General features: G+C 69.4%; 52 protein-coding genes and 4 pseudogenes (1 of these 56 running past the window's edge). 31 read left to right on the top strand and 25 right to left on the bottom strand.

The annotated features are described in order from the left end of the window. The 4 genes in view from LUX31_RS00270 to LUX31_RS00255 are tightly spaced (each overlapping or abutting the next) and all read right to left on the bottom strand, a layout consistent with a single transcriptional unit that may run on beyond the window. On the bottom strand, positions 1–125 hold the beginning of the coding sequence (locus LUX31_RS00270) for an ABC transporter ATP-binding protein (RefSeq protein WP_235472472.1). 682 nt of this gene lie to the left of the window's left edge; 125 of the gene's 807 nt are visible here — the first part of the coding sequence; the start codon lies at positions 123–125; its stop codon lies off the left edge, out of view. Further along, the gene (locus LUX31_RS00265; protein WP_443045907.1) at positions 125–1189 is read right to left on the bottom strand and encodes a FecCD family ABC transporter permease; all 1065 of its coding nucleotides are present in this window, start codon (positions 1187–1189) and stop codon (positions 125–127) included. Before LUX31_RS00265 ends, LUX31_RS00270 begins: the two co-directional genes overlap by 1 nt. Next, positions 1186–2181: a FecCD family ABC transporter permease gene (locus tag LUX31_RS00260; RefSeq protein WP_235472471.1), complete on the bottom strand. Its 996-nt coding sequence runs from the start codon at positions 2179–2181 to the stop codon at positions 1186–1188. The genes LUX31_RS00265 and LUX31_RS00260 overlap by 4 nt, the downstream gene beginning before the upstream one ends. Then, the gene (locus LUX31_RS00255; protein ID WP_235472470.1) at positions 2178–3230 is read right to left on the bottom strand and encodes an iron-siderophore ABC transporter substrate-binding protein; all 1053 of its coding nucleotides are present in this window, start codon (positions 3228–3230) and stop codon (positions 2178–2180) included. Before LUX31_RS00255 ends, LUX31_RS00260 begins: the two co-directional genes overlap by 4 nt. A 203-nt stretch (positions 3231–3433) precedes the next feature. Here LUX31_RS00255 and LUX31_RS00250 point away from each other — a divergent pair, with 203 nt between their 5' ends. The 11 genes from LUX31_RS00250 to LUX31_RS00200 all read left to right on the top strand — a co-directional run bounded on the left by LUX31_RS00250 (position 3434) and on the right by LUX31_RS00200 (position 18367). Further along, a complete protein-coding gene (locus LUX31_RS00250; RefSeq protein WP_235472469.1) occupies positions 3434–6355 on the top strand; it encodes an aminotransferase in 2922 nt (973 codons plus the stop codon). 6 nt (positions 6356–6361) lie between these two features. Beyond that, positions 6362–7384: a LacI family DNA-binding transcriptional regulator gene (locus LUX31_RS00245; RefSeq protein WP_235472468.1), complete on the top strand. Its 1023-nt coding sequence runs from the start codon at positions 6362–6364 to the stop codon at positions 7382–7384. Positions 7385–7489: 105 nt separating this feature from the next. Continuing rightward, positions 7490–9091 carry an ABC transporter substrate-binding protein gene (locus tag LUX31_RS00240; protein WP_235472467.1) on the top strand — a complete coding sequence of 534 codons (1602 nt, stop codon included), beginning with the start codon at positions 7490–7492 and terminating at the stop codon, positions 9089–9091. Positions 9092–9096: 5 nt separating this feature from the next. Continuing rightward, the gene (locus LUX31_RS00235; RefSeq protein WP_235472466.1) at positions 9097–10068 is read left to right on the top strand and encodes an ABC transporter permease; all 972 of its coding nucleotides are present in this window, start codon (positions 9097–9099) and stop codon (positions 10066–10068) included. After that, positions 10065–11513, top strand: a complete 1449-nt coding sequence (locus LUX31_RS00230) for an ABC transporter permease (protein ID WP_235472465.1) — start codon at positions 10065–10067, stop codon at positions 11511–11513. The genes LUX31_RS00235 and LUX31_RS00230 overlap by 4 nt, the downstream gene beginning before the upstream one ends. Next, positions 11510–12496: an ABC transporter ATP-binding protein gene (locus LUX31_RS00225; RefSeq protein WP_235472464.1), complete on the top strand. Its 987-nt coding sequence runs from the start codon at positions 11510–11512 to the stop codon at positions 12494–12496. The genes LUX31_RS00230 and LUX31_RS00225 overlap by 4 nt, the downstream gene beginning before the upstream one ends. Next, positions 12493–13215 carry an ABC transporter ATP-binding protein gene (locus LUX31_RS00220; RefSeq protein ID WP_235472463.1) on the top strand — a complete coding sequence of 241 codons (723 nt, stop codon included), beginning with the start codon at positions 12493–12495 and terminating at the stop codon, positions 13213–13215. Before LUX31_RS00225 ends, LUX31_RS00220 begins: the two co-directional genes overlap by 4 nt. Further along, positions 13212–14246, top strand: coding sequence for a P1 family peptidase (locus tag LUX31_RS00215; RefSeq protein ID WP_235472462.1), 1035 nt, complete (start codon positions 13212–13214; stop codon positions 14244–14246). Before LUX31_RS00220 ends, LUX31_RS00215 begins: the two co-directional genes overlap by 4 nt. Beyond that, the gene (locus LUX31_RS00210) at positions 14216–15301 is read left to right on the top strand and encodes a C45 family autoproteolytic acyltransferase/hydolase (RefSeq protein WP_235472461.1); all 1086 of its coding nucleotides are present in this window, start codon (positions 14216–14218) and stop codon (positions 15299–15301) included. The genes LUX31_RS00215 and LUX31_RS00210 overlap by 31 nt, the downstream gene beginning before the upstream one ends. After that, entirely contained in the window at positions 15286–17061 is a 1776-nt protein-coding gene (locus tag LUX31_RS00205; RefSeq protein WP_235472460.1) for an MOSC domain-containing protein, read from the top strand. Before LUX31_RS00210 ends, LUX31_RS00205 begins: the two co-directional genes overlap by 16 nt. A 64-nt stretch (positions 17062–17125) precedes the next feature. Then, positions 17126–18367: a MalY/PatB family protein gene (locus tag LUX31_RS00200; protein ID WP_235472459.1), complete on the top strand. Its 1242-nt coding sequence runs from the start codon at positions 17126–17128 to the stop codon at positions 18365–18367. A gap of 8 nt (positions 18368–18375) precedes the next feature. On the opposite strand, the gene LUX31_RS00195 is transcribed toward LUX31_RS00200, so the two are convergent. Beyond that, positions 18376–21459 carry a glycoside hydrolase family 18 protein gene (locus LUX31_RS00195; protein ID WP_235472458.1) on the bottom strand — a complete coding sequence of 1028 codons (3084 nt, stop codon included), beginning with the start codon at positions 21457–21459 and terminating at the stop codon, positions 18376–18378. A gap of 134 nt (positions 21460–21593) precedes the next feature. Beyond that, positions 21594–21725, bottom strand: a complete 132-nt coding sequence (locus tag LUX31_RS37400; RefSeq protein ID WP_268828094.1) for a hypothetical protein — start codon at positions 21723–21725, stop codon at positions 21594–21596. Here LUX31_RS37400 and LUX31_RS00190 point away from each other — a divergent pair, their 5' ends adjacent. Further along, on the top strand, positions 21726–22052 hold the full coding sequence (locus tag LUX31_RS00190; protein WP_235472457.1) for a hypothetical protein: 327 nt from the start codon (positions 21726–21728) through the stop codon (positions 22050–22052). Positions 22053–22096: 44 nt separating this feature from the next. Here the strand turns inward: LUX31_RS00190 and LUX31_RS00185 are convergent, their stop codons facing one another. From LUX31_RS00185 to LUX31_RS00170, 4 genes are all read right to left on the bottom strand, one after another. After that, on the bottom strand, positions 22097–22486 hold the full coding sequence (locus LUX31_RS00185; protein WP_235472456.1) for a fic family toxin-antitoxin system, toxin component: 390 nt from the start codon (positions 22484–22486) through the stop codon (positions 22097–22099). Further along, a complete protein-coding gene (locus LUX31_RS00180; protein ID WP_235472455.1) occupies positions 22483–22782 on the bottom strand; it encodes a type II toxin -antitoxin system TacA 1-like antitoxin in 300 nt (99 codons plus the stop codon). The genes LUX31_RS00185 and LUX31_RS00180 overlap by 4 nt, the downstream gene beginning before the upstream one ends. A gap of 86 nt (positions 22783–22868) precedes the next feature. Next, a complete protein-coding gene (locus LUX31_RS00175) occupies positions 22869–23153 on the bottom strand; it encodes a hypothetical protein (protein ID WP_235472454.1) in 285 nt (94 codons plus the stop codon). A gap of 32 nt (positions 23154–23185) precedes the next feature. Then, positions 23186–24193 carry a S66 peptidase family protein gene (locus tag LUX31_RS00170; RefSeq protein ID WP_235472453.1) on the bottom strand — a complete coding sequence of 336 codons (1008 nt, stop codon included), beginning with the start codon at positions 24191–24193 and terminating at the stop codon, positions 23186–23188. A gap of 267 nt (positions 24194–24460) precedes the next feature. Here LUX31_RS00170 and LUX31_RS00165 point away from each other — a divergent pair. Continuing rightward, positions 24461–25419 (top strand): annotated as a pseudogene (locus LUX31_RS00165) (DUF1152 domain-containing protein). A gap of 38 nt (positions 25420–25457) precedes the next feature. Here LUX31_RS00165 and LUX31_RS00160 read toward each other — a convergent pair. The 3 genes from LUX31_RS00160 to LUX31_RS00150 form a co-directional block, all read right to left on the bottom strand. After that, positions 25458–25904, bottom strand: coding sequence for a nitroreductase family deazaflavin-dependent oxidoreductase (locus LUX31_RS00160; protein WP_235472452.1), 447 nt, complete (start codon positions 25902–25904; stop codon positions 25458–25460). 771 nt (positions 25905–26675) lie between these two features. Next, positions 26676–27434: an FG-GAP repeat domain-containing protein gene (locus LUX31_RS00155; RefSeq protein WP_235472451.1), complete on the bottom strand. Its 759-nt coding sequence runs from the start codon at positions 27432–27434 to the stop codon at positions 26676–26678. A 469-nt stretch (positions 27435–27903) separates the two neighbouring features. Further along, positions 27904–28089: a hypothetical protein gene (locus LUX31_RS00150; protein WP_235472450.1), complete on the bottom strand. Its 186-nt coding sequence runs from the start codon at positions 28087–28089 to the stop codon at positions 27904–27906. Between the two features lie 656 nt (positions 28090–28745). Here LUX31_RS00150 and LUX31_RS00145 point away from each other — a divergent pair. The 3 genes from LUX31_RS00145 to LUX31_RS00135 all read left to right on the top strand — a co-directional run bounded on the left by LUX31_RS00145 (position 28746) and on the right by LUX31_RS00135 (position 30059). Then, positions 28746–29009, top strand: coding sequence for a hypothetical protein (locus tag LUX31_RS00145; RefSeq protein WP_235472449.1), 264 nt, complete (start codon positions 28746–28748; stop codon positions 29007–29009). A gap of 241 nt (positions 29010–29250) precedes the next feature. Next, positions 29251–29661 (top strand): Fic family protein, encoded by a 411-nt coding sequence (locus tag LUX31_RS00140; RefSeq protein ID WP_235472448.1) that lies wholly within the window; start codon positions 29251–29253, stop codon positions 29659–29661. Continuing rightward, complete coding sequence (locus tag LUX31_RS00135; protein WP_235472447.1) at positions 29658–30059, top strand: DUF5958 family protein; 402 nt, start codon at positions 29658–29660, stop codon at positions 30057–30059. Before LUX31_RS00140 ends, LUX31_RS00135 begins: the two co-directional genes overlap by 4 nt. A 272-nt stretch (positions 30060–30331) precedes the next feature. Here the strand turns inward: LUX31_RS00135 and LUX31_RS00130 are convergent, their stop codons facing one another. The 3 genes and pseudogenes from LUX31_RS00130 to LUX31_RS37615 all read right to left on the bottom strand — a co-directional run bounded on the left by LUX31_RS00130 (position 30332) and on the right by LUX31_RS37615 (position 31832). Next, positions 30332–31045 carry an AAA family ATPase gene (locus LUX31_RS00130; protein ID WP_235472446.1) on the bottom strand — a complete coding sequence of 238 codons (714 nt, stop codon included), beginning with the start codon at positions 31043–31045 and terminating at the stop codon, positions 30332–30334. A gap of 202 nt (positions 31046–31247) precedes the next feature. Next, positions 31248–31427 (bottom strand): annotated as a pseudogene (locus tag LUX31_RS37620) (ribonuclease E activity regulator RraA); the annotation flags it as partial. 12 nt (positions 31428–31439) lie between these two features. Continuing rightward, complete coding sequence (locus LUX31_RS37615; protein WP_328285635.1) at positions 31440–31832, bottom strand: hypothetical protein; 393 nt, start codon at positions 31830–31832, stop codon at positions 31440–31442. 301 nt (positions 31833–32133) lie between these two features. Between LUX31_RS37615 and LUX31_RS00120 the strand changes: the two genes are divergently transcribed. After that, the gene (locus tag LUX31_RS00120; RefSeq protein WP_235472445.1) at positions 32134–32541 is read left to right on the top strand and encodes a hypothetical protein; all 408 of its coding nucleotides are present in this window, start codon (positions 32134–32136) and stop codon (positions 32539–32541) included. Between the two features lie 757 nt (positions 32542–33298). Here the strand turns inward: LUX31_RS00120 and LUX31_RS00115 are convergent. Both LUX31_RS00115 and LUX31_RS00110 read right to left on the bottom strand, forming a co-directional pair. After that, the gene (locus tag LUX31_RS00115; RefSeq protein WP_235472444.1) at positions 33299–33520 is read right to left on the bottom strand and encodes a helix-turn-helix domain-containing protein; all 222 of its coding nucleotides are present in this window, start codon (positions 33518–33520) and stop codon (positions 33299–33301) included. Further along, entirely contained in the window at positions 33520–34011 is a 492-nt protein-coding gene (locus LUX31_RS00110; protein ID WP_235472443.1) for a DUF2975 domain-containing protein, read from the bottom strand. Before LUX31_RS00110 ends, LUX31_RS00115 begins: the two co-directional genes overlap by 1 nt. Before the next feature lie 292 nt (positions 34012–34303). Between LUX31_RS00110 and LUX31_RS37610 the strand changes: the two genes are divergently transcribed. The 4 genes from LUX31_RS37610 to LUX31_RS00090 all read left to right on the top strand — a co-directional run bounded on the left by LUX31_RS37610 (position 34304) and on the right by LUX31_RS00090 (position 38729). Next, positions 34304–34642, top strand: a complete 339-nt coding sequence (locus tag LUX31_RS37610; RefSeq protein ID WP_328285634.1) for a hypothetical protein — start codon at positions 34304–34306, stop codon at positions 34640–34642. Positions 34643–35020: 378 nt separating this feature from the next. After that, complete coding sequence (locus tag LUX31_RS00100) at positions 35021–35719, top strand: TetR/AcrR family transcriptional regulator (RefSeq protein WP_235472442.1); 699 nt, start codon at positions 35021–35023, stop codon at positions 35717–35719. Between the two features lie 55 nt (positions 35720–35774). After that, entirely contained in the window at positions 35775–37298 is a 1524-nt protein-coding gene (locus tag LUX31_RS00095; protein WP_235472441.1) for an FAD-dependent monooxygenase, read from the top strand. Positions 37299–37514: 216 nt separating this feature from the next. Beyond that, complete coding sequence (locus LUX31_RS00090) at positions 37515–38729, top strand: SGNH/GDSL hydrolase family protein (RefSeq protein ID WP_235472438.1); 1215 nt, start codon at positions 37515–37517, stop codon at positions 38727–38729. Positions 38730–39016: 287 nt separating this feature from the next. Here LUX31_RS00090 and LUX31_RS00085 read toward each other — a convergent pair whose 3' ends face one another. The 6 genes from LUX31_RS00085 to LUX31_RS00060 all read right to left on the bottom strand — a co-directional run bounded on the left by LUX31_RS00085 (position 39017) and on the right by LUX31_RS00060 (position 45660). Then, the gene (locus LUX31_RS00085; protein WP_235472436.1) at positions 39017–39712 is read right to left on the bottom strand and encodes an alpha/beta fold hydrolase; all 696 of its coding nucleotides are present in this window, start codon (positions 39710–39712) and stop codon (positions 39017–39019) included. A gap of 422 nt (positions 39713–40134) precedes the next feature. Then, a complete protein-coding gene (locus LUX31_RS00080; RefSeq protein ID WP_235472432.1) occupies positions 40135–41064 on the bottom strand; it encodes an ADP-ribosylglycohydrolase family protein in 930 nt (309 codons plus the stop codon). 212 nt (positions 41065–41276) lie between these two features. Beyond that, entirely contained in the window at positions 41277–42161 is an 885-nt protein-coding gene (locus LUX31_RS00075; protein ID WP_235472431.1) for a helix-turn-helix transcriptional regulator, read from the bottom strand. 36 nt (positions 42162–42197) lie between these two features. Further along, entirely contained in the window at positions 42198–43004 is an 807-nt protein-coding gene (locus LUX31_RS00070; protein WP_235472429.1) for an SDR family oxidoreductase, read from the bottom strand. A gap of 474 nt (positions 43005–43478) precedes the next feature. Next, positions 43479–44597, bottom strand: a complete 1119-nt coding sequence (locus LUX31_RS00065; protein ID WP_235472423.1) for a fatty acid desaturase family protein — start codon at positions 44595–44597, stop codon at positions 43479–43481. 7 nt (positions 44598–44604) lie between these two features. Next, positions 44605–45660, bottom strand: coding sequence for a ferredoxin reductase (locus LUX31_RS00060; RefSeq protein ID WP_235472422.1), 1056 nt, complete (start codon positions 45658–45660; stop codon positions 44605–44607). Positions 45661–45747: 87 nt separating this feature from the next. On the opposite strand from LUX31_RS00060, the gene LUX31_RS00055 reads away from it, so the two are divergent. The 7 genes and pseudogenes from LUX31_RS00055 (at position 45748) to LUX31_RS00025 (ending at position 53330) form a co-directional block, all read left to right on the top strand. Next, a complete protein-coding gene (locus tag LUX31_RS00055) occupies positions 45748–46887 on the top strand; it encodes a PucR family transcriptional regulator (RefSeq protein ID WP_235472420.1) in 1140 nt (379 codons plus the stop codon). A 472-nt stretch (positions 46888–47359) separates the two neighbouring features. Next, on the top strand, positions 47360–47698 hold the full coding sequence (locus LUX31_RS00050) for a thioredoxin family protein (protein ID WP_235472419.1): 339 nt from the start codon (positions 47360–47362) through the stop codon (positions 47696–47698). A gap of 256 nt (positions 47699–47954) precedes the next feature. After that, positions 47955–48173 (top strand): annotated as a pseudogene (locus tag LUX31_RS00045) (transposase); the annotation flags it as partial. Positions 48174–48888: 715 nt separating this feature from the next. Further along, positions 48889–49569 carry a transposase gene (locus LUX31_RS00040; protein WP_328285721.1) on the top strand — a complete coding sequence of 227 codons (681 nt, stop codon included), beginning with the start codon at positions 48889–48891 and terminating at the stop codon, positions 49567–49569. Positions 49570–49873: 304 nt separating this feature from the next. Further along, positions 49874–50488 carry a helix-turn-helix domain-containing protein gene (locus LUX31_RS00035; protein WP_235472417.1) on the top strand — a complete coding sequence of 205 codons (615 nt, stop codon included), beginning with the start codon at positions 49874–49876 and terminating at the stop codon, positions 50486–50488. Further along, positions 50488–52608: a hypothetical protein gene (locus LUX31_RS00030; protein ID WP_235472416.1), complete on the top strand. Its 2121-nt coding sequence runs from the start codon at positions 50488–50490 to the stop codon at positions 52606–52608. The genes LUX31_RS00035 and LUX31_RS00030 overlap by 1 nt, the downstream gene beginning before the upstream one ends. After that, positions 52608–53330, top strand: a complete 723-nt coding sequence (locus LUX31_RS00025; RefSeq protein ID WP_235472415.1) for a helix-turn-helix domain containing protein — start codon at positions 52608–52610, stop codon at positions 53328–53330. Before LUX31_RS00030 ends, LUX31_RS00025 begins: the two co-directional genes overlap by 1 nt. Positions 53331–53602: 272 nt before the next feature. Here the strand turns inward: LUX31_RS00025 and LUX31_RS00020 are convergent, their stop codons facing one another. Next, positions 53603–53740, bottom strand: coding sequence for a hypothetical protein (locus LUX31_RS00020; RefSeq protein ID WP_235480196.1), 138 nt, complete (start codon positions 53738–53740; stop codon positions 53603–53605). A 95-nt stretch (positions 53741–53835) separates the two neighbouring features. Here LUX31_RS00020 and LUX31_RS00015 point away from each other — a divergent pair, with 95 nt between their 5' ends. The 3 genes and pseudogenes from LUX31_RS00015 to LUX31_RS37750 all read left to right on the top strand — a co-directional run bounded on the left by LUX31_RS00015 (position 53836) and on the right by LUX31_RS37750 (position 57550). Beyond that, positions 53836–55287, top strand: coding sequence for an IS4 family transposase (locus LUX31_RS00015; protein ID WP_268828093.1), 1452 nt, complete (start codon positions 53836–53838; stop codon positions 55285–55287). Between the two features lie 165 nt (positions 55288–55452). Then, positions 55453–56690, top strand: a pseudogene (locus tag LUX31_RS00010) (IS256 family transposase). 287 nt (positions 56691–56977) lie between these two features. Then, entirely contained in the window at positions 56978–57550 is a 573-nt protein-coding gene (locus LUX31_RS37750) for a TetR/AcrR family transcriptional regulator (RefSeq protein ID WP_443046038.1), read from the top strand. Positions 57551–57671: the final 121 nt, after the last annotated feature.

Here is a 57671-nt window from a genome sequence, read left to right as displayed (position 1 = left end):
GCGTTCGCGCCGACGATCACGGTCACCGCGCCCGGCGGGACCCGCAGGTCGAGGCCGTCGACGACGATCCGTCCGGCGTAGCCGAAGCGGGCGGCCTCGACGGTGAGGGTACGGGTGGTGCTCATTAGAGGACTCCTTCGGCACGACGGGCAAGGCGGGTACGGCCGGGCCGGGCCAGCAGCCACAGCAGGCAGGGCGCGCCCAAAGCTCCGGTGACGACACCGACGGGGAACCGGGTGTCGAAGGCGAACTGGCCGATGAGGTCGGCGGCCAGGACGAGGACCGCGCCGGTGAGCGCGGCCGGCAGCAGCGGTGAGCCGTTGCCACCGGTCAGCCGTTGGGCGACGGGTCCGGAGAGGAAGGCGACGAACGCGATGGGGCCGGTCGCCGCGGTGGCGAGCGCGGTCAGCCCGACCGCGCCGAGCACGAGGGTCAGCCGTACGGTCTCCACCCGGGTGCCGAGCGCGCGGGCGCTGTCGTCACCGAGCTGAAGCGCCGTCAGGGGGCGCTCCAGCGCCAGCAGTACGGCCGTCAGCGGCACCACTCCGGCGGCCAGCGGGCCCACCCCGTCCCAGAACGCCGAGCCGAGGCTCCCGGTCAGCCAGCGCATCGCCTCCTGCACGTCCCAGGCCGGCGCCCGCAGCAGCAGATACGAGGTCACGCTGTTGAGGAGCGCGCCCATCCCGATACCCACGAGCACGAGCCGCGCGCCGAGCACCCCTTGACGGTAGGTCAGCAGGTAGATGACGAGCGCGACGGCGATGCCCGCCGGTACGGCGACGAGGAACACCGGCGTGCCGCCGAGCCCCAGCACGATGATCGCGAAGACGGCCGCGGCACTCGCCCCCGACGTGATGCCGATGACGTCGGGACTGGCCAGCATGTTCCGCAGCAGCGTCTGGAAGGTCGCCCCGGCCAGCCCGAACGCGAACCCGGCAAGCAGCCCGGTGAGCGCCCGAGGCAGCCGCAGCCGCTCCACGGTGAAGGAGGCGCCGGGCACGGTCTCACCGAGGACGACGCGCAGGGCGTCGTAGGGGGAGTAGACGGTGTGACCGACGCACAGGCTGATGACGAACAGTGCGGCAAGCACCGTGACCAGGCAGGCGACGACCACTCGTCTACGGCGGACCCGGCGCCGTCGGCCGCGGCGGATCACCTCGACGGAGGCGGCCCCGATGGTCTCGCTCACAGTTCCCGTACCTTCTGCCGTCGGGCGACGGCGATGAACACCGGCGCCCCGATGACCGCCGTCACGATGCCGACCTCCATGTCCTCGGGCCGGGCCACCAGACGGCCCGTCACATCGGCGAGGGTCACCAGCGCCGCCCCGGTGAGGGCGGACAGCGGCAGGACCCAGCGGTTGTCGGGGCCGGTCAGCAGCCGGACCAGGTGCGGGACGACCAGCCCGACGAAGCCGATGGGGCCCGCCGCCGCGGTCGCCGCCCCGCACAGCAGGACCGCCCCGAGAGCCGCCAACAGGCGGGTACGGGCGACGTGTTGACCCAGACCGGTGGCCAGGTCGTCGCCGAGCGCGAGCGCGTTCAGGCCGCGCGCCGAGGCCAGGCTGAGCACGAAACCGACGCCTAGCAACGGCAGCACCTGGAGGATGCCGTCCGCCGACGCGCCGCCCACCCCGCCGATCTGCCAGAACCGGAAGGTGTCCACCACGTCGAGACGCGGCAGCAGCACCGCGCTGACCAGCGAGGACAACGCGGCCGTGACCATCGTCCCGACCAGCGCCAGCTTCACCGGCGTCGCACCGCCCCGCCCGCGCGAGCCGATCACGTACACGAGCACGGCCGCCGCGCCCGCCCCGGCGACCGCCAGCCACATGTACTGCGTGGGTGTGCTGATGCCGAGGTACGCGATGCCGCAGACGACCGCCAGTGCGGCACCGGCGTTGACCCCGAGGATGCCCGGGTCGGCCAGCGGGTTGCGGGTCAGGCTCTGCATCACCGCGCCGGCCGTGCCCAGCGCCGCGCCGACCAGCAGCGCGAGCCCCGTACGGGGAACACGCTGCCGGACGGCGGCCCGGGCGAGGGAGCCGTCGTCGCCGTGCACGAGGGCGGCCAGCGCGTCGCCGGGGGAGACCGTCCTGGCACCGAAGATGACGGACAGCACGGCGGCCACGGCGACCAGCAGCACACAGGCCGGCAGCCACAGCGACGAGCGTGTTCTCACGTGAGGTTGGCCGCCGCGTCGGCGAGCAGACCGGCGTACTCGTCGGTGGTGGCCGGGATGGTGAGCGCGGTGGGCGGGGAGAGCGCGGCGGCCAGCTCGGAGTTGTCCTCCAGGACGACGACCGCGCCCTTGGCGATCGCCGGGATCTTGCCGAGCAGCGGGTCCTTCTGGAGCCTGGCCAGGAGCTTGTCGTCGCCGTAGGTCACGAAGATGTCGACGTCGTCGAAGACGTCGGCCTTCTCCGCGCTGATGGTGGCGTAGAACTCCTCGGTCTTCGCGGACAGTTCCGTCAGGCTGTCCGGGTACTTCATGCCGAGGTCGACGGAGAACTGGTTCCGGGCGTCGTGGGTGGTGTAGTAGCCGACGGCGCTGAAGTCCTTGGGGTCGATGTAGCCGACCAGCGCGGTACGGCCCGTGATCGTGGGGTGGCTCGCGGCCGCCTCGTCGATCGACTTCTCCAGGCTCGCGACGAGCGCGTCGCCCTCCGAGGCGAGGCCCAGCGCCTCGGCGTCGAGCCGGACGGTGTCCCGCCAGGTCGTGCCGTACGCGGTGTCGGGGTAGGAGACGGTCGGGGCGATCTCGCTGAGGGTGGTGTAGTCGGCCTTGGAGAGGCCGGAGTGGGCGGCGAGGATCACGTCCGGGCGGGTGTCGGCTATCGCCTCGAAGTCCAGGCCGTCGGACTCGTCGAACAACGCGGGCGTGTCGGCCTTCAGTTCCGTGAGCTTCTTCGTGGTCCACGACAGCACGCCGTCGCCGTCCTGGTCACCGTACGTCTGCTTCGGTATGCCGACGGGGACGACCCCGAGGGCGAGTGCGGCGTCGTGGTTGCTCCACACGATCGTGGCGACGCGCGTCGGCTTCTTATCGATCACCGTCGTACCGAAGGCGTGCTTGATGCTCACGGGGAAAGCGGCGGCGGACGCCGAGGAGGAGGCCTCCGACGAACCGGCCGAGTCGGAATCGGAGTTGGAGTCCGCACAGCCGGTCAGTACGAGCAGGGCGGAGGCCGCGCAGGCGGCCAGGGTTCTTCTGAAAGAGGGGACTCTCATGACGCCATCCAGGAGGTACGAGTGGCCGCTGAGCGGCGGGGGCGAGGTGAGGGTAGCCTTACCAACCCCAAACTTTCAATTTTTTTGAAATGTCCCCTGATGGTATTGACGCTCCGGGATGTCGGATCTACGTTTGCCGGAACGTTCCGGCATGCCGGAGTCACGCAAGGCACAAGACACATGCAGGAGAAGCGGTGCCACCCATGGGTCTTCCCTCCGCCGACTGGCTCGTCGAGCCGATCGCCCAGGTCGACGAGGCCGACGCGCTCGCGCTGCTCGCCGAGCGGTTCGGGGTGCGTGGCACGGTCCGGTCGCTGGGCAGTCAGCAGGACCAGAACTACCGGGTGCGCACCGACACGGCCGAACACGTCCTGAAGATCGCCAACCCGGCCACCGTCCCCGCCGCCCTGCGTACACAGTGCGCGGCCATCGACGAACTGGCCGCTGCACTCCCGGAGTTGAGGCTCCCGCAGGCCCGGCCCGGGGTCGACGGCGACCGGATCCAGTGGCTCACCGTCGACGGCTCGGAACTCGCCTGTCTGCTCCTGGACTTCGTCCCCGGCGAGCCGATCATGGACAGCCGCTACCTCGCCCCGTCGGTCGTCGCCCGGCTGGGCGGCATCGCCGGACAGGTCGCCGCCGCCCTGGCCGATTTCGACGCCGATGAGGCGGGGGACCGGGTCCGGCTGTGGGATCTGCGCAACGCCCTCACGGTGGTCGAGACCCTCGCCCCGCACCTGCCCGACCAACTCCGCGCCCAGCGGGTCCTACGGGCCGCCCGAGCAGCCCACGCCCTGGTCGACCCGTACGCCGACCGGCTGGCGACCCAGGTCGTCCACGGCGACATCACCGACAACAACGTGGTCTGCGAGACCGCCCCCGACGGCCGCCCCCTGCCCGTCGGTGTGATCGACTTCGGCGACCTGGGGCTCGGCTGGACGGTGGCGGAACTGGCCGTCGCCTGCACCTCCGTCCTGCACCACCACGGGGCGGGCCCGACGTCCGTACTGCCCGCCGTGCGCGCCTTCCACGCCGAACGCCCGCTCGGCGACGACGAGATCGCCGTGCTCTGGCCGCTGATCGTGCTGCGCGCGGCCGTCCTGGTGGTCAGCGGCCAGTACGACGTGCGGCTCGACCCGGACAACGGCTACGCCTCGGCCGCGCTGGACCGCGAGTGGACGATGTTCGAGGTCGCGACCTCGGTCCCGGCACGGGTGATGACGGCACAACTCCGGGACACGCTGGGCCTGTCGACGACCCGCACGCCGCTCACCGGCGACCGCCTGGTACCGGCCCTTCCCGACGCCGTACCCGCTCTCGACCTGTCGGTGCTCGCCGACGATCTCCACACCGGCCGCTGGCAGGACGCCGACATCGAACACGCCCTTGCCGCCTCGATGTTGACGGACCATCAGGCCGTACGGACCCGGCACGGCGAGTACCGGCTGACCCGCACGACCGTCGACACGGAGACCCCGCCCGAGACCTGCGCGCTCGGCGTGGAGCTGTACGTCACCGGCCCGCTGGAGGTCGTGGCGCCCTGGGAGGGCACGCTGGCCCGGGACGCCGACTGGGTGGTGACACTCCGTCAGGACAGCGGCCCGGACCTGATCCTGGACGGCCTCGACATCGGCCCCCTGCCCTCCGGCCCCGTCAAGCCCGGCCAACTGCTCGGTACCGTCGCCGACCACGACGGCCCCCACCGGCTGCACGTCCAGCTCTCCCGGCTCCCCGGCGTGCGCCCACCTCGCTTCGCCACCCCCGATCTCGCTGCCGGCTGGCTCGATGTGTGCCCGGACCCCACCGCACTCCTGCTCACCGCCGTGCCCGAACTCCCCGCCGGAGAACCGGAGTTGCTGGAGCGCCGCAACAACTCCCTCGCCACCGTCCAGGAGCACTACTACGAGGCCCCGCCCCGCATCGAGCGCGGCTGGCGCCAGCACCTGGTCGACACCCGGGCCCGCGGCTACCTCGACATGCTCAACAACGTGACCGTCCTAGGCCACGGCCACCCAGCCCTGAGCGACGCCGTCCACCGCCAGTGGCAGCGGCTCAACACCAACTCCCGCTTCCACTACGCCTCGGTGGTCGAGCTCTCCGAACGGCTCACCGCACTGCTCCCCGCCGAACTCGACACGGTGTTCCTGGTGAACAGCGGCTCCGAGGCGGTCGACCTCGCGCTCAGGCTCGCCTGGGCGACGACCGGACGGCAGGACGTCGTCGCCGTCGAAGAGGCCTACCACGGCTGGACCTACGCGAGCGACGCCGTCTCCACCTCCGTCGCCGACAACCCCAACGCTCTCTCCTCACGCCCGGATTGGGTGCACACGGTCGCGGCACCCAACACCTACCGGGGCCGCTACCGGGGCGAGGAGGCCTGGCGCTACGGCCCCGAGGCCGCCGCCCGGATCACCGAACTCGCCGCCGAGGGACGCGCACCCGCCGCCTTCCTGTGCGAGCCGTACTACGGTAACGCCGGCGGCATGGCCCTCCCCGACGGCTACCTGAAGCAGGTCTACGAAGCCACCCGCGCCGCCGGAGGCCTCTGTATCGCCGACGAGGTGCAGGTCGGCTACGGCAGGCTCGGCACCCACTTCTGGGGCTTCGAGCAGCAGGGCGCCGTACCGGACGTTGTGACCGTCGCCAAGGCCATGGGCAACGGACACCCGCTCGGCGCCGTGATCACCCGACGCGAGATCGCCGACGCCTACCGCACCCAGGGCTACTTCTTCTCCTCCTCCGGCGGCAGCCCCGTCAGCTCGGTCGTCGGCCTGACCGTCCTCGACGTCCTGCGCGACGAGAACCTCCAGGCCAACGCCCGTGACGTGGGCGGCCACTTGAAGGACCGGCTCGTCGAACTCACCGGCCGGCACCCGCTGATCGGCGCCGTGCACGGCTCGGGCCTCTACCTGGGCTTGGAGTTCGTGCGCGACCGTACGACCCTGGAGCCCGCGACCGAGGAGACGGCCGCGATCTGCGAGCGGCTGCGCGAACTCGGCGTGATCATGCAGCCGACCTCCGACCGGCAGTGCGTGCTGAAGATCAAACCGCCGCTGTGTCTGACCCGGGACAGCGCGGACGTGTTCGTCAGCGCCCTCGACGACGTCCTCACCCACGGTTGGTGACCCGCCATGTCGACCAGGATTCCTGACCTGCCACCCGGACCCGACGCGCCCACCATCGCCGACGTGGCCCGGGAGGCCGCGGTCTCCAAGACCACCGCGTCGGACGCGCTGCGCGGACACGGCCGGGTGTCGGGGCCCACCCGCAGGGCGGTCCTGGATGCGGCCGAGCGGCTCGGCTACGCGCCCAACCGCACCGCCCGCAGCCTGCGCACCTCGGTGACCGAGACCATCGCGCTGCACATCCCCGAGTTCCTGACCAGCGCCGAGTACTACATGTCGTTCGTCTTCGGCGTCGCCGAACAGGCGGCCCGCGCCGGACTCAACGTCACCCTGCTGTCCTCCGGACACCTCCCGCACCGACGCGGCGCGATCCCGCAGGTCGACGGTCTGGTGCTGTGCGACCCGATGGCCGAGGACCCGTTCGTCGAGCAGCTGATGAGCAGCGGACTGCCGGTCGTCACGGCCGAGCGGTACGTCGGCGACCGTGAGCCCACCGGGGTCGTACGGTCCGACCACGACGCGTCGATGACCGAACTCCTCGACCACCTCTACGCGTCCGGCGCCCGCCGCCCGGCGTTCGTCGCCTCGGACACCACCGGCGACTGGGCCCTCACCCTCCAGCGGACCCACGCCCGCTGGTGCGCCGAGCGCGGCCTGCCCGAACTCGTCAGCAAGGAGCCGTTCGGCTCCCCGCCCCACGTGCTGCAAGCCGCCGTACGGCAACTGCTCGCGCGGACGCCGGACATCGACGCGATCGTGTGCGCCGCGGACGGCGCCGCCGCGGCCGTACTGCCCGAACTGCGCGCCGCCGGACGCACGGTGGGCCAGGACCTGCTCCTCGCCTCCTGCGTCGACAGCTCCGCCATGCGGACGGCGGAACCCCCGATCACCGCGGTCGACCTACGGCCGCGGACCATGGGCGCCGAGTGCGCCCGGCTGCTCTGCGAGATCCTCTCCGGCGAAACTCCCCGGGGGACCGTGCGTCCCCTTCCCATCGACCTCCACTTCCGCGCCTCCACCTCGGCGTAGGCGTTCTCCGAAAGCGTCACAGGAATCCCGTGTCACCCCAACCGCCAGTTCTCTCACCGTAATTGCCGGAACGATCCGGCAAACTCTCCGAAAGGAGGAGCGAGAATGCGAAGATCAGCACTCCTCGTCGCCTGTTCCGTCGCTCTTTCGTCCGCCATGACATCCTGTTCCGCGCCCGCCACGACCGATGCCGACGCCGCCGGCAAGGCGTCGAAGTCCGGTTACCTCGCGGAATCCGACACTTCCCTGAAGGGCTCCGGACCGCTCACCGTCCAGCTCGACTACGACTCGGTGGAGGCCGGCGGTCTCGACCCGCAGACCGCCGCCACCGCCCGCTCCTGGTCGATCGAGTCCCTCGTCTACGAGCCCCTCGTGACCGTCGACCCCAAGTTCGGCATCGAGCCTTTGCTGGCCAGCTCCTGGAAGCAGCCGAACGCCACCACCTACGTCTTCACCCTCCGCAAGGGCGTGACCTTCTCCAACGGCCGCGCGCTCACCCCCGCCGACGTCGTCGGCAGCATCCAGCGCCTGCTGAAGTCCAAGGCCGCCTATGCCGCCCAGCTCGGCCCGGTGAAGTCCGTCAAGGCCACGGGCACGGACCAGGTGACCGTCGAACTCACCAAGGCCTACACGCCGTTCCTCGCCGCGCTCGCCAACACCCCCGCCGCGATCCTCCCCATGAAGGAGATCGACGAGGGCTCGCTGGACCCGCAGAAGGAAATGCTGGGCACCGGCCCGTTCGTGGTGAAGAACCACAAGCAGGACCAGTACTGGAACTTCACCCGCAATTCGTCCTACCGAGACGCGAAGAACATCCGCATCAGCGATCTGAAGATCGAGATCGTGCCGCAGGAAGCCGCCCGGCTCGCCGCCCTTCGCAATGGCAGTGCGGCATTCGTGAACTTCAACAACGTCGACTCCATGGACCAGTTGACCGGTACGAAGAACGCCAAGGTCGTCAGCCAGACCAACAGCGACTTCTATTACCTGATCCAGAACTCGAAGAACCCCGACTCGCCGCTCGCCGACGAGAAGATCAGGTTCGCGCTGAACAGCGCCCTGAACCGGACCGAGATCGCCTCCGTCGCCCTCGGCGGCCAGTCCCAGCCCACCGGCGTCACCCCGAGCGTCCTGCCCGGAGCCTGCGACCCCGCGAAGCTGCCCGCCACCACGAGCGGCGACACCACCGCCCTCAAGGACATTGGCACCCTGCGCCTCGCCGTCTACACCTCCGAGCCCGCCGTCGGCCAGATCGCCCAGGTCATCCAGCAGCAGCTCGCCGCCGCCGGCGTCACCGTCGAGATCCAGAAGTACGACGACACCACCTACGGCGCCAAGGTGTTCGGCGCCGAGCCCGACTTCGACCTCGCCATCGGCTGGTTCGCCGGCTACGTCGACGCCTCCATGGTGTCCCGCTGGTGGAACCCCGTCATCGCGGGCTTCTCCGGGACCTTCCTCAACGACGACAAGACCCTCGACGCCCTCATCGACAAGGCCGCGAGCGAACCCGACGGCAGTACCCGCACGAAGACCCTCGCCGACCTGTGCGCCCGCGTCGACACCGCCGCCCAGATGCTGCCCCTGGTGACCCGCCCCTCCGTCATCGGCTACCGCACCGACCAGGTCAGCCCCACCCTGCGCGCCTCCGAGGGCTATGGCAACCTCCTGCGCGACCTCACCTCCTACACGCTCCCGGGCGCGAAGTAACGGCCATGGACCACATCCGCTGGCTCCTCGGCCGTACCGCCACCGCCGCCCTCACCCTCTTCGGCGCCTCGGTGCTGATCTTCGCGGCGGTCCGCGCCATGCCCGGCAGCTACACCGACCTCGTCCTCGGCCCGCTCGCGAGCCGCGCCGAGAAGGCGGAGGCCGCGGCCCGCTTCGGCCTCGACCGGCCGGTCGTCGAGCAGTACGGATACTGGCTACGCAACGCCGTCCAGGGCGACTTCGGCACCTCGCTCGCCGCCCGCACCCCGGTCGCCGCCGAGTTCGGCGACCGCCTTCCGGTCACCGTCACCCTCACCGTGCTCGCCCTCCTCCTCACCGTCGCCGTAGGCGTTCCGCTCGGCGTGTACACCGGTACCCGGGATGGCGGCGGACGCGGGGGAGTGCCGGGCCGGCTGGTCAGCGCCTTCGGCATGAGCCTGCCGGAGTTCGTCCTCGGCAGCCTGGTGGTGTTCCTGTTCACCCGCTACAGCCTGGGCCTGACCGTCGGGACGTACGTCCCCTGGTCCCAGGACCCGCTCGGCTCGGCCGGCTCCCTGATCCTGCCCGCCTGCGTCCTCGCCGTGTTCTGCGTCGCCGCGACCGCCCGCACCACCCGTGACGCGGTGCTCGGCGTGCTGGTCGAACCCCACATCGCGGCGGCGGTCGCCCGTGGCGAACCGAAGGGATTCATCGTGCGCCACCACGTCCTGCGCAACGCCGCGGTCCCCGTCCTCACCCTGGTGGCCACCCTCAGCGCCTATCTCCTCGGCGGCACGGTCATCGTGGAGCGCCTCTTCAACGTCCCCGGCCTCGGCTCGTACCTCGTCGACGGCCTCGACCGCCGCGACTACGCGGTGATCCAGGCGGGCGTGCTCCTCGCGGCGACCGTGTTCATCACCACCAACCTGCTGGTCGACCTGGTCAGCGGGCTGATCGACCCACGGATCGGCACGGTCGGAAAGGAGGCGACGGGATGAGGAGGAAGGAACTCCGGCCCCGCCCGACCCGGAACCCGGAGGCCGACCCGACCGCGCGAACCGCCGGGACGGCGACTCCGGGCGCCGAGCCGGCCGCGTCGAACGTCGACGCGACGATCCCGGGTGCCGTGTCGGCCGCGCCGGACGTCGGCCCGACGGCTCCGGGTCCCGAGTCGGTCGCGTCGAACGTCGACGCGACGATCCCGGGTGCCGTGTCGGCCGCGCCGGACGCCGACCTGACGGCTCCGGGTCCCGTGTCGGCCGCATCGAACGTTGACCTGACGGCCCCGGGTCCCGTGTCGGCCGTACCGGACGTTGACCCGACGGCCCCGGGTCCCGTGTCGGCCGTACCGGACGTTGACCCGACGATCCCGGGTCCCGTGTCGGCCGCGCCGAACGTCGGCCCGACGATCCCGGGTCCCGTGTCGGCCGCATCGAACGTCGACGCGACGATCCCGGGTCCCGTGTCGGCCGTACCGAACGTCGACGCGACGATCCCGGGCGCCGTGTCGGCCACGTCGAACGTCGACCCGATGGCCCCGGGTCCCGAGTCGGCCGCGCCGAAGTCCGGCGTGGCCGACACGGGTGGATCCCTCCCTCGCCGTATCCGCCGCGCGGCAGCCATGCGCGGCTACGACGGGCTCTTCCGCGCCGCCCTGTGGGTGCTCGTCGTCCTTGTTCTCGTCACCCTCGTCGGGCAGCTCGCCGACGTCGGAGGTCGCCCCGACGCCATCGTCGGACCGCGCCTGTCACCCCCGGCCGCGAGCTGGCCCCTCGGCACCGACAACCTCGGCCGCTCCCTGCTGCCCCGGCTGTTCCAGGGCGTCGGCACCACCCTCCTGCTGTCCGCTCTCGCCGTCACCTGCACGGCGGTCATCAGCACGGCTCTCGGCGTCCTCGCCGGCTACCGGGGCGGTCGTACCGCCGAGGTGATCCTGCGGATCGGGGACGTGCTGTACGCCTTTCCCGCCATCGTCCTCGCCGTCCTGGTCGCCGCCGTCCTCGGCCCCGGCCGTACGGCGGCCCTCGCCGCGATCGTCCTGGTGACCGTCCCGCTGATGACCCGCATGGTCGGCATCGCCGCCCGCGCGGTCGTCCGCCGCGAGTTCGTCACCGCCGCCCGGATCAGCGGCGTCCGCGCCCCTACGATCATGCTCCGGCACATCCTGCCCAACGTCGCCGGCACCGTCGCCGTCCAGGGCACCTACGCCCTGTCCGTCGGCATCCTCGTCGAGGGCGGCCTCAGCTTCCTCGGCTACGGCGTCCAACTCCCGGACGCCTCCCTCGGGTTGCTCATCCAGGAGGGCGGCCTCTACATGGTCGGCGCGCCCTGGCTGATCGTCGCCCCCGGAGTCGTCCTGATCGCCGCCATCATGGCCGTCAACCTCATCGGGGACAGCCTGCGCGACCGCTTCGAACCCCGAGAGACGAGGTCGCTGGTATGACGACACCGTTGCTGGAGATCGAGGACGTCGTCGCCGAGTACCGCACCGGCAAGCGCGTCGTCCGCGCCCTCGACGGCGCCTCCCTCACCGTCGGCCGCGGCGAGACCGTGGGCATAGTCGGCGAGTCCGGCTCCGGCAAGTCCACCCTGGGCCTGCTCGTCGGACGCCTGCTGCCGAAGGCCACCGTGTTCCCGCGCGGCCGGGTCCTGCTCGACGGCGAGTCCGTGCTCGACCTGCCCGCCGCCCGCCTTGCCCAACTCCGCCGCGACCGGCTGGCGTTCGTCCCGCAGGACCCCGTCGGTGCCCTCGACCCGACCCTGCGCATCGGCCGCCAGCTGCGGCTCGCCCTGCGGGCCACCGAGGCGGACCCGGCCGCCCTCCTCGACGGCGTCCGCATCAACGACCCCGAACGCGTTCTGCGCCTGTACCCGCACGAGATCTCCGGCGGCATGGCCCAACGCGTCATCGTCGCCATGGCCATGGCCCGCAAACCGGACCTGCTGATCGCCGACGAACCCACCGCCGCCCTGGACACCCAGGTCCGCGAGGAAGTGCTGCGGCTGCTGTTCGGGCTCGCCGCCGAGATCGGCACCACCGTGCTGTGGCTCAGCCACGACCTCGGCGGAGTCGCCCGCCGGTGCGCGCGCATCGCCGTCATGTACGGCGGCCGCGTCGTCGAGGACGGAGCCACCGCGCAGGTCCTCACCGCACCCCGGCACCCCTACACCGCAGCCCTGTCCGCCGCCGACCCCGCCCGCGCGAAAGACGGCACCCGCCTGCTCACCATCGGCGGCACCCCACCGGTCCTCACCGAGGACACCCCCGGCTGCGTCTTCTGCCCGCGCTGCCCCTCGGCCGCCGACGACTGCCGTACTACCCGCCCGGCACCCCGCACGGTCGAGAGCCGGACGCTGCTGTGCCACCACCCGGCCACGGCAGCCACTGCATCGACCGCGCGACCGGCGAAGGAGGAGGTCCGATGAGCGAACCGGTCCTCGAACTGGACTCCGTGTCCGTCGTGTTCAAGAAGCTCACCGCGGTGAAGGACGTCAGCTTCCGCATCGCTGCCGGCGAGACCCTCGGCCTGGTCGGCGAGTCCGGCTCAGGCAAGACCACCACGGGCTCCGTCGCCCTCGGCCTGCGCCGCCCCACCTCCGGCACGGTCCGCTTCCCGTACGGCGGCCGCCGTACCCGCGCCGGAGAGGTCCAGGCCGTCCTCCAGAACCCCCACTGGTCCCTCAACCCCCGCCTGACGGTGGCCGATTCGGTCGCCGAACCCCTCGCCGCCGCCCAGGGCGGCCGACTGCGCACCCACCACCCAGCGGTCCTGCGCATCCTCGACCAGGTCGGCCTGCCCGCCTCCTTCGCCGAACGGCTCCCGCACGAACTCTCCGGCGGCCAGCGCCAACGCGTCGCCATCGCCCGCGCGTTGATCACCCACCCCAAGTTCATCGTCCTCGACGAGGCCGTCAGCGCCCTCGACGTGTCCGTGCAGGCGCAGATCCTCAACCTCGTCCACGACCTCCAGACCGAACACGGCTTCGGCGCCCTGTTCATCTCCCACGACCTCGCCGCCGTGCGCTACCTCGCCCACCGCGTCGCGGTGATGCGCGCCGGGGAGATCGTCGAACTCGCCGACGCCCACCGCTTCTACGCCACCCCGCAGCACCCCTACTCACGACAGCTCCTGGAGACGCTATGACGCTCACCGAGCACACGGCACCGGCCGCCCGGATCATCCCGCCACCGTCCTTCGGCCCGGCCAAGAGCAACGACGACTTCGACCTCGTCCCGCAGCCCAGCCCCGGCCGAGGCACCGTCGAGTACGACTTCCCCGGCGTCGAGGTCGGCACCGCCCAGTACACGGAGGGCCCCACCGGCACCACCGTCGTCCATGTCCCGGCCGGCGCCCGCATGTTCATCGACGAACGCGGCGGCGCCATCGGCCTCTCCTACGGCGACAAGCAGTACGCCCACGCCATCTGCCTGTCCGGCGGCTCGCTCTACGGACTCGGCGCCTGCGCCGGAGTCGCCGACGAACTGCGGGCCCGGGTGGACCACCAGGTCGGCTGGGACGCCCTCAAGTGCGTGTCGGGCGCGATCATCTACGACTTCGCCACCCGCGGGAACGCCGTGGTCCCCGACGCGGCCCTCGGCCGCGCCGCCCTGCGCCTGGCCTCGGCGGACCGGGTCCCCGTGGGCCGGGCGGGGGCCGGGATCAGCGCCTCCGTCGGTAAGATCGACTGGTCCCGCTGCGAGTTCTCGGGCCAGGGCGCCGCCTTCCGGCAGATCGGCGACATCAAGATTCTCGCCGTGACCGTGGTCAACGCGGTCGGCGTGATCGTCGACCGCGACGGCACCGTCATCCGCGGCAACTACGACCCCGCCACCGGTACCCGTCGCCTGCCCCACCTCGACTACCAGGCCGCCTTCGCCGGCGACGGCCCCACCACCGCGCACGGCAACACCACCATCTCCGCGCTGATCACCAACGTACGGCTCGACGACCGGGCCCTGGAACAGTTCGGCAGACAGGTGCACGGCTCCATGCACCGGGGCATCCAGCCCTTCCACACCAACCTCGACGGCGACACCCTCTTCACCCTCACCACCGACGAGGTCGACCTGCCGACGACCCCCTCCCGGATCGGCGCCCACGCCATCAACTCCGTGGGCCTCGGCGCCATCGCGGCCGAGGTGATGTGGGACGCGATCCTGAGCAGCTCCCGGTGATCGCCCGCCACCTCACCGACACCGCCGACCCGGCGGAACGCGGCCACACCGTCGGCACCGCCGACCGGGCCCGCATACGCAGGAGCATCACCGAGTACCGGCGGCTCTTCGAGGCCGTACAGGTCGATCCAGCCGTCCTCCCGTCGTACGGTGAACAGGCCGCCGAGGAGATACGGCGCTGGGCGCCCGCCCTGCACACCGAACTCGTCGCCCTGGCCCGGGGCGCGGGCGTGGAACTGTGGCAGCTCGGGATGCTCAACGCCCGCACCGAGATCCTCGCGACCGTCGGCGCCACCGCCGACGGCGAGTGCACCACCGCCGTGTACGTCGGCGGCCCCGGCGCCCCGCACACCATCCAGACCTGGGACTGGCACGAGGAGTTCACCGACACCAAGAGCCTGGTCCGGCACACCGGGGTGCGGACCTTCACGGAGGCCGGCATCCTGGGCAAGATCGGCCTCAACTCGGCAGGCCTCGGGCTGCACTTCAACATCCTCAGCCACGCCGCCGACGGAGCGCGCATCGGCGTCCCGGTGCACATCGTGGCCCGCCGGATCCTGGACGAGGCCGCCACCCTCGCCGAAGCCGTCGACATCGCGCGGTCGGCGGACGTCTCGGCGTCCACCGTGCTGACGGTCGTCGCCCACGACGGACGGGACGGTGACGCCGTATGCGTCGAACTCAGCCCGGCCGGAACCGCCGTACTGCCCCCGGACAGCGACGGATACCTCCTGCACACCAACCACTTCCTCGATCCCCACCTCGCTACCGGGGAGCTGGCCGCACCCACCGCCGGGACCTACGCCCGGCTCGAACACCTCGCTGCCCGGCGGAAGTTGCTCGCCTCGCCCGACCCGGCCCGCTGGACCGAGCTGCTCGACGTCCACGAGAGTGACGGCGCCCCGGTGTGCTGCCACCCGCAGCCGGGACTGCCGTTCCAGCAGCAGTGGCGCACACTCCTCACGGTCCGGCTGGACCTGGCGGAGGGGCGCTTGAGCTGCCACGACGGCGGTCCGTGCACTGCTGGGGAGGAGTCGACGTGGGAGCACTTCTGACGGCCGTGTACCGGTACCCCGTCAAGGGACTGCCTGGCCAACCGCTGTCCCATGCCGAGCTGACGGTCGGTCAAGGGCTGCCGCTGGACCGTGCTTTCGGACTCTCCGAGGGCGCGGAGGGAGCCAGGGCGAACGCGAACGGCTGGATCTCCAGCGAGGTCCTGCTGCGCCTGCGCAAGCATGCCCAACTCGGCGCCTACGGACTGACATTGGAGCCGGACGCGCTGCGGCTCACCGCCCCCGACGGCCGTGAACTGCGGATCGCCCTGGACGGCGGCGACCTGAGGGAGACCGACGCGCGGATCCGTGACCTGCTCGGGCCGGTCCGCCTGGAGCGCCCCGGCGCCGCGCTGTGGGACTGGCCCGACGCACCCCTGTCCGTCATCAACCTCGACACGGTGGAGGCGCTCGCGGAGGCGGCCGGAGTCCCGGTCGACCCCCTCCGCTTCCGGGCCAACCTCTACGTCTCCGGCCTCGGCGCCTGGAACGAACTGGAGTTGCCCGGACGCCGAGTCCAACTCGGCGCGGCGGAGCTGGAGTTCACGTTCCCCACCGAGCGCTGCCGTGCCACCACCGTCCGCCCCGGAACGGGGGTGCGCGACCTGAACGTCCCGGCGCTGCTGGCGTCCCGCTTCGGGCACCTGTACTGCGGGGTGTACGCCCGGGTCGTACGCGGGGGCCGGATCGAGGTGGGGGACCGCCTCGTGCACCGGGGGAGCGCACCCGCGATGCCCCGGTACGCCGCCCGTCCGGCCGAACCCGGCCGCCCTCGGTGGGCCGAACTGATCGGGCGGACCGAGGAGAGCCCCACCGTCACCACCTTCGCCTTCCGCGACCCCGCCGGGGCCAGGTGCCGCCCCGGCGAGCACCTCCGCCTCCATCTCACGGACGAGGAAGGCCCGTTGTGGCGCTGCTACACCCTCACGGGGGCAGCCGCCGAGACCGAACTGCGTATCAGCGTCAAACGGATCGCGGACGGCCGTATGTCACCCTGGCTGCACGCCTTGCCGCTCGGCTCCCGGGTGCTTCTGTCCGGCCCCTACGGCGACGAGCCGGCGCCCTCCGTTCCCGACCGCCCGCTCCTGCTCGCGGCGGCGGGCATCGGCATCACGCCCGTGCTCCCCGTCCTGCGTGACCTGCTGGAAACCGCCCCCGAGCGGCAGGTCACCGTACTGAACGTCGTCCGCAGCAGCGCCGAGACCCCATTGTGGGAGCCGGTGCTCGAACTCCTTGCGAAACTGCCTCACTCGACAGCACGGCTGTACGTCACCGACCCCGGGGCCGAACTGCCGTACGGCGCAAGCCCCGGCCGTCCCACCACCGCGGACCTGCGTGAACTGGCGGCGGACGGGACGGTGGAGGCGTACCTCTGCGGCCCGCCCGGCTTCGTCGACACGGTGCGCGGGGCGCTGCTGTCCGCAGGCGTCCCGGGCGACGCCGTCACCGACGAGCGTTTCCTGTCGCCGAGCCCGGTGGCCCTCGACGAACGGCCACCGCCCGAGCCCGGCCCGTTCACCGTGAAGTACACGGCGAGCGGCACGCGCACCACCTGGACCACGGACAGCGGCACGCTCCTCGACACGGCCGAGGCCGCGGGTCTCAAGCTGCCCTCGGCCTGCCGCGCGGGCGCCTGCGGAAGCTGCCGCCAGCGGATCACCGGCGAGGTCGCACACCTCAGCGAACCAGCCGTACGACTGGACACCGACCAGGCGCTGCTGTGCTGTGCCGTGCCGGTCGGAGACGTGGAGGTGCATGCGTGAGCGCGAGCGGGTCGGGATCGAAAGAGGCGGATTTCATTGAGGCCCCTTCGCGTATTTTGGCCGCATGGACACCTCTCCGCGAGAAACTCCTGTCCCCGACGGCTCGAACCCGCTGCGCAGCCTCTCCCTGGAACAGCTGAGGAAGCGGACGAGCATGAAGTGGCGCACCTACCCGGACGACGTGCTGCCGCTGTGGGTGGCCGAGATGGATGTGCCGCTGGCCGAGCCGGTCGCGCGGGCCATCACCGACGCGGTGGCGCTCGGGGACACCGGATATCCGGCCGGCACGGGATACGCCGAGGCGCTCGCGGAGTTCGCGAGCAAGCGGTGGGGCTGGGACGGCCTCGCGGTGGAGCGTACGGCGATCGTGCCCGACGTGATGCTGGGAATCGTCGAGATGCTCAAGCTGGTCTCAGGTCCGGGCGATCCGGTGATCGTCAACTCGCCTGTGTATCCGCCGTTCTACCAGTTCGTCGGGAACATGGGCAGACCGATCGTGGAAGCCCCGTTGGGCCCGGACTTCCGGATCGACTTCGCGGCGCTGGAGGAGGCGTTCGGGCGTGCCATGAAAGGTGGTGGGCGGCCCGTGTACCTGCTCTGCAGCCCGCACAACCCGACCGGCACCGTGCACACCGCCACCGAGCTGGCGAATGCCGCGCGACTGTCCCGGACGTACGGTGTGCGCGTCGTGGCGGACGAGATCCACGCCCCGCTCCTGGCCGGAGCTGCACGGTTCGTCCCGTACCTGACCGTGCCGGGTGCCGAGGACGGCCTGTCGCTGATGTCGGCGTCGAAGGCATGGAACCTCGCGGGTCTCAAGGCAGCCCTCGCCGTCGCCGGGCCTGGCGCGTCGGACGACCTGGCCCGCATTCCCGAAGAGGTCAGCCATGGCCCCAGCCACGTCGGCGTCATCGCCCACACGGCCGCCCTGCGGGACGGCGGGGACTGGCTCGACACCTTGCTCGCGGGCCTCGACGACAACCGCCGTCTGCTGGCCGACCTGCTGGCCGAGCATCTCCCGGCCGTGCGCTACGAACCGGCCCAGGGCACGTACCTGGCGTGGCTGGACTGCCGAGCGCTGGACCTGGCCGGGGACCCGGCGACCGTCTTCCTGGAGCGCGGCCGGGTCGCCCTCAATTCGGGGACGGGCTTCGGCACCGGGGGAGCGGGCTTCGTACGCATGAACCTGGCGACCTCTCCCGAGCTGATCACGGAGGCGGTCCGCCGGATGACCGTGGCCCTCCTCGACGGCGGGGGCGCTGCCCAACACATTGGCGGCGCCCCCGCGTTGCGACCTGAACAGTGAAGCCCGAATCAGGTGGGGTCTGTCTCCGGGTCCCGCGTGGCCAGCTCGCCCGCTGCCCACATGTCGCGGGCGCGCTGCAGGCAGTCCTCCTCGGATTCCACGTCGTCCGCCAGCTGAAGACCGATCCTGTTGTTGATCTCGTCCGCCCGGTTGTCCTCATCGGACCCAGGGCGGCCGATCTCGTGCGCGTCGCCCATCGCCACGGCGAACTCTTCGCCCAGCCTCTTCTTGAGCAGACACTGCCAGTACACATGGCGCACGGCGTTCTGTTCCTCAGGCTCCGTCATGTGTTCGACAACCTGGTACACCCTGCGGTGGATCCCGAGCCAGTGGAAGAGATTGGCGGGGTACTTGAGAATGACCTGGTACTCCTCGTAGGAAATATTCTTCCCCACCAGGTAGACATACTTTTCGAGGGCGGTGAATCCTTCTTCCTTCAGGTCCTTCATCACCTTCGACAGGATTCCCGCGGCTTCCGCCATGTTTCGTGAGACGGAATCCATGGTGCCTGAGTTCGAGAACCCCAGCCAGCCGACTCCGGTGACGGCCAATATCAGGGCTCGGGTGGCGATGCCCAGCGGGAAGGGGACCAGGAGCGTGATCGCCGCCACACCCAGGAATGCCGCGACCTGGCCCGCGCTGATGTCCCGGGGCTCGATGTCGCTCAATTTGCTGAGTTTCTGCCAGGTCTCCACCATGGAGTCGAAGACGTCCGCATTCGGAACGGTGTCGCATTCGCAGCGGAAATCGACGCCGCTCGGGACGTTCATGTGCATGGTCCAGTCGCCCGCTTTGGGATCCTTGACGATCAGACATCGCACCGAGGAACCGGACATCAGGACGAGTTGATTGTCGTCCTCGACGGCCTGGTCGTAGGTGTTTCCGTCGGGATCCTGGAGGGTCATGACGACCCCCTCGGGAAATTCGAGCGATTCGCTGTTCCGAGTGATCATCGAGTAGAGGTAGGGCGTCCCCTCCCCGACGGTCATCGTGGTCGTCAGGTTCACCTGGGCCACGTTGGGCTGGGTGGGGAAGTCGTCGATCAGGCAGTAGGAGCAGTCGTTGGGCCCGGCGGCCTGCGTCACGAGCGAGGGCATGGTGCTCGCCTCGTCACTGACATCGAAAAGGCCGTAGAGGCCGGTGACTCCCTGGTCGTCGATCTCCGTCGGCTGGTCGAAGTACTGACCTGCGACGAGCGCCGGAGTCTGCCTCGCGCCGGCTTTCCAGTCGTCACTGAGCGAGAGGCCCCACAGACGCGAGCGATACCGAGTGAACCCGGACGGCGCCCCGTCCTCCGTCTCCATGTGACCCCAGTACCAGGCCGGAACGTCGTCCGATTCGACGACGTCGAACTCGCCCCAGAGCCCCAGTGCCCCCTTGTCCACGATGCGGGTCGGCCGGTTGAAGTACTGCCTCCTGATCACCGCAGGAGAGCGTTGGGCAACGGACACCCAGTCGTCGCCGTCGGGGATGTTCCACAGTCGGGCCGAGAACTGCCGCACACCGGACCGGATGATTCCGTCGTCCTGGAACTGGAGGTAGTCGGTCGCGTGGCCCAGGAACCCGATGGAGTCCCACAGACAGCCACTGGCCACCGGGACCGGCGGGTTCGTGACGGGCTCGGGCTCGGGGTTGCCGGAGGCGCGGTAGAGGGCCTTGATGATGCTCTTGCCGTCTTCCCAGACGTCATTGGAGAGTTCCCAGATTATGACGCCCTGGGCTCCCACGTCCTTGAGGAAGTTCAGCTTGGTGACGGCGGTGGCCGGGGTCTCGAAATAGATGTTGTGGGCGTACGGGTAGTCGCCCGGAGGCAGGGGCTCGCCCAGGGCGGGCCGGGGTGTGGATCCGGGAGTCTTGATGTTCGCGTTCGCGGCGTTGTGCGCGTCCGGGAACGCGTCCAGGATCTCCTTGTACCGCAGCGTCTTGTATCCCGGGGGCACTTCCCCGGTCAGGTCGTCCGGATCCTTCGCGGCGGTGAAGTCATAGCCGTAGATCGGCACTCCGGCCGCGAGCTTGTCGCGGGCCACGCCGTGCCCTGTCCCCTGCCAGTTCACGAAGAGCGGGTTCGACCAGTACCAGAGGGAGTCCTCCACCGACCCGATCGGGTTGTTCTCCACGTTGTCCGCGCCCGAGGACGAACCGCCCGTCCGGGGCCCCGGCCAGGCGCCCTGCTGTTCGGGAAGGTACGACTCCTGGTAGACGTCCGCCTCGCGTACGTCCGCGGTGTCCTCGCCGCGGATCTTGAGCAGGGCGGTGTGCGGGCCCACAGGGGACCGGTCCCACGACCCGGTGAGGTCGTAGGTCATGACCCCGAGCCAGTCGACGTGGTCCGCGACCGCCGGGTCGTAGTTGTTCCCGTACCACGACGTGCCGAAAATGGCCGCCGAAACGATTTTGCCGGGCATGGCCTGCTTCAGTTTCTGAGCGAACAGCGTCAGACCCCGCCCTGCGGGATGCGGTCCGTCACTCTTCAACCGGCCGCCCTGGTCCGGCTCACCGGGTTTGCCCCACCAGCACTCCAGATCGAGGTCGACACCGTCCAGGCCGTTGGCGGTGACGAAGTCGGCCACGTTTTGCACGGCCTGGTCGAGCTGCGGGGCGGCGGGATTGTTTCCCACCGCCGTCATCAGGTCGAGGAAGGCGTAGTCGTTCGCGCCGCCCAGCGCGACCATGATCTTGGTGTCGGTCAGGTTCCCGGCGATGACGACATCCGGGAGAATCGTCTTGATCTCCGCCAGCGACGCGGAGTCGAACTCGCCGAGGCTGCTCTGGCTGAACGTCAGGAACGCGATGATCCCATGCGTGATGTACTGATACATCTCGCCATTGCCGTAGTCGAATCCCTCGGCTTTTCGCCAGGTGGGTATGTAGGCGATGACTTTCGCCTGCTGGACCGGCGTATGGGCGCTCTGGTCGTACAACTCGTCGAAGAACCGCCAGCCATTCGTATTGGCGTCGCCGATCCCCGGCTCCGAGGCCCAGAAGGCGGCGCGGAAGATGTTGCCCTTGTACTTGGTGACGGCTCCTGCCTGATATCCCTCGGGTTTCGAAACCCATTCGGGGACATCGGGGTAATCCGAGGAAACGCCCATGGAAAACTCACTTTGATCGATGACTTGGATGACTTGAGCGTACGGATCGATCGGGACCGCAGGGGAGTCGCGAGGGGTCGGTGTTGCGCCAACTTGGTCCCAGCCGGCGAGCCCTTTCAGTGAGAGTTCGGGGATCAGTCGGCGCCGAGCCGCAACAGGATCTCGGCCACCGCCGTCAGTGCGGTCACCATCAGGTCGTGGCCTGAATCGACCACCCACGTCCGCTCGTTGCCTGCCAGAGCCTCCGCGGTGCCGGGCGGTGCCATGTGCGAACAGCGGCCGACGGCCCCGCCCTGCTGGTCGGCTGCGACGGCAAGAACCTCTGCATCCCTGGCCCCGCCGACGCACCACTCGGCGAGACGATCCTGACCGAGCCCGCCAGAACCCTGCGGATCCTCACCATCGGCGAGTACGTAGAGGTCTACGCCGACGGCGTCTTCGTCCTGACCACCCTGTGCTACCCGGGCCACCCCGCCCCCTGGACGGCGGTGACGGACGGACACACCCGCACGATCCCCGTCCGCCCGGTGCGGCTGCCCGACCCGGACCGGGACGATGCCTCGGCCGTATGGCCCGGACCGATGCCGAGCTGAAGGGCGACGCCGACGCGGTGGTGCGGGAACGTGCGCCTGTGTGCTCAGTCGGTGTCCCAGGTGCGCAGCCGACGCGCGATCTGCGCGACGCCCGGTGTGCCCGCGGCTTCGTGGGCCAGAGCTACGGCGTCCTTGGGCCGGTACGTCAGCCGACGGCCGTTGAGCGCGAGGTAGGCCTCGCAGGAGTGCCAGGCGAAGGCCTCGTTTGAGTGCTCGAGACAGGGCAGCTTCACCAGGGTCTGCAGCAGTGCCGCGGCCTTCAGGTACGGGGATCCGTAGATGTCGCGGTCCATCGCGTGCGCGTTGACGCGCCCGACGGCCGCGTAGAGCGGGCCGTAGTCGTCGACCTGGGGATCACCGTCGAGGAGTTCGGCCGCGTGCAGCAGGAACTGCAGGTCGAGGGGGTGGGGGTGCTGGGGATTCGGCTGGTTCACGCGGCGTGGTCCTGCTGGCCGGGCTCCAGCTCACGGCGGGCCTGCCGCTCGGCGTCCCGCTGCTCCGCTGTCGGGTCGGCGACGCTCGGCTCGGCTGCGAACGCCGCCCCGGAGAAGGCCATCGAGCCTCGGAAAGCCTTGAGGAAGGCCTCCTCGACAGCGGTCGCACGGGCATAGGCCGCGGACAGGATGTATTCCTGCAGACTGACCCCTTCCTTCCGGGCGGCGGCCTCGATGGCGGCCCTCTGCTCGGGGTCCGGGAAGCGCAGGTTCATGGCCTTCGGGGAATTCGACATGGTACCGACGGTACCAGCGGTACCATGCCTCTGTCAGGGCGCGGACGGCAACCGTTCTGCCCGCAGAAGTCTCGGCACGGCGTACGTCATTCGTCGCCGAGTTCGACCTCACGGCCGTCGAGGACGTCTGCGCGGGCCCGGGCACCGGCATCGGCACGGCGTACGTCGTCGATCTGGTCGACGGCCTGGTGGCGAAGTCGATGCTGTCGCCGCGACCGGAGCTGCCGCAGGCCCGCTACCGCAGGCTGGAGACGATCCGGCACTACGGGCGCGGCGTTCTCGCCGGCGGCGGCCTCGAATTGTCGGCCGCGCCCCGGCCGCCGGCGACACTCGTGGGGGTCGCCCGGGGAGAGGAGTGGGCCCACTGGCATACCGTTCCCCACGTCGCGCACGGTCTCCGCGCTCAGCCGGACGGCCCGGTCACCGTGAGCGCGCGCACCGCCGGTTCGAGCAGTGAGAGGGCTCGCTGCTGTGCGTCGAGGGCGACGCGGGTGCCGACCGGCATCGGCAGATTCGGACCGGCGTGTCCCACCTCGACGTTGCCCAGGACAGGGATGTCACGGTCGCCGAGGACATCGAGGACAATTTCGCGCAGGGACGGGGACGCGTCGGGCGAGTCGAGTCCGTCGATCGCGGCCGGTATGCCCACGACCATGCCGGCGATTCGATCGAGGATGCCGGCGTGCCGCAGTACCTGTAGGTAGTTCCACACATGCGATGCCTGGCCGCCCGCCTCCTCCCAGAACAGCACCGCGCCGTCGAACCAATCGGGCGGCAGCGCGTAGCACGTCGCCTGGTTCAGCACGATGCGGTTGATCACCCCGCCGATCAGCCGGCCTTCGGCGTGACCGGCACGCCAGCACTCCCACGACGGGTTGGCCGGCAGCGCACCGATCGGCTCCGTACTGGTCAGAAGTGTCGAGTAGAGCTTTTCGAGTTCCGCTCTGCGGGCGGCGGGCGCGGCCTGCCAGCGCCCGCCGAGTCCAGGGGTGGCCAGGTCGGTATGGAACCCGACCAGACCCGTTCGCGCGTACAGCACCAGATGCAACAGCGAGATGTCGCTGTAGCCGAGGATCGGCTTGGGGTCGGCAGTGATTGCCTCGACGTCGATCAGGTCGAGGTAGCCGAACGCCGTCTGGCCGCCGTCATGCGCGATGATCGCGCGGACCTCAGGATCACGCAGAAGACCATTGAACTCCCTCGCGATCTCCGCCGGCGTCGCCGCGCTCCACCAGCGGTGCCGCCCCGCTTCGAGCAGCGGCGCCCGGCGCACGCGGAATCCCATCCGTTCGAGCACGACGACCGCCTGCTCGAGATCGGGCTCGTTCACGGCATGGAGCGGCCCGGACAGCGATGCGACAACGACGAGATCTCCGGGCCTCAGGGCGCGGGGCCGAAGCAGTCGAGGCAACTGAGTAGGGATCACCGAGGCAGTTTTACGACCCCCTCGACAACATGCCACCTATTTGTCGATCACCTGCCCAGCAGGGCGGGTGACGGCTGCCGGGGCAGAACGCGCGAGGCCCCAGGGGTGTCGAGGTGGATGTCCGGCGGCTGAACTCATCTCCCGAGGGGCCTCGTTGGCTACGTGCATCCGTGCCCCGTTCTCCCCGTGTGCGTCGAGGAGGGCCGCCCCGGTGCCGGGTCCCGGGTCCCGGGTCCCGGGAGAATGATCGTCATGACGTCTCTCGACTCCAACCCACTTTTCGCTCGGCTTGCCGATGCCGAACGGATCCTCGTCGCGGGCGCGGGTGGCGGCTTCGACATCTACTCCGGTCTGCCGTTGGCTCTTGCCCTCTTGCACCAGGGCAAGCAGGTGCATCTCGCGAACCTCTCCTTCAGCGCCCTCGATGGTCTTCCGATCGATGACTGGGTCGCCCCCGACCTGGCCGCGATCACTCCCGAATCCGCTCTGCACCAGAGCTACTTCCCGGAGCGGACCCTTGCTCAGTGGCTGCGCGGGCAGGGCTACCCGTCCACCGTGTACGCCTTCCCCCAGACCGGGGTGCGTCCGCTGCGCGCCGCCTACCAGGCACTGATCGATCTGCACCGCGTCGACGCCGTCGTGCTGGTCGACGGCGGTACGGACATTCTGATGCGGGGCGATGAAGCCGGGCTCGGTACTCCGGAAGAGGACCTGGCCAGCGTGGCGGCGCTGGCCGCGCTGGACGGTGTAGCGACCCGGCTCGTCGTCTCGGTCGGCTTCGGTGTGGATGCGTACCACGGCGTGAACCATGTGCAGGTACTGGAGAACATCGCCGCGTTGGAGCGCGACGGCGCCTACCTCGGCGCTTTCTCGATACCGCGTGCCACCCGTGAGGGCGCCCTCTACCTCGACGCGGTGACACACGCTCAGCAGCACACGCCGGAGCACCCCAGCATCGTGAACGGTTCCATCGCGGCAGCCGTGCGCGGCTCGTTCGGCGATGTCCGGTTCACTGACCGCACCCGGGGCAGCGAGTTGTCGTGAACCCGCTGATGTCCCTGTACTTCGCCTTCGACCTGCCGGGTCTGGCAGCCCGCTGCCTCTATCTGGACCGGATCGAGGACACCCACCTGATGCGCCAAGTCCATTCGCGGATTGCCGAGTTCCGCGAATCCATGGTCACTCGCCCACCCCGCCGCTTCCCACACTAGTGACCAGGCCGACGGTGCACTGCCCCGGATACCGGGTCCTACTCGCGCGTGGGCTCCAGGACGAAGACGGGGATCACGCGGTCGGTCTTCTCCTGGTATTCGGCGTACGGCGGATACGCGGCGACCGCGCGCTCCCACCACTCGGCCTTCTCGTCCCCGGTGATCTCACGGGCCGTCATGTCCTGGCGTACGGGCCCGTCCTGGAGCTCCACGTGCGGGTCGGACGTGACGTTGAAGTACCAGACCGGGTGCCGTGGGAAGCCGCCCTTCGAGGCCACGGCCGCGTACCGGCCGTCGTGCTCCACGCGCATCAACGGGATCTTGCGGATCTTGCCGCTCCTCGCGCCACGTGTCGTGAGAATGACGACGGGCAGGCCTGTGTCCCAGAGCGTCGTACCCTGCGTGCCGCCCGAACTCTCGTACAACTCGACCTGATCGCGCACCCACTGCGCCGGACTCGGCACGTACTCGCCCTCAAGAGGCATCGCATCCACCCCATCGTCACGTCATCAAAAGTGGTGCCCGACGGGTGACCAGGTAATCCCTGCTCCCGTTCCGGCCGGGTCGGTGATCGCCGACGTCGACGGGGTCCTGGTGCTTGCGCACTCCGAGAAGCGGGACGCCACCGCGCCCGGCAGCGCGGGCTGTGACACCGCGAGCGATCACATCGAGACCCACCTTCCGGCCGGGCCCGATCAGCGGCGCAGGAGGGGGAAGAAGACGTCATCGACGATCTCCTCCAGCGTCGCCTCGGGGACGGGTGCCTGCGTGCGGAAGAGTTCGTGCCGCAAGTGGTACCGGCCTGGCGATCTACTCAGCGGGGAACGACGGACCACGGGAACCTCCCGGAACGGGTGCGGGAACACGGGGACGTTGAGGCTTTACGTATGAAACGATTCAAATCTGTGACGCATGAGGCTCAGTGGCTGATCGGACAGTGGGACGCACGAGGGGACTCGCCGAAGTGCCACCGATGATGGGCGCCTGAAACGGGGTGTCAACCCGTCACGGTCACCGTGAACAGCCCCTGAAATGAAGCCTGTTGGGACCATTGACAGGGTCCCGCGAAGCCGATTCACCTCCCCGGAGGTAGGTATGGACCAGTGCACGATCTCCGCCCGGCCCGCCGGAGTCCCCATCGTGGAATCGAGGCGAGCGACGATGTCCCTGCACGACTCCGACAACGCCGCCGTCACCCCGGTGGGCGACGCCGACCGTTCCTCAGCCTCGCGTGCACGCACACGCACCAGCAGAGGTCAGCCCTGGCCACCGGCCTTCCCGCAGTCCGGGTAGAACGTGCTCAGGCCGGAGCCGGGCATGTTGCTCGGGGTGTCGTCATCGGTCTGATCCGCGTAGACCCTGTAACCGCCCGTGTCAGCGGTCGCGTCGGCGAGTCCCGTGTCCCCGTCGCCGAGGCGTGCCTCCGTCTGATACACGCCGTCGCCGGCGTAGCTGAACACCGCGAGGTCGGGGTAGGGGTCGTGATCGTAGTCGGCCACGGTGATGCCGCGGGTTTCGCCGAGGTCGAGCTGCCGGGTGCGCTGTCCCTGTCCGGAGGACGAGAAGGGGCCCGAAACCAGCTGGTCCACGGTCGGCTCGATCGCATCGTCTCCCTGTATCTGGCCGGTGGCCACGACGACCAGGTCGCTCCATCCATCGCCGTCGAAATCGGCCACCGCGGCCAGTACGTCCTTCTCGCCGCTGCCGGAGCGGCCGACCAGCTTCCGTACGCCGACCGGGGAGCCGTAGCCCGTCTCCTTGCCGAACGCGACGGTCAGTCGGGCACCGGTGTGGGAGGGGTCGGAGACACGGTCGGTGAGGCCGTCGCCGTCGAGGTCCGCCAGCAGATCCCCCGGCGGCGTCATGCACGAGGGGACCGAGGGGCTGCCCGTGGGAAGTGGAGGTGCCCCCTCGACGACCTCACCGCAGGCGCCGAGCAGGACCACGGCCGACACCAGACCGGTCGCCCGCCGGAACAGCTGCGCACGCTCGCTCGGACGAGTCGTTGTTCGCATGACTGTGACAAGCACCTTTCAGACCACTCGGACCACGGGAGATGACCGCTGAAGCCCCGGGCCAGGCGGCAACGCCACCGCCAGGAACGGCCGAGCCTACTGACTCGCACCAGGCGCCGATCGAGGGCCCCGCGCCGGATCGGACCTTCCGCCGTCCAGCCCTGCACACCGAGGGCACGGCCGTGGCTGGACCTCGAACTGCCATGCTCACAAGCGCCGGAGGACGCGGCTGTGACCTCGATCGCGGAACCCCTGAGATCGTCCACCGCGCCCGCTGCGCGTACAACGGCGGGACGTTTCGCGGACCTTGCCACGGATGCGGGTTCCCGATCCGAGGATCGGAGAGGGGGCCTCGGCGAGCATGCACAGAAGCAGGCTGGTCACCGAACAACTTGCCGGCCCGCCGCCTGGAGGGCGGCGAGTACCGAGCGATGGCCGGGCCTGTGCCGTCGCTCGTGCGCTGCGAGGCCTACGGCACCTTGAACTCGATCTGGGTGATGGCCGGCCCGTCGCCGGTGACCTGGCCGTCAGTGATGGACTCGGTCCAGGAGCCGTCCTTCTGGAGCTTCGCCAAAACGGTGGGGGAGAGGCTGACCGTGATCTGGATGCCGCCCCCGGCGGACGGGGCGCGATCGATACGAACGTCATTGCTCATGCCGACGAAGCTACCTCCAACACGCCGGTCGGCATGGGCCGTTGGCGTTTTGCCCAAGGTCATGAGGCTACGGGCTGATCGGTCCTGCCAACACTGAACAAGGCCACGGCCGGTCGGGGTGGGGGAACCTCACGCGCCTGGGGTCAGGCCCTTCTCGACTGAGGATCATTTTCGGGTGCGCTGGCGCCCCCGCTCGGAAATGGGTTGGAGTTCGTACGGCTGCGCACGGCAGAGTGGCGTGGTGAGCGAACTGTCGGCACGCACGTTGACCTGGGAAGAAGTGGATCCGTCACGGCATCCGTTCGAGTTGGACGAGGATGCGGCGGATACATTGGCCGGTCTTGTGGCACCCCTGCTGCCCAGCCCTGAGGCCGTCGAAGAGCTTTGGTGGCGCTCGTTGGACCCCGTCACCGAGTTGCTGGTGGACCGGTACGGCCGGTGGGCCTGCGGCTGGAACTGGTCGGTGGGTGAAGGCGACATCGACGGCGGGGTCGTCGACGTATGGTCCTGTGCCGCCCATACCCTGACGACGGCGGCCGCGACCGCCCCGTTGGCCGTCGCGGCCCTGCTCGAATGGCGTGACTGGATCGAGGACCTGGCAGAGAGCTTTCTCCGCCCTGGCGCCCCCGTCGCACTCGGCCGAATCCTCGTCCCTGGTGGATCCATGGCACTGGGAACGCGCGTGCACGCGGCTGGTGACCGTGGTGGCCGACCGGACGCGGGCCGAGAGCGCCTGGTACGGACACTGCCAGCAGGTCCTCGGTTGGTTCCTCGCCTACAACGGCATCGACGAGGAGCGAGCCCGGGAGATCGTGGAAAGCGCGGTTGGGGGCCGGTTCGGCAGCTGGATCGCACCGGACGTCGTCGTGGTCGACGCGGTGAGCTCGCGGTTCGCCCGGACCGTGGACGAGAACCAGTGACGTCCGGGTCCGGCCACCAGCAGGACGCCCTCGCCGACTGGCTGCGCTTCGTACGCGGATCTCCTGGCCGTGCTGGAGCGGCACCCGCCCCGACGCGGGAGCACCGGCGCGCGACGGCTTCCGGGACTTCTTCACCACCACACGCGGCAGCCGGGACGCCGAAGAGACCGAGCGGATCCTGACCGCGCTCGATCTGGCCCTCGCCGACGCGGAACAGGGCAGGCGGCTGAGCTTCGCCCTCATGGCGAACTGGCAGCGGACGGTACTGCGTCGTCCCTCGGTCGGTTTCCGCACGGCGCCGGCCTTCGCGAAGGGCGGACGGGAGCGCTACGGCCTCACCCCCGATACGCCGGCGCGGTTCGCGCGCCGCCTGTCCGAGAGCACTCGACCGGACCTGCCCCTCCCCTCACACGCCGCCTGGACCTACCTCGACGTCCTGTTCTTCCATCCGTTCGAGGACGGCAACGCCCGCGCAGCCATGCTGGCACTGGCCTTCGTCCTCGCCCGCGAAGGCGTCCACCTGGACCAGGTGCACCCCCTGCAAGCCACCCGCTGGGCCGACGAAGCCGAGGGCGCGGCCGATCTGGCGGTGCTCCTCGGAATCCTGATCTCCGCGACGGAGCGCCGCCTCTCCAAACAGAGGCAGCCATGACCGAACGAGACGTCATACTCAACGAACTCGCCCAGGGACTGCGCCCGATGGCGCAGGGCATCGAGTGGTTCGACGCACTCGTCCCGGAGAAGCAGTCCGAGACGCTGCTGTTCCTGCGTCATCACTGCGTCCAGGCCCGCGCCGTCGCCGAAGACGGACCGGAGAGCATCCGCCGTGCCGGGCTGCGCCCGACGCATACGCCCGCGGTTCTGATCACCTGCGGCCCGATCGACCAGCAACTGGGGAAGATCGCCCGCCTCGCCCCCGTCGACGAACGCCGCAAGGCGTTCCGGCTGCTGGTCGCGGTACTGGCGGTCGCGGACGAACGGCGCCGCGAGCGCTTCTGCTCCGGCGTATGCGGTCACTGGTGGCACAGACTGGACGTCGCTGACGGCTGATGACGAGTCCACGGCCACTTGGTTCTCCGCCCCTGGACTCCGCCTGCGGCAAGCTGGGCTGACGGCCGAATGGTGGTTGCACATCCGGCAGAAGACGCTGGCCGAGCGAGGCGAACACCGATCCTGCATGAGTCATCGGATCCGCACAGCGAGGACGGGTCCGCTGCCCCGTGCGGTCGTAGGGCAGCTTGTGCGAGACCCGGCACGAGAGGCAGACATACGAGAGCCGGGTCTTCTGCATCGCCCGTGTGACGAGGGCTGAGGGGGCCCGTCTACGGTTCGACGATGTGCCGCAGGTAGGTGTGCGGGTCGGCGAGATAGCGGCGCCAGTGGTCCACGACGTCGAGTTCCCGCCAGGCGACGCTCCGCATGCCGTGTTGGCCGATCTCGATGATGTCCGCGCCCGGCAGTGCGGTCAGCAGGGGTGAGTGTGTGGCGCAGATGACCTGGCCGCCCTCCTTGGCCAATCGGTCGATGTGCCCGATCAGTTCGAGGCACGAGGAGAAGGAGAGTGCTGCCTCCGGCTCGTCGAGAACATAGAGCCCGGCGTGGAGGAACTTCCCGCGGAACGCCGCGAGGAAGCCTTCACCGTGGCTGACATGGTCGGGGGAGAAGCCCTCCCTGTCCAGGGCGTCCAGCGCGGTCTCGGCGCGCAGGAAGAAGCCCTTGCGGGCCGACCAGCTGGTGGCCATGCGGCGCCCGCGCCCTGAGGCGGCGTCGAATCTCATCCGCTCGCCGAGCGCCGACTTGCCGCGCGGGGAGGCGTAGCGCCAGTCGTGGGAGCCGCCGTAGGAGTCCAGGCCGAACCCCTCCGCCAACGCCTCGACCAGGGTCGACTTCCCCGAGCCGTTCTCACCGACCAGAAAGGTCACCGGCGCGGTGAACCGCAGGCCTTCGTCGAGCAGCTGCCGGACACAGGGCACCGACCAAGGCCAGGTGTCCTCGTCGTACGAGGAGAGAGGGGCATACGCGCGTTCGACAATCACGCAACCAGTGTCGCCTGGCCTCGGAAGGCGTACGTGCACCGTGTAGCCGGCTCCGCGCCAACGACAAAGCCGATCACCGACATCCGGCAGCGAGTATCGCCAGGGGAACTGGCGGCCCCCTACCGCACGACTCCTGGGCCTCATCATGACGCCCTGCGCGCGGGGCCCGGACCGAGGTGACGGCCGCGGCCTCCGCCGGGAGTCAGGTGGTCGGCAGGAGGACGACTCCGTCGTGGTCGGCGTGCAGGATCTTCCGGGTCGTGAAGGTGATTCCGCCGAACGACACGGGTTCGTCGACCGAGCCCGCGCCCGCCTTCGCGCTCTTGCGGGGGTTGGTGCCCAGGGCGTGGATGCCGATGTCCATGCCGGCGAGGAGGGCGCTGTCGCGGACGGCTCAGGAGAGGGTGCGTATCGGGCCGGCGAAGGAGTGAACAGCTCCGTACGAGGTGAACTGCACGTCACAGACGCGCAGTTGGTCGCCGTACTTGTCGACGAGGTCGGCGGAGTCGGCGTGGCCGAGCCGCCACACCGCTGTCGCTCCTAGGCTGGTGTCGATGTGCTTGCGCATGATCTCCGCCGCGCCGGCACCGTCTCCGAGCGCGGCGCATTCGACGAGTGCGTCGTGCTCCTTGGCCTTCTGGTCCCGGGCGGCCTGGTCCCGCTCCGTACGTAGCGTGACCTGGGCATGATGGTTCGCGCGGAGTGGGCGGGGGACCGGGGCGACGACTACGAGGCGGCGGAGCGCGTCCTCGACGCGGTCGGCATCGAGCTGGGCTCCCTGGACCACGTCTCCACTGCCGACAGATCGTGCCGCCCGTTCCGTTGGGAGCATGCGGCGACGGAGGCAGCCGGACGGCTGCCGGCCTCCCACGCCGCAGTCGCCTTTTCCGGCGCCCACGTCTTCACAACTACGGCCTGCGGAGGGGCAGTTGGGGTATCCGCGTGTTCATGTACGTGTTGTTGTCCCGACGGGGCTTGCAACCTACCGTGCCCATGACAGGAGGTACGGAGAGCCGGTTCTGGCTGGTCATCGGCTGACGGCTGTTGTCTGCGCCGGTTCGGCCGACTCGAGCAAAGGGAGAGTGTTCATGACGTTGCGTTTACGTCTGTCGACCGCTGCCGCCGCGGTTTCGCTTGCGGCCTTCGGCGTGGTGGGTGTGTCTGCCTCGCCCGCTTCCGCGGACCCCGCGACCTGTTTCGGCTACACCGGAGAATTCAACGAGACCGGAGCGCGTTTCGTCGACTGGATCTATGGGCCGGACGAATGCTTCGGAGTGGCACCCTCCGGCAGCATCTGGCATACCTGGGCCGGTGCGGGAGGCTGGAAGGAGATGCCGGGCAACGGCCATGCGTACGCCATTTTCGACGCCTTCGAGAACAGTGCCGGCAAATCCATCAAGGTCATAACGGCAAACGACACGTTCTATTGCAGCTATCTCGACTACGCGACGAACACATGGGGCGCCTGGTACAGGACCTACACCGACCACTGCTGAGCCGCGCCACTGACTGCTTCGCCCCGTCGATCGTCTGGTCGGCGGGGCGACCAGCGTCGAGACCAAGACTGCGGGGAAGGCCGACGGTTGCGGCTGGAGCGGCACACCGGAGAACAGAACCCGGCCCGCAGGCCGGCTTCCGGCCGACGCCGTTCACCACAGGCCGGGCCATACCGAGCAGGAGCCGGGCCGTCACCATCAGCCACACGACCAGGCCATGGCCCGCCGGGGATCACTTCAGCGACTTCATGAGAGTCGGGTGATCTGTCACCCGGGTCGAGAGCTGGCTTACGCCTGTCTCATTCCCGTACGCCTGATTCCGCGAGACGCTTCCACCACCGCGCACGTGCGCCCGGGCGCACTCGCCTGCGGGCGGTACGCCGAGGTCATGGGCGAACGAAGCGCTTGCCCGGGCGATCTGCCCGATGCCCGCTGGGAGTTGATCGAGCCGACGCAGACATCGAACTGATCCTGCGCCACCCGTACTTGAAAGAACGTGGCGATGGCCGTGAGCAGCAGTGTGCCGGGCGGTTCGCCCATGGAGTCCTTGCAGGTCACGGCACTTCTGTTCATCGCGGCTGGCGAGACCTGTGCACGGTGGTTGGCGGATCCGGGACCCGAACCGGGGACGCCACCAGCTCCGGGATGCTCGCGGGATTGGTCAAAGGCGGGCGGGATCGGCGATGACGCGTCGGCAGGCACGGTCGTCCACGCGGATCGCGGGGCGTCGAAGAGTCCATGATCTTGGAAGGGCGCGTCATCCGGCGGCGGCGTCCTCGGCCTCCCAGCGCAGCAGGTCGCCCGGCTGGCACTTGAGCACCTCGCAGAGCGCGGCGAGCGTCGTGAAGCGCACCGCCTTGGCGCGGCCGTTCTTGAGTACCGCCAGGTTGGCGGGTGTGATCCCCACGCGGTCCGCGAGTTCGCCCACGGACATCTTCCGCCTGGCCAGCATCACGTCGATGTCGACGGTGATCGGCATCAGATCACCTCGTCCAGCTCGGCCTGCATCTGTGCCGCTTCGACGTCGCGCGCGACGGCCTGGGCGAGCAGCATCCGCAGTACGAGCACGATGAGCGCGACCCCCAGGATGGCCAGGCCGACCCCGGCCATGATGACGGTGACACCCGGGTCGTCCCGTTGGCCCGGCGCGTTGACGGCCGTGACCGTGAACCACACGAGGGCAGCCGCCACGATCGCGCCGATCACGCCGTCCACGTAGCGGAAGGCGGCGTGGGAGAACACGGTTCCGCGTCGCACCATCGCCACCAGCCGCCATACACAGACCAGGGCGACCTGGACCGACACCATGCCCAGGATCGTGATCACGCGCAGCGCGGTCAGCGGGAGCGACCCGTCCTCCGGGTCGCTCCCGCTGACCAACACCCACACCATCAATGCCTGTACGAACACGGTGCCGGCGAGCACCACCACGAGCACGGCGCGCAGCGCACGCACTGTCAGCTTTCCCACGGCCCGTCCTTCCATCGAATGGCGATGGGAATCTATCGAAAATCGATAGGTTAAGCAAGTGGGACGGAGGGTGGTGGCGGGTTCGCAGGGCGGCGGGATGCCGCCGTCTCTCATGGCGCGGCGGTTGCGTGAACCGTCTTGATCCTGTCGAAGTCCCCTGGGTGTCAACCACCAAGACCAGGTGTCACCTGTCTCGACAAGTTGCGGCAGCTCTGGAGGTCGACTCGGGGCATTCGTCAGCCAGCGTCAACATCCACGGCCTGCCGCGAACCGTCTCGACGGCTGGACGTCAGTGCACACCGCGTCCGGCTACTCGGCCCGTTATGGCGCCTCCCTGCCTGCGGAGCGGGGGACGCCGTCGCCGGCGTCGTCCGTCGATCCGCCGGCCCCGCGCCGGGACCGGGCCCGTACACCCGTGCGCGGCGGCGCACACGTGGTGGAGTCGGCGCTACGGGTCCGCTTCGCGCGGCCCGGTGGGCGAGGTCGCCCGGTGTCCGCGCGCACGCCGAGGCGCCGGTGGTCCTGGCCGGTGCTGCACGCGTGCGCCGACCGCGGTCTGGTGGTGATGCTCGGTCCGGCCCGCGAGCCCGTACGGGCCCTGTCGGCCGGGCGGGCGGACCTCGCCGAATAGCTGCTTCATCCGTGGCGGGAGCCGGCCGGGGCGTCCTTGCGGCTGGAGGTGGTGTGGCTGGGGCGGGAAGGCGCCGGGCTCGGGTCCCTGCGCCTGGCCGTGCGGACGACCGGCCTGGCCGACCGGCTGGGTGTGCGCGGTGTTGACCAACTCCGTCCGCTACGCCGATGCGGTTCAGCACCGGCTCGCCGACGTGCTGGACGCGGCGCGGCTGCTGCCCCCAAGAAAACGACGGCGCGGAATTTCGTCGCCTCTTTGCTCTCGCGGCCGGAGTCGGCAGACCAACGCGCTGGTGCACTGTTCCAAAGTGGGGCCGTGCGCCACTTTGGTACGGCGCACCAATTTGGATCGCTGTACCAAATGTGGCAACATCGAGGCGTGACGACGCGAGCACGCCGGCCACAGCGGCGCAACCAGGTGCTCTCCCGGGAGCAGATCATCGGCACTGCGGTCGAGATGCTCGATGCGGGCGGCGAGAGCGCGCTGACCATCCGGGCGCTGACCGAACGGCTGGCCACCGGTTCCGGGGCGATCTACTACCACGTGGGCACCCGTGACGAGCTGCTCGACACGGCGACGGAAACCGTGATCGGTGCGGCGCTGGCGACCCGGCCCGCCGGGACCGCGGCCACACCCGGGGACGAGATCCGTGTCGTCGCGCTGGCCCTGTTCGACGCGATCGCCGCACATCAGTGGCTCGCTACGCGGCTGACCCTCCAGATCGTCCGGAATCCGGTCGGCCCGGTGACGGTGGGGATCTTCGAGCGGATCGGCGGGCAGGTGGGCGCCCTGGGTGTGCCGCGAGCCTCCTGGTTCGACGCGGCTTCGACGCTCGTGCACTACATCCTCGGAGCCGTCAGCCAAAACGCCCGCATCGAGGGGGACACCTCAGGGATCGACCCCAGCGGGGATCGCGACGAGTTCTTCGACGCGGCGTCGACTGCATGGCAGGGGCTCGACCCGGAGGCGTACCCGTTCATGCACGCCATCGTCGGCCAGATGAGAGAGCACGACGACCGCGAGCAGTTCCTCACCGGCATCGCCGTCATCCTCGACGGCCTCACCCGTCTGCGCTGACCCGGCCTATCTGGCTGGGTGACCCCATCGTTCGTTTCTCGAAAGGACACCTCGCATGCATGACGTCGTGATCGCGGGCGGCGGCCCGGTCGGTCTGTTCCTGGCCGGCGAGCTGGCCCTGTCCGGCTGCTCGGTTCTGGTCCTTGAGCGGGACCCGGAACTCACCTCGCCCCTGAAAGCGTTACCGCTCGGGCTGCGGGGCCTGAACGCCGCGTCGGCCGAGACGTTCTACCGCCGCGGCCTCCTGGAAGCGATGGCGCAGGCTTCGGGAGTCGACCTGGCGAAGGTGGGCGCGGATCCGGAAGCGGTCGAGGCGCCCGACCCTCGTGAGCTGAGTCTTTTCGCGGGCATGACACTCGACGCGGCTGACGTCGACACAGCCACCCTCCCGTCCCGGCTGCCCAGCCCGGCGACGGAGGGGTTCATGACGAGCCTGGAAGCGATCGGAGCGGTGCTGTCGGAGCGGGCCACCGCGCTCGGAGCCGAGATCATCCGGAATGCTCCGGTCACGGCCGTGGCGCAGGACACCGAATCTGTCCTCGTCACGGCAGGCGGTCAGGAGTACCAGGGGCGCTGGCTGGTGGGCTGCGACGGCGGGCGCAGCGTCGTACGTCAGCTCGCCGGCATCGAATTCGTGGGCACCGAGCCGCTGTTCACCGGCTACGCCGCCAAGGTCACCTTCGCCGATCCCGAGCAGCTGCCGCTCGGGTTCAACCTGACGCCGACCGGCATGTATCTGCGTACGCCCCTCGAAGGGCACCTGGGCATGATGGACTTCGACGGCGGCACCTTCGACCGCTCCCAGCCGCTGGCCCGTGAACACCTCCAGACGGTCCTGCGCCGCGTCAGCGGCACCGACGTGACGCTGAGCGAGGTCCATCTCGCATCCAGCTTCACCGACCGCGCGATGCAGACGACGACGTATCGCGAGGGCCGGGTGCTGCTGGCGGGCGACGCAGCACACATCCACTCGCCCCTGGGCGGCCAGGGCCTCAACCTCGGCATTGGCGACGCCGTTAACCTCGGCTGGAAGCTCGCCGCCACCGTGCGTGGCACCGCTCCCGAGGGTCTGCTCGACACCTACACCACCGAGCGGCACCCCGTCGGCGCCGCCGTCCTCGATTGGTCTCGCGCCCAGGTCGCGACCATGAAGCCGGGCCCCAACGCCCCCGCGCTGCGTCAACTCGTCCACGATCTGATGAGCACTACCGACGGAACGACCCACGTGTACCGAAAGACGTCGGGGCTGTTCAACCGCTACGACCTGGGTAGCGAACAGCCCCTCGTCGGCCGCACCGCCCCGGACTTCCGCTTCGAGGACGGCACTCGCCTCGGCGAACTGCTGCGCCAGGGGCAGGGAGTCGTGCTCGACTTCAGCACCGACCGTGCACTGCAGGTCGCGGCGAAGGGGTGGGAAGGCCGGATCCACTACGCGGCCGGCCCTGCGCGCAACGACCTCGGGCTGGGTGCCGCGCTGATTCGGCCCGACGGCGTCGTGGCCTGGGCGAGCGAGCCCGCCCCGGATCGCGACGCGTTCGAGCAGGCGGCTGCCCAGTGGTTCGGCGCGCCGCAGAGCTAGAACGAACGGCGGCTCCCCGACCCCGTTCCGGACGCGGCGCCGTTCCCCGCTGCGGATCGACCTCTCTTGGGCCGGAGTATCGGCCTGGAAGCGCAAGACCGCGAACGACGCCCAGGCCCCTCCACCGCGTCACGCAAGGCCGCCTGACATCGGACTCGTCGAGCACCAACACCCTCAAGCACCGCCGTCATACCCGACAGCCGAAAGGCAACGACCGTGAACAGCGCCATCAACACCCCCTCCAGCTGCGAAGGTTCGGCCCCGCTCACAGTTGCGTGGGTTCGCACATGGGGCGCCTCCCCGCAGGCACCGGACAACTCCGTCAGCTGCATCGAGCCCTTCGAGAACGCGACGCTGCGGCAAATCGTCCGCATCACAGGCGGCGGACACCGCATCCGCATCCGCATCAGCAACGAGTACGGAAGCGCACCGCTGACCATCGGCGCCGCCCGTGTCGCCATCACGGACACCGACGACGGAGTCCAGCACGGAAGCGATCACGCGGTGACCTTCAGCGGCCGGCCGACCGCCACCGTGCCAGCGGGTGCGCCGATCCTCAGTGACCCCATCGATCTGCGGACCGCCGCGCTGTCTCGGCTGACCATCAGCCTTTACCTGCCCGGCCGAGTCGACACCGCGACCTGCCACGGGACCTTCCACACGCTCGGCTGGCTCATCCCCGGCGACGCGAGCGCCCTCATCTCGCTGCCCGCGGACGCCGCCCCCTTGCCGGCACAAGCCCTGATCACGGCCGTGGAAGTGCAGCCTGAGACACCGACCCGGGCCATCGCCGTAATCGGCGACTCTCGCGTCGATGGAGTGGGTTCCACCCCCGGCACCGATCGACGTTGGACGGACAGGCTCGCCGAACGTCTGGCAGCCCGCGGCGGACAGGCCCTCTGTGTGGTCAGCCAGGGCATCAGCGGCAACCGCATGCTCACCGACGGCATCGGCACCGCCGCCCTCGCCCGCTTCGATCGCGACATCCTCGCCACGCCCGGCCTCAGCCATGTGGTGATCGCCGTGGGCAACGACCTCATCTTCTCCTTCGCCCCACGCACCGAGGACACCGCCGGATCCCTCTCGATGTTCCCCGGCTCACCCGTCGACGTCGACGACGTCATCGCAGCCCACCTCCAGCTGGCGGCTCGAGCCCGCGCGCACGGCGTGAAGGTCCATGCCGCGACCATCGCTCCCTACGGCGGCTCGGAAATGTACACAGCCCAGGGTGACAAGGCGCGCGAGCAGGTCAACGCATGGATCCGCACGAGCGGCGCCTTCGACGGCGTACTCGACTTCGACGCCGTCTGGCGTGACCCCGCCGATCCCAGCCGCATCCGCAGCGACCTGCACATGGGTGACAACCTCCACGGAAGTGACGCGGGCTATGCCGCCCTCGCGGAGTCTGTCGACCTCTCCCTCTTCGACTGATCAGGACGTCGACGCGGCGGCGGGTGAGGCAGATGAGTTCGCCATCCGTACCTGGCCGAGTGCCACCAAGCGGTGATCACCGTGGTAGCCGTGGGCCCTGGACGACGTGTTCCTACCCGTCGACCCACACGTCCGCGTAGACGGGCACGTCGGTCGCCGCCCAGCTTCTCGCGCACCTTGGCATGGTCGATCGTGCCTCGGTAGTGCACCATGGGCGCCCTCGCTCTTGGCGACTGTCTCCCGGCCGCGGACACTTCCTCGCCCCCCGCTGGCTGACGCTGACTCGATCAGCCGTGGATCGCGTTGAGGACGGCGGCAAGCTTTTCGGGCGCACTGATCATGGCCATGTGGCCGGTGTCGAGATCGATGACGTCGGGCTGAAGCAGTGCGATGGATCGCTGCTGGAGTTCCTCGACGTAGCACTGGTCACGCGTGAGGTGCACGTACGTCCGGGGGACATCGCGTCTGTAGCCGCTCAAGTCCACGGCCTCGCTGAGGAGGGCGGCCGAGTCGTCAGCGAGCCGGTCCAGGGTGGACGCGGCGGTCGCCTCGTCCATGTCGTTGCACAGCATCGCGGCGGCGCCCTCGCGGGTCTGGTGGTAGACGCCGCCGGCGATGGACTGCTCCACCAGACCCCGCACTCCGGGATCGATCTGGTCAAGTACCCGGGATCTGTCCGCCGGCACCACGGCCGACACGAGGACGACGTGGCGGATCCGGTCAAGGATGAGGTCCAGGACACGCGGAATCGTGACGCCCGCGAAGGAGTGACCGACCAGCACCACGTCGCACAGATCCTTCGCTTCGACGTCTTCGCGAACCGTGTCGGCGCAGTCCGCGAGAGTGACCGTGCCCAGGTCGGCTCCGGCCCTGCTCCCGCGCCCCGGAAGGTCGACCGCCAATGCTTCCGCACGGAGATGGGGGATCAGTTCGTCCCAACAGTTCGCGCCAAAGCTTGCCCCATGGATGAGAACGAACGCCATGATTGACCTCCTCGTCAACGATGCCAACCGAACCTTAATTGAATTCAGTTCTGCTGTGGAGGCTTGCGGCGAACCAAGGGAGTATGCGCGACATCCCGTGAGTTCCCCCGAGCCCCGCTGAGTCCCCGGCGCCCACGCATACGGTCCATCTCGCGCCATTCCGGCCGCGGTCCAGCCAGATTCGCGGTGAGGACGTACGTGGCGCCGGCACGAGTCCGACAGCGGTCACCGCCGCCCGTCGCCGCAGCCGGTGCGCGACCACCGCGGCGTTAAGGCCCCGCCGACCGCTGCGGCCAGGACAACCGAGTCAGCTTCGGTTTGCGGACCGTCCGGCCTCACGTTTGGGCCAGTCATACCGCGCACCAGCGGGCTTTCGCTGGGCCACTGTTCAGCTATCGGCCGACTGGGGAGCAAGACCCGGTTCAGCCTCTGAGACGGTGTACAAGGTGGAGCAGATCTGCCAGGTGCAGCACTCGTCCGTCGAAGCCTGGGAGGGGGACATGGAGTGGCTGGGTCCAGTGGGCGGGGATTGCAGCCAACCCGTAGTACGCCCCTGCGAGTCCTCCGGTCACCGCGGCGACGGTGTCCGTGTCACCGCCGAGGTCGATTGCCGCGCGTATCGCGTCTTCGAAGCTGGTGGTGGTGCGCAGGGCCCAGACGGCGGAGCCCAGGCAGGGCCAGACGGCACCGTTGAACTCGGTCGCCTGGTCGGGGTGCCAGTCGGGCGCGAGGACGGTGGCGTAGCGGCCGCGGTGCTCAGGGTGGACAAGAGCCAGAATGTCCGGGAGTGCGGTGAGGGGGTCGGTGTCCTCGAACGTGACGCGGATGAGTTCGTGGAAGATCGCGGTCCCTTCCCGAGCTGCGCGGTCACCGTGGGTGAGGGCGGCGATGCGGCGGGCGGCGTCCATGGTGGCTTCTTGGCCGGCGGCTGCGAAGTGGACCGCAGAGGTCGATGCCCGCATCAAGGAGCCGTTTCCTGCTGCTCGTTGATTGACCTGGAAATGGATGGCGGCGGCGAGGTCCCAGGGCATGCCGTTGGTCAGGACGTCTTCGGTCTGCAAGCCGATGTCCTTCGGCTCTGATGCGGCCCACCGCTGAAAGCGGGCGAAGATGTCCGGCAGATCCAGTCCGCCCCGCTCCAGTAGCGACTCCGCGACCAGGACGGCCATCTGCGTGTCGTCAGTGGCCTCGCCGGGGTCCCAGCCACCGCCTCCGCACATCTCGCCACCGGCACCAGGCACGGGAAACCGAGCGGAGAACGCACCCGGGGGACCGAACTCGAAGGGGCCGCCCAGGGCGTCACCCACCGCTGAGCCGATGACCGTGCCGGCGGCCCGCTGTATCCGCTTCATTCGCGCAGGTTATCTGTGCCGCGCCGACGGCCGCGCGGCCCTATTTCCTTCTTCTTCCTTCTTCGGCTCCCCGAACCATCGGCGGCGAATGCGTCTCCAGCGCAGCAGATTCCGCAATCGCATTCGAGTTGTATTGGCCCGGCATCGCTGTGATGAATCAGCCCGTCACCGACTCGACGTCGGGGCGTCATCGCGCCGCCACAGCGCCATCTTCAACCGTTGTGTGCTTCGATCTCGGTCGCCAGCGTCTGTTGGGTTGCCGCCCACGACGCCAGGAGCGCTAAATTGTCAGCGGTCGGTGTGCCCGCGGGTGCGGTGTAGACGATGAGGTGCAGGCCGGGTTCGGCGGGCAGTTCCAGGTACTCGACGTCCAAGTCGAGCTGGCCCACGATCGGATGGCGCACACGCTTGCGGCCGGACCGGTGCAGCCGCACGTCCTGAGATGCCCACCGCTGCCGAAACAGCTCACTGCACGTTGACAGTTCGCCGACCAGGGCGATCAGCTCCTCGTCGTGCGGATCGCGGCCGGCTTCCATGCGTAGCTTCGCGGCCACGCCACCGGCAATTTGGTCGTAGTCGACAAAGAATTCGCTGGCAGCCTCGGGGTTCAGATAGACGAACCGCGCCGTGTTCGCGGGCCGTCGCGGGTCGGCCAGCACCGGTGAATACAGCGCGCGAGCGAGTTGATTCATGGCGAGCACGTCATAACGGCCGTTACCGATCCAGGCCGGCGCATCGGAGATCGCGTCGAGCACCTGCTGCAGCGTTGAGCGCACCGTCAGGGCAGGCCTACGCCGGCGTGGGCCGCTGGGCGCCCTGGATCGGCGCGCGAGGTGGAACAGGTGGTCGCGCTCGGCCTCGTCGAGTTGCAAGGCAGAGGCCAACGCGTCGAGCACCCCATCGGAGGCACCGGCGAGGCTGCCGCGCTCCATGCGTACGTAGTAGTCGACCGATATCCCCGCCAGTAGCGCTACCTCCTCGCGGCGCAGACCTTTGACCCGACGGTTGCCGCCGTAAGCGGGCAGGCCCGCCTGCTCCGGTGCGATGCGGGCGCGACGCGAGCTGAGAAACTCCCGGATCTCGGTGCGTAGATCCATCGCGGTTATCTCCTCACCGTAAGCCCGTCCCGCAGACTAATGGATACCCGTTGCGGTCGTTGCGGTGCCACCGTCTACCGGGATGATGGCGCCCGTGAGGTAGGACCCAGCCCGGCTGGCGAGAAACACGGCGGCACCCGCCATGTCGTCGTCGCGGCCGAGCCGGCGCAGAGGGGCTGCCGCCGCGATCGTGTCGCCGATGGCATCGAGAGTGGTCGCCATCATCTGCGACGGGAAGACTCCCGGTGCTACCGCGTTCACCGTGATGTGCTGTGGGCCCAGCTCCCTGGCAAGTACCCTGGTGAGCTGATGGAGTGCCGCTTTGCTGCTGGCGTACGAGTAGTTGGGCGACGGGGCGACGTGGATGGCGGCGATACTGCCGATGTTGATGATCCGCGCGGGATCATCGGCGGTGCCCGCCTTACGAAGTGCCGGGAGCAGCGCCTGCACCAGCCAGAACGGCGACTTGAGGTTGAGGTCGAGCACTGCATCCCAGGCCTCGTCCGGGAACGTCTCCAGCGGCTCGCGCCACATCGCTCCCGCGTTGTTGACAAGGATGTCCAGGCGTTCCGAGTCGGCCTGGACAAGATCAGTGAGGCGCTGACACTCGTCGTGCCTGGACAGGTCGGCGGGAATTGCTTGAACGTCGCCGAATTCGGACAGTAGATGCTGTGCCTCCGCGCAAGCGTCTGCATTGCGTGAGCTGATGACGACGCGGGCGCCCGCCTGGAGAAGGCCGCGCGCTATCATCATCCCAATTCCCCTGGTGCCGCCAGTGACAAGGGCGTACTTCCCACTCAGATCGAAAAGTTCTGTGTGAGTGGTGAATTGGTTGTCCGCCATTGGTCTCCGTCCCTTCTGCCGTGGAGAATGCGCTGACACGGTCGCGCGTTCGGGGCAGCTGAATTGAACTGATGGGGGTAAAGCTGCAGTGCGTGTCCATGGAGTGTTGTCGACGCTTTCGACTCAACCAGGTTGACAGGCATTTTGGACGTCTGGGAGACCCTGGTGATACAGGTACTGCGAGAGCCTCCCTTGCCTGGTGCGCTGACTCACGCTGAGACACCTTGGGTCTGAGACACCCGCACAGGTCACATAACGCCATCGAGCGCGGTGTCGTCCGGCAACTGCCAGGCCGCGGCGACAATCTCGGGAAAGGCCGCCGTCAGGTTCCCGCCGCGGAGGGAACGGATCAGGACCCGGCAAGCCGGGCCACCGGCCCAGCAGCGCCCGGTAGCCGTCCCGCTTCGACAACGGATCTCACCGAACCCGGTGGTGCCGCCGGTACGGCCGGAAGATCTGAACCAGTACCGGGAATCAGGCCGCGACGAGTTCCTGCTCGCGGTCCGGCGTCTTGGCCTTGGGCTTCTTGTTCGGCAGCGAGAGACGGAAGACCTTGTGCCACGCGGAGAACACCTGCTTGGGCAGCGGCCCGGTGACGTACTCCAGCTCGTACTTCTCGAACAGCGCGCGCACCTTCACCGCGACCTCGGCGTACCGGTTGCTCGGCAGGTCCGGGAACAGATGGTGCTCGATCTGGTGGGAGAGGTTGCCGGTCATGAAGTGCATGGCCCTGCTGCCGCTGATGTTCGCCGAGCCCATCATCTGGCGCAGGTACCACTGGCCGCGCGTCTCGCCCTTGATCGACCGGCGCTCGAAGACCTGGACGCCCTCGGGGAAGTGCCCGCACATGATCACCGAGTGGGTCCAGAGGTTGCGGACCAGGTTCGCGGTGAACGTGGCGGCGAGCGTGGTGAGGAACGACGGGCCCGACAGCAGCGGGTGGATCACGTAGTCCTTGAGCACCTGCTTGCGGATCTTGCGGCCCACGGCCCTGACCCGCGCGCGGAACTCCGGGCTGTTGCGGCGGCGCTTGTGCAGGTTCTTGCCGAGTTCCAGGTCGTACGCCGCGATGCCGTACTCGAAGAAGCAGGCGTTGAGGAAGTTCCACAGCGGCTGGCCGAGGTGGAACGGGTGCCACCGCTGGTCCTCGTCGACGCGCATGATGCCGTAGCCGAGATCGTTGTCCTTGCCGATCACGTTGGTGTACGTGTGGTGCAGCTCGTTGTGCGAGTGCTTCCACTGCTCGGACGGCGAGACGTGATCCCACTCCCAGGTGGTGGAGTGGATCTTCGGGTCCCGCATCCAGTCCCACTGGCCGTGCAGGATGTTGTGGCCGATCTCCATGTTGTCCATGATCTTCGCCACGGACAGACCGGCGGTGCCGATCAGCCACGCGGGCGGGAAGATCGAGAACAGCAGCACGCCCCGGCTGACCAGTTCGAGCTTGCGCTGTGCCGAGATGACCTTGCGGATGTAGGCGGCGTCTTTCTCGCCGCGGCTCGCGATCACCTCGTCGCGGATCGCGTCCAGCTCGCGGCCGAGCTCCTCGATCTGCTCCGCGGTCAGATGGGCGGTGGGGTCGATGGCGGTCAAGGTGCTCCTACCGTTCGATGTCGCAGGGGCCCGCCGCGGCGGACACGCAGGTCTGGATGAGGACGCCCGGCTCGGCCTCGGTGATCTCGCCGGTGCGCAGGTCGCGTACGGCGCCCGCCTTGAGGGGTGTGACGCAGCCGAAGCAGATGCCCATGCGGCACCCGGAGGGCATGAGCACGCCGGCCTCCTCGCCGATGTCCAGCAACGGCGTGGAGCCGTCCGCGTCGACGGTCTTGCCGGTGACGCTGAACGTGACCTCGCCGCCGTCGCCGACGACGGAGATGCCGGGGCGGAAGCGTTCGGTGTGCAGGCGCTCTTGTACGCCGTGCTCGGTCCAGTGCTCTTCGGCGGCGTCGAGCAGGCCCGCGGGCCCGCAGGCCCAGGTCTCGCGCTCGGCCCAGTCGGGCACGAGTTCGTCGAGACGGGCGATGTCGAGCTTGCCGTCCGTGTCGGTGTGCACCTCGGTGAGCCGCAGCTTCTTGTCCGCGACCAGGTCGTGCAGTTCGTCGCGGAAGATCACGTCTCGCGGCTGTGGTGCGCAGTGGACCATGACGACGTCGTCGAACTCGGTGTCGCGCAGCATGCCCATCACGGGCGTGATGCCGCTGCCGGCCGTCAGGTAGAGCACCTTGGCGGGCTTGGCCTGCGGCAGTACGAAGTCACCGGTCGGCTGGTCGAGCTGGATCAGTGTGCCCGGTCTGGCCCTACGGACCAGGTGGTTGCTGACCTTGCCGTCCGGGATCGCCTTCACGGTGATCGTGACGCGGCCGTCCTGGCGGTTTGTCGGCGAGGTGAGGGAGTAGGCACGCCACAGGCGCACCCCGTCGACGTCGACCCCGATCCGCACGTACTGACCGGCCGTGTGGCCGCGCCAGCCCCGTCCCGGCCTGATCACGATGGTCGCGGCGTCACCCGTCTCGGGGTGCACGGCCTCGATGCGCCCACGCAGGTCGGCGCCCGCACGCAGCGGGCTGACCAGGTCGAGGTAGTCCGACGGCAGCAGCGGCGTCGTGACCATCTCCAGCAGTTTCCACGCCCTGCCGCGGAGGGCTGTACTCGTCATGACTCCAGCTTGCTGCGCCTCAGGGCGTAAAGTCCTGACCGAAGGACGTAAATCTGGTCGGCTGAATTGTTCGTAGGGAACAAAAACGTGAGTTATGCAGTCCGGAGGGCCAGCGAACTGGCCCTGGATGAGACGACGGTCACCGCACTTCGGGCCGCGCTGAAGGGCACCGCCGACGAGGTCGTCCAGGCGATCATCGACGAGGTCCCTCCCTACGCCAACGCCCTTTCTGGCCCCATGGGCGCCACCATCCGCCGAGCCGTCCGCACCGCCCTGGGGCACTACCTGGATCTCGCGAGCGGGAACGCCATGGGAGGCGACGCCGGTGACGCGGCCTACGAGCTGGGCCGCGGCGAGGTCCGAGACGGCCGTTCGATGGACGCCCTGCTCAGTGCCTACCGCGTCGGCGCCCGCGTGGCCTGGCGATGCCTGGCAGCGGGTGCAGTACCCGCAGGTCTGCCCGCCGCCGAGGTCGCCAAGTTCGCCGAGCTGACCTTCGCCTACATCGACGAGCTCTCCGCCGCGAGTGCCGCGGGCCACGCCGACGAACTGGCCGCCCGGGGCAGGGACCACGAGCGCCACCTGGAACACTTGGCCCGCGACCTCCTCGCCGGCGCGAGCCCGGATGTGCTGCTGGCCTCTGCTCAACGGGCCGGGTGGCAGCCTCCGGGTTCGCTGACCGCGGTCCTGCTGCCCGCAGCCCAGGCCCGGCCTGCCTACCGCGCGCTCGACCCGGGCACCCTCGTCCTCGACGATCTGCCGGACGCCACCGGTGTGCTGTTCGTCCCCGATGCCGACCGGACACATCTCTTGCGGCAGCTGACCGACCGCACCGCCGTGGTCGGCCCGGCCCGGCCATGGACTCGTGCGTCCGCCTCGTACGCACGAGCCCTACGCGCGCGCTCCCTCTCCTCCGATATTCGCGACACCGAGGACCACCTGCCCGAGCTGGTGCTGAGCGCCGACGCGGACGCGTTCGCAGACCTGCGTGCCCGAGCCCTCGCACCCTTGCGGACCCTGCCTGTCGCGACCGCACGGCGGCTGGAGGAGACGTTGCGGGCGTGGCTGCTGCACCAGGGCAGGCGGGACGAGGTGGCGGCGGCGCTGTTCGTCCATCCCCAGACGGTCCGGTACCGGATGTCGCAGCTGCGGGAGCTGTTTCCGGATCTCGCAACGCCGCACCGGGTCCTTGAACTGACGCTGGCGGTCGGTCTTCGGGCCGGCTGACGCGTACGTCGACCGTCCACGACCGCGTCCATGTCCGCGAGCGGTCCAGGAATCGTGCCTCGTTCTCGGAGCCGTCAGTCGGCTCATGCGGCCCGGGGGAGAGCGGTATTGGCCGGGCTGAGACCGGGGGTTGATGTGAAGACCGGACAAGGCCCCGGGAGGGCCGTCGGGAGCGCTGTCTCTGAGAAGCGCGGCGGCGGATACGGCTCGACTGTCGTGGAGGCGCTGTCCTGGCACGAGCTGACCCACGGGCGCGCGACGGGCTGCAGCTGGGTGACCGGCGGGGCGGCCAGGCCGGGCCGGGTCACCAGGGACCGGGGGGCCGGGCCGCTCGCGCCGGGGACCACCGTGGTTCCGCGACGGCCCCGCGCCTCCCTTCCGACAGGCCAACCGGACGACCGACCGGGCCGGCCTGCACACCGCGCGAGGGATGATGGGGACGGAATGACGGAACGTGAGGTCAGGAGCTTCCATGACGAATCGGGTTCACCGACCCCGTGAGGACGCGGAGTTCGATTTCATCCTCGGGATGAGCGCAGTTCCGGTCCTCGCGTACTTCACCGGGACATGGCCCAAGGCAATCGAGCCCTGCCGGGAGATGGACCTCGTCGTGGGTGGCATCGCCGACGACTACACGGGCCGCCTGACGGCCGTCCGTACCGACATCACGCGTTGTCCGGCCGCGACCGAGCGATACGGGATCACCGGCGCCCCGTCCTACGTCCTGCTGAAGGAGGGAGAGGCGGTGGCGCACGGCACGGGGCCCATGACCATCACCGAGGTACGGAAGCTCCTGGACGGCCACCTCTGAGCGGCCGCTGCGGCACGTGGCCGCGACGCCCGTCCCGTCTCGTCCATGGGAGCTGCGCAGCCTGAGCTTGACTCTGTCGGGGATCTTGAAGTTTCCCGGTGCGGCAGCCTGGTCAACGGGCATGCTCGGATAGTTCCGGCCGACGAAGCTGTCGAGGTGCCCGTTGTCCCTTCGCCCCCGTTCCGGTGAGCAAGTCCCACCTCTTACCGCGCGGGTTGCGCGGGCGAGCAACCCGGGTGGCACGACGGCGATATGGGTGCGTGACCGGCTGGATGGGCTGTGGTGCGACGAGGACTTCGCCGACTGGTATCCGCGTGACGGGCGTCCGGGGCTTTCGCCTGCTCAGCTGGCCACCGTCTGTGTTCTGCAGTTCCTGCTCGGCCTGTCGGACCGGCAGGCCGCCGAGGCGGTGCGCTGCCGCATCGACTTCAAATATGCGATGGCCATGGAACTGGATGATCCTGGTTTCCACCACAGTGTGCTGGCCGACTTCCGCGATCGTCTCGCTGAAGACGGCCGCGCCGACCGTCTCCTCGACCTCGCGCTGGCCCGTCTCAAGGAGACCGGGCTGGTGCGCGAGCGCACCACGCAACGCACCGATTCCACCCACGTCCTGGCCGCGGTGCGTGACCTGACCCGGCTGGAGCTGATCACCGAGGCGGTACGCGCCGCACTCGAAGAAGTAGCCACCACGTCCCCTCACCTGCTCGACGGGCTGGTCGACGAGGGCTGGGGGCTCCGCTACGGCCGGCCGGTCCGCCTGGGCAAGAACCCCACCAAGCCCATGACCAGGATTCTTGCCGCTGGAAACGATGCCGTCCGGCTCCTGGAACACGTCTACCAGCACGGAGCGGACCACACGTCCGGTCCTCGCGTCCAGGCCCTGCGCCGGATCATGGTGCAGAACTACCACCGTGACGCCGCAGGACACCTGCGCTGGCGCACCGCCGAGAAGGAGGACGGGCCCGGACTGCCGCCCTCGTCCCGGGCGGTCGTCTCGCCCTACGACACCTCGGCCCGCTACGCACGGCACGGACACATCATCAGCTGGAAGGGGTTCGCCGCGCATCTGACCGAGACCTGTGCTCCCGACGGCCCCAACGTGATCACGGACGTGGCCACCACCGCGGCCACCACCCACGACAGTCAGGTCCTGCCCGGCATCCACACCCGCCTCGCCCGCCGCCGGGCTGCTGCCCGCCGAGCACCTGGTCGACGCCGGCTACACCTCCCTGCCCCACCTGGAACAAGCCGCCCGCGAACACCAGGTCACCGTCTCCGGGCCGCTGAAGAGCAACCCCACCCGCCAGCACCGCCGAGGCGAGGGCTTCGCCCGGGACGACTTCCACATCGACTACGACAAGCAGCAGGTCACCTGCCCCCAGGGACAGGTCAGCGCGGGCTGGCACGGCCCCTACCCGACCTCCTCGCCCACCGCTGCCCCGCTGATCGTGGCACGGTTCACCAAGAGCCAGTGCCGTCCCTGCCCGGCCCGCACCCAGTGCACCAGCACCGCCGACAACGCCCGCACCGTGGGCTTTCCCCCGCGAGAGCTCCGCGACCTGCAACTCCGCGTCCGTGCCGAGCAACAGACGCCCGAGTGGAAGGCCCGCTATGCCGTCCGCTCCGGAGTGGAGGGCACGGTCAACGAGTTCGCCCACGGACACGGCATGCGACGCTGCCGCTACCGAGGACAGCGAAAGGCCCACATCCAGCACGTCCTGACGGCCATCGCCGTCAACATCGAGCGCCTCAGCGGACTGCCACCGACCGAGGAACCTCCCGTCCCCCGCCGACCGACTGCTTTCCAGGACTACCTCGACCAGCGTGAGATTCCCCGGCTGAAGTCCTGGCGAACCCTGGGCAGTTGACCTCGGCAACTCCAAGATCCCCGACAGAGTCAAGCTCAGGCGATACACCGCCGCAAAGGAATCGGGATCCGCGCCAGACATAGCGGCAATCTATCCGTGCTCTCGTGGCGTGCCCGACGCGGCTCAACCGTGGCGCAGCGTCAACAGCGCCTTGGGTGATGGCCAGCCAGCGTCGTCCCGTCGCGCGCGAACCGTGGCGAGCCGGAGACGGCCCTTGCGCCTGCGTGGCGCTTTGACGGACTCGCAGCAGATCCAGTAATGTACATGCCGAATCAGATATCGGATTGCGCATTGGGGGAGTGGGGTGCTGCTGACGACCGGACAGGCCGCCGAGGAACTCGGCTGCGCCGTCACTACCTTCCGCCGCCTGGTGCAGGCCGGGCTGCTGCCGGGCCTGTCCAGCCGTGGCGTGCGCGTCATGGTCCCGCTTGACGTGGTCCAGGCCCTCAGCCGGCGCCGGCACGCTCCGCTGGACCAGCTGGGCGCCTCGGAGTTCGCCGTCCTGCGGGTCGACGCGGCCAAGCCGGTACAGGAACCGGACCGGAAGTGGATCGGCTTCGCGGCCTCCCTTGCCCCCGAGGACCTCCTCAAGGCGCTGCGCGGCTGGTGGCGTTGCAATGCGCCGAGCGTGGCGGCCGCCGGGGTCCTGCCGGTGACCCTGTCGGGCTACGTGGTGGCCGTGCTGACCGGCCTGGAAGTCTGGGAGAAGAACGCTCAGGGCCGCTATGCCTTCCCTCACGCGCGGCTGGCGGGCTACGTCACCGATCTGGCCACGCCCGTCCATCACGTGACTGCCTCCTCGCAGGCCGACCGGATGTTCGCGGATTTGCTGCTGGGCAGCCGGCTTGTCTCCCACTCGGGCGGGGCGATCGCCTACGTCCCCGCACCCGCCGCCCGCCGTCCGGACAAGGAAGCCTGATGGACGCACAGCGCTACACCGCAGCCCTCGCCGAACTGCGCACCGTACGGGACGAGATCAAAAAGACCCGGGCCGCGCTGACGAAGCTGGAGGCCGAGCGGGACCGGCAGATCACGCAGCTGGCCGGGTACGAGAAGGCGAAGGCGGAACGGATCGCCCCGGCGGCCGGACTGAGCCTGGCCCACGTCGTCACCCTGGCCCCCGCGCTGGCCCCCGACCGCCTCACCACAGCCGAGACCACCCCGTCCCACCCCGAGCCGGGCGCCCCAGCCACCACCGACGGCACCGAGAGTCCGCCCCACCCCGCCGCCCAGACGGGAGCGGTGGCGCCCGCGACGGCCGCCACCACACCAGCACAGCCCGTCGCCGCCTCCCCGCCGGCCGCTCCTGCCGAGGACTCTGCCTCCGAGAAGCCCGCAGCCACCGACGCGCCGCGTGCCCTCCCGTCGATCCCCGACGGGGCAGCGGGCAGCAGCTGGTTCACGCACACCCCGAACCTGCTCTCCACACCACCGAACTTCACCCAGCAGGCCCGCTCCACCGTCTTCCTGGACACGGACACGGGCGTGCTGGTGCACCGCAGCCAGACCTACCGCCTCGACCTGGCCGACACCTCGGTCGCCGCCATCCTGACCGCCGTCTTCCAGACCCTTCCCGAAGGCACGGAGCGCATCTACATCACCGCCGGTGACCCCTGGCACCGCGACGCCGACCGCTACCCCTACCTGAGGGATGCGGTCGCGGCCTGGCTGAACGCCCCTACGCCGGGCTGGCGCACCGACACCGGCCGCGGCAAGGACCGGATGGCCGGACACTTCGTCCACGCCCGCAACCCCGTCGGCCGCTACCAGCGCGACAACGGCGACAGTCACGTCGAAATCCGCTCGGTGGGGGAGTGGTTCGACACCGGCGGCGACGACCCGGCCACCGTCCGGGACGCGTTCGTACTGCTGTGGCAGGCACTGCGCCGCCACTGGACCGACGCCGTCATCATGGGCTCCCCGTCGCAGACCGGCCGCGACCTGTGGACGCGCACCATCCCCACCCGCGGCCAGCACGCCGACGGCTTCCCCGTCCTGTCCGAGGAACTGCGCGGCCTGCTGCACGCCACCGCCGGCCAGGGACGCAACGAACTCATCCTCCCGCCCCGCGTGCCCGAACAACTGCCCCAACTCGTCGAGTACGACCGCACCTTCGCCTACGCCAAACACACCTGGAAGTCCCCGGTCGGCACCCCCCGCCGGATCACGGCCGCCACCTTCGCCTCCTGGAGCGAGAAGGAACAGACCCGGGCCCTGTACGGGTGCGGGCACTGGCAGGTACGCGTGACCGTCCCCGACACCTGGACTCACGTCGGCCTGCTGCCCGCCCCCGCGCCGGGCGACCGCGCCTGGCACTACCCGGCAACCCCAGGTACGACCTTCACCACCTGGGCCGGCGGCCCCGAAATCCACACCGCCCTGTCCAACCCCATCACCCCGTGGAAGATCGAGATTCTCGACGGGATCCTGTGGGAGGACGGCAAACCCCTCGACGACTGGGCCAAGAAACTCAAAGAGACCTGGACCAACCTCTCCGCCCAGGCCCACTTCCAGGGCGACGCCCAGCAGGCCCGCGCCGCCCACCTCGCCTCCCGCGCGGTGCGCGCCATCCTCCTGTACGGCATCGGCTCCTTCGCCCAGCGCCCCCGCATGGTCACCGGCACCACCCCCCGCACCCAGGAACGTGATATCCCGCCGGACGCCGAAATCATCGGCTTCGACGACGAACAGATCACCTGGCAGAAACCCACCGGCTTCAGCCGGGACCCCAACGCCCACCCCGAATGGGCCGCCGCGATCTGGTCCGGCGCCCGAGCCGCCCTGCTCACCCAGCGCCACCGCGACGACAACATCTACGCCGGCGCCCTGCACACCGAGCCCGGCAGCGTCGTCGCCTTCCGCACCGACGCCCTCTACCTCACCCGGCCGCAGGCCTGGCCGCACCACCATCAACCCGGCGACTACCTCCTCAAGGGCCACCTCACCGGCCCCGTGGCCGCCCCCACCACCGAGGGAGAACTCCTTGCCCTGCGGGACGCCGGACGCGCCGCCCTCACCCCGAGCGCAGGAGAGGCCTGATGCCACCCCGCCCCCGCAGTAACCGTCCCGCTGGGCAAGGCGAGTTGAACGAGGCCGCCCAGCTGGCCGACCAGCTGCAGACGGCCGGCTACACCAAGCGCGACATCGCCCGCATCATCAACCGCGACGCCTCTCTGGTGTCCCAGTTCTACTCAAAGAACAAGGGCGCTGCCTTCGTCCCCGCCCTGCGCCAGGTCCTGGCCGCCGTCCAGACCGGCGGCATCACCGACCTCCCCGACCTCGCCTCCATCGCCAGCCGGCACATCACCCGCCGTACCACCGCCTCCGGTGCCACAGCCCGGGTGCGCGGCAAAGCCGTCCTGATCACCCCCACCGGTTCCGGCACCGGCCGCGTCGGCGCCCAGGCGATCGCCTCCGGCTCCTCCCGGCTGCGCCCCCTGATCGCCGAAGCCGCCCGCCGCGGCCTGCGCCTGGCCTTCACCGTCCGCCTGGCCAAGACCGGCTACGTGCACCCCTCCGGCAGCCGCACCGACTCACCCGGCATCCGCCGTGACGTCATCCAGCGCGCCGATCACACCGAGGAGCGCTCCTACGGCTCCGCCCAGACCGGCGGGCACGACGCCGCCGGCTTTGCCCAGCGCGTCGACGCCGCGGGCGGAGACGTCACCGCAGCCGTCCATCAATGGCTGGTGGAGACCGGCCGCATCCGCCCGGATGCGCACATCATCCACCTGGAGATCCGCACCTGGCGCCCGCGCTGATGCCTCTGGGGCGGTGCTGGGATCGTAGGTGCCCACATCCGCTGCCGCTGAGTGACTGCCCGTCCTGCGACTGTCTGCTGCCGCACTGCCGGCTCGACGACAGCAACACGGAAATTACGGGTCAGGACCCAGCGCTATCCCCGTCACCGGACTGCTCGGCACTGTCTCAGCCGCGCACTGCGGTACACCGGTCGCGCCCCGTGCAGTGGCCTTCGGCGCCGGAGCCATCGGATGGCGGGACAGAGAAAGTGCGATGGCCGGCCGGCGGATGCTCAGCCGGCTGCTGCCTCCGGCTGCGGCTCGACCGCAGCGGGCTCCGGGGCGGCCGCGGCGGTATAGAAGACGGACGATCCCTGCTTGGTGCGGTGAGCGTGACTCTTGGCAACGAGTCCTTCGAGGGTGGTGCGCACGACGATGGTGTCCCTTGTCGTGCAACGCCATTGCGTTAACGGTTCGGGCGGGGCGTCAAGTACCTGGTCATGGGGCGGGACCCCGAGTAGTTCCTGTGGTGTCGAGCCCAGGAACGAGTACCCGGAGGTCCCGTGTTGCAGCGTCTGCCAGTGTCGAGCGAAGCCTGGCACCCCTCGATCTGTATGCCCCAGGCCATCTGGGCGAGTTGACCCAGATCATCGACCCCTGCCTGGTCGACGCCGTTGTCGCCGAGACCGCCGCCCAGGAACAGCGGTTACGGCTGCTGCCCGCGCGGGTGGTGGTGTACTTCGTGCTCGCGCTCGCCGTGTTCGAACGCGTCTCCTACGCGGGCGTATGGGAAAAACTCACCGCCGGCCTCGGCAAGGTGATCACTGCATGTCCGTGTGCGTCCTCGCTGTCGAGGGCACGACGTCGGTTGGGCACCGCACCACTGCGCCGACTCTTCGAGGCCATGGCCGGCCCGGTCGCGTCCCCGGCCCGGCGGGGCTCGTACCGCGGGCGGCGCCTGGTCGCCCTGGACGGCACCACCCAGTGCGTCCCCGACGATCCCGCCGTGACCTGGCACTTCCCCAAGCACATCGGCGAGGTGAAGGAGTTCGGCTACCCGATGGTCCGCCTCGTGGCCCTGGTGGAGTGCGGCACCCGCGCCCTCATCGATGCCGCTTTCGGCCCGGACCGGATCGGTGAACTGTCCTATGCCCACCGCCTGCTGACCAGCTTGAACACATCGATGCTGCTGCTCGCCGACGCCTACTACGACGCGGTGGACTTCCTGAACGCGGTGTCCGAAACCGGCGCGGCGTTCCTGCTGCGCTCCACCCGTAAACGCTGCCCCACCACCCGGCACGCGCTCCCTGACGGCTCCTACCTGACCTTCATCCGCTCCCAGCACTACCGCGCCGGCCGAGGATACGGCCGACGCCTCCAGGTCCGGATCATCGAAGCCTGGGTCACCGTCAGCCTCGAAGACGGCACCCAGCGCACCGAGTTGTGGCGCCTGATCACCAGCCTGCTCGACGCCGACCGCTATCCCGCCCTCGAACTCATCGAGCTCTACCACCGCCGCTGGGAGGCCGAGACCTGCTTCTTCGCGCTGAAGTCCACGATCCTGGACGGCCGGATCCTGCGCTCACGGACCGTTCCCGGCGTCGAGCAGGAGTTGTATGTCCTGCTCACCGTCTATCAGGCCCTGGTCCGCACCGCGGACGATCTCACTTTCGTCCACGCGGAACTACCCTCGCACCGCATCAGCTTCACGGTTCTGCTACGAGCCGCCGCCGACACCATCGTCGCCGGGGAGGGAATGGAGATCGTGGCTGCGGCCACATTGGTGGGCGCGATCGGCCGCGCCACCCTGGCCAACCTGCACCCGCCACGCCCCCGTCACCGGCTGAAGGCACGGATACGTAAACGGCACAGCAAATACCCCTTTACCCGCAACCGCCACCCCCGAAAGTGCATGCGCTACACCCTCCGCACCACGATCATCACGGACGGCGTCCTTGACAAGACAGCGCACGGCTAAAAGCAATGGCGTTGCCTTGTCGTGGTGTACGGGATCAGCGGCTGGGAGTGCGCGGGCGTTTGCCCGGGGCGCACTTCCACGGGTGCGGACCGCTCCCTGAACAGGAGGCGGGCCATCGCGTAACTCTCCTTGGTGAACGCCCAGTTCAACCACGAGGAGTGCACGATGGCCCTGTCCCAGTCTGAACTGATACGGCTCCTTGAGTCACTACGCTCGACCGACGGAATCGAGCTCATCCGCGCCATCGCCGAACGGATGGTGCAAGAGCTGATCGAGGCCGAGGCAAGTGCACACATCGGCGCTGAGTGGAACGAGCACACGCCGACGCGGACCACCGTCCGCAACGGGCATCGCGAGAAGGTGCTCACCACGCTGGCCGGCGATCTGGACCTGGAGATCCCCAAGGTCCGCACCGGCAGCTTCTTCCCCAGCCTGCTGGAGCGACGGCGCCGCATCGACCAGGCCCTCTACGCCGTCATCATGGAGGCATACGTACACGGCGTGTCCACCCGCAGCGTCGATGACCTGGTCAAAGCCCTCGGCGGGGACAGCGGCATCTCGAAGTCGGAGGTCTCACGGATCTGCGCGGCGCTGGACGAGCCGCTGACCGCGTTCCGCACCCGCCCGCTGGACCACGTCCGCTTCCCCTACGTCTACCTGGACGCGACCTACTGCAAAGCACGGGTGAACCATCAGATCGTCTCCCGGGCCGTGGTGGTCGCCACCGGCATCACCGAGGACGGAGGCCGCGAGGTCCTCGGACTGATGGTCGGCGACAGCGAGAGCGAGGCGTTCTGGAAGGAGTTCCTGCGCTCCCTGCGAGAGCGCGGCCTGTCCGGGGTCCGCCTGGTCGTCACCGACCAGCACCCCGGGCTGGTCGCCGCAGTCCGCAAGGTGATGCTCGGCGCCGCCTGGCAGCGGTGCAGGGTTCATTTCCTGCGCAATGTCTTCAGTGTGATCGACCGGGATTCCGGTGAAATGGTCGCCGCGACGATCCGCACGATCTTCACCCAGCCCACCGCCGGCCTCGTGCGCACTCAGCTGGACACCGTCGCCGACATGCTCGGCACCCAGTTCCCCAAGGTCAAAGCGATGCTCCTGGAGGCGAAAGAGGATCTGACCGCGTTCGCGGACTTCCCGCCCAGGCACTGGAAGAAGATCCAGTCGACGAACCCGCTGGAACGGGTGAACCGGGAGATCAAGCGCAGGATCGACGTCGTCCAGGTCTTCCCAACGACGACGCGCTCATCCGACTGGTCACCGCCGTGCTCTTCGAGATGCACGACGAATGGATCGCCTTTCCCCGCCGCTACCTCCCCGAAGGCAGCATGGGCGAGATCTACCGCGAACTCCCCGAAAGCGCCCCGGCGCTACCCAACACCCCGAACACACCCGCCAGTTGATCCCCAACACCACGACGAGGGACACGACCCGCACGACGGTGGTCTTGATGTTGCGGTCGGGATGGGCCTGCCCCAGTGCGGCGGAGATTTCTGCGGCGGAGTGCGGCTCGCTCTGCTGCTCCACGTGAGTGCGGATCAGTTCGACGAGGGTCGGCGAGGCGACTGTCGTGGCGGCCGTCGCGGACGAGGCTTTGGCTGCGGTCTTCTTGGCGACAGTTTTCTTGGAGGCCGTGGCGACTGCCTTCTTCGCCTTGCTGTTCACGGCGCAGGAGATCAACGCGACCGGGATGGACCAGCTGTCGACCGTCGCCGAAGTGTCGAAACGCACCCTCTACACGCACTTCCCCAGCAAGGACGGGCTCGTCGGGGCGTACCTGCAGTCCCTGGTGGACGATCTCCTGCCCGTCCCCCTCCCGTCATCTGCACCGACACGGAGCCCGCGTGAGCAGCTCCTCGCCGTCTTCGACTGGGAGCTGCCCAAGACCGCCGCTCCGTTCCGGGGATGCCCGTTCTTGAACGCCAGCGTCGAGGTACCCGACCCCGGGCACCCCGCCCACCAGCTGGCCGCGGCGTACAAGAGGGAGTTCGCCCGCCGCCTCACGGACATCGCACGACAGGCCGGAGCCGCAGACCGGAAACCCTCGGTGAGCAGCTGGCACTGCTCTTCGACGGCGCGGCCGCACGCGGCACCGCACTCAACAGCAGCGATACCGGCGCGTGCGCGCGATCCATCGCGGAGTCGTTGGTCGATGCCGCCCTCGCCGACGTCGGCCCGGCATCCCTGGGATGAGGGGCATCGAGAGTGCTCTGAGCCTTGCCTGATGAGTTCGCGCGGAGCCATCCGCTCAAGGTGCGGGTGACTGCCTTGGCGACTTCCATTGCGGAGTGGGTCCGGGCTCCTTGAACAGCGAGGCACGAGGGGCGCCAACCTCGCGGGCACGTGACGCTCTCAAAGAGGGCGAGTTGAACGAGACGGCCGTG

Source organism: Streptomyces sp. GQFP (genome assembly GCF_021545335.1).
Taxonomy (GTDB): domain Bacteria; phylum Actinomycetota; class Actinomycetes; order Streptomycetales; family Streptomycetaceae; genus Streptomyces.
The sequence above is the reverse complement of the archived record's forward strand: the minus strand, read 5'-3'. Positions and strand labels throughout refer to the sequence as shown.

Coding starts and splice junctions, on each gene's coding strand:
- LUX31_RS00220 (WP_235472463.1), top strand. CDS start 12,493: ATGAGCGAACCGGTCCTCGAACTGGACTCCGTGTCCGTCGTGTTCAAG.
- LUX31_RS00215 (WP_235472462.1), top strand. CDS start 13,212: ATGACGCTCACCGAGCACACGGCACCGGCCGCCCGGATCATCCCGCCA.
- LUX31_RS00060 (WP_235472422.1), bottom strand. CDS start 45,660: ATGACGAGTACAGCCCTCCGCGGCAGGGCGTGGAAACTGCTGGAGATG.
- LUX31_RS00095 (WP_235472441.1), top strand. CDS start 35,775: ATGCATGACGTCGTGATCGCGGGCGGCGGCCCGGTCGGTCTGTTCCTG.
- LUX31_RS00160 (WP_235472452.1), bottom strand. CDS start 25,904: ATGCCTCTTGAGGGCGAGTACGTGCCGAGTCCGGCGCAGTGGGTGCGC.
- LUX31_RS00150 (WP_235472450.1), bottom strand. CDS start 28,089: ATGAGCAATGACGTTCGTATCGATCGCGCCCCGTCCGCCGGGGGCGGC.
- LUX31_RS00195 (WP_235472458.1), bottom strand. CDS start 21,459: ATGGGCGTTTCCTCGGATTACCCCGATGTCCCCGAATGGGTTTCGAAA.
- LUX31_RS00255 (WP_235472470.1), bottom strand. CDS start 3,230: ATGAGAGTCCCCTCTTTCAGAAGAACCCTGGCCGCCTGCGCGGCCTCC.
- LUX31_RS00245 (WP_235472468.1), top strand. CDS start 6,362: ATGTCGACCAGGATTCCTGACCTGCCACCCGGACCCGACGCGCCCACC.
- LUX31_RS00135 (WP_235472447.1), top strand. CDS start 29,658: ATGACCGAACGAGACGTCATACTCAACGAACTCGCCCAGGGACTGCGC.
- LUX31_RS00120 (WP_235472445.1), top strand. CDS start 32,134: ATGACGTTGCGTTTACGTCTGTCGACCGCTGCCGCCGCGGTTTCGCTT.
- LUX31_RS00050 (WP_235472419.1), top strand. CDS start 47,360: ATGACGAATCGGGTTCACCGACCCCGTGAGGACGCGGAGTTCGATTTC.
- LUX31_RS00115 (WP_235472444.1), bottom strand. CDS start 33,520: ATGCCGATCACCGTCGACATCGACGTGATGCTGGCCAGGCGGAAGATG.
- LUX31_RS00235 (WP_235472466.1), top strand. CDS start 9,097: ATGGACCACATCCGCTGGCTCCTCGGCCGTACCGCCACCGCCGCCCTC.
- LUX31_RS00025 (WP_235472415.1), top strand. CDS start 52,608: ATGCCACCCCGCCCCCGCAGTAACCGTCCCGCTGGGCAAGGCGAGTTG.
- LUX31_RS00250 (WP_235472469.1), top strand. CDS start 3,434: ATGGGTCTTCCCTCCGCCGACTGGCTCGTCGAGCCGATCGCCCAGGTC.
- LUX31_RS00240 (WP_235472467.1), top strand. CDS start 7,490: ATGCGAAGATCAGCACTCCTCGTCGCCTGTTCCGTCGCTCTTTCGTCC.
- LUX31_RS37750 (WP_443046038.1), top strand. CDS start 56,978: ATGGACCAGCTGTCGACCGTCGCCGAAGTGTCGAAACGCACCCTCTAC.
- LUX31_RS00140 (WP_235472448.1), top strand. CDS start 29,251: ATGGCGAACTGGCAGCGGACGGTACTGCGTCGTCCCTCGGTCGGTTTC.
- LUX31_RS00200 (WP_235472459.1), top strand. CDS start 17,126: ATGGACACCTCTCCGCGAGAAACTCCTGTCCCCGACGGCTCGAACCCG.
- LUX31_RS00085 (WP_235472436.1), bottom strand. CDS start 39,712: ATGGCGTTCGTTCTCATCCATGGGGCAAGCTTTGGCGCGAACTGTTGG.
- LUX31_RS00070 (WP_235472429.1), bottom strand. CDS start 43,004: ATGGCGGACAACCAATTCACCACTCACACAGAACTTTTCGATCTGAGT.
- LUX31_RS00030 (WP_235472416.1), top strand. CDS start 50,488: ATGGACGCACAGCGCTACACCGCAGCCCTCGCCGAACTGCGCACCGTA.
- LUX31_RS00075 (WP_235472431.1), bottom strand. CDS start 42,161: ATGGATCTACGCACCGAGATCCGGGAGTTTCTCAGCTCGCGTCGCGCC.
- LUX31_RS00175 (WP_235472454.1), bottom strand. CDS start 23,153: ATGCCAGTGGGCCCACTCCTCTCCCCGGGCGACCCCCACGAGTGTCGC.
- LUX31_RS00230 (WP_235472465.1), top strand. CDS start 10,065: ATGAGGAGGAAGGAACTCCGGCCCCGCCCGACCCGGAACCCGGAGGCC.
- LUX31_RS00155 (WP_235472451.1), bottom strand. CDS start 27,434: ATGCGAACAACGACTCGTCCGAGCGAGCGTGCGCAGCTGTTCCGGCGG.
- LUX31_RS00225 (WP_235472464.1), top strand. CDS start 11,510: ATGACGACACCGTTGCTGGAGATCGAGGACGTCGTCGCCGAGTACCGC.
- LUX31_RS00080 (WP_235472432.1), bottom strand. CDS start 41,064: ATGAAGCGGATACAGCGGGCCGCCGGCACGGTCATCGGCTCAGCGGTG.
- LUX31_RS37400 (WP_268828094.1), bottom strand. CDS start 21,725: ATGGCACCGCCCGGCACCGCGGAGGCTCTGGCAGGCAACGAGCGGACG.
- LUX31_RS00180 (WP_235472455.1), bottom strand. CDS start 22,782: ATGTCGAATTCCCCGAAGGCCATGAACCTGCGCTTCCCGGACCCCGAG.